The organism is Pseudoalteromonas sp. MMG013 (assembly GCF_018100885.1).
GTDB lineage: Bacteria > Pseudomonadota > Gammaproteobacteria > Enterobacterales > Alteromonadaceae > Pseudoalteromonas > Pseudoalteromonas aurantia.
Genome location: NZ_JAGJEE010000039.1, coordinates 1 through 50,931, shown reverse-complemented (window position 1 = coordinate 50,931; position 50,931 = coordinate 1). Strand labels below are relative to the sequence as shown.

General features: G+C 41.5%; 43 protein-coding genes and 1 tRNA gene. 29 read left to right on the top strand and 15 right to left on the bottom strand.

Annotated elements, in window-relative coordinates:
- Window positions 1-13: 13 nt before the first annotated feature.
- On the bottom strand, window positions 14-781 hold the full coding sequence (locus J8L98_RS21990) for an HAD-IIB family hydrolase (RefSeq protein ID WP_210998222.1): 768 nt from the start codon (window positions 779-781) through the stop codon (window positions 14-16).
- A 255-nt stretch (window positions 782-1,036) separates the two neighbouring features.
- Between J8L98_RS21990 and J8L98_RS21985 the strand changes: the two genes are divergently transcribed.
- On the top strand, window positions 1,037-2,656 hold the full coding sequence (locus J8L98_RS21985) for an SUMF1/EgtB/PvdO family nonheme iron enzyme (protein WP_210998221.1): 1,620 nt from the start codon (window positions 1,037-1,039) through the stop codon (window positions 2,654-2,656).
- Window positions 2,657-2,812: 156 nt separating this feature from the next.
- Window positions 2,813-4,777, top strand: a complete 1,965-nt coding sequence (locus J8L98_RS21980) for a winged helix-turn-helix domain-containing protein (protein WP_210998220.1) — start codon at window positions 2,813-2,815, stop codon at window positions 4,775-4,777.
- An 18-nt stretch (window positions 4,778-4,795) separates the two neighbouring features.
- Here J8L98_RS21980 and J8L98_RS21975 read toward each other — a convergent pair whose 3' ends face one another.
- A complete protein-coding gene (locus J8L98_RS21975) occupies window positions 4,796-5,911 on the bottom strand; it encodes a response regulator transcription factor (protein WP_210998219.1) in 1,116 nt (371 codons plus the stop codon).
- 553 nt (window positions 5,912-6,464) lie between these two features.
- Between J8L98_RS21975 and raiA the strand changes: the two genes are divergently transcribed.
- Window positions 6,465-6,821, top strand: a complete 357-nt coding sequence (raiA, locus tag J8L98_RS21970) for a ribosome-associated translation inhibitor RaiA (RefSeq protein ID WP_192506497.1) — start codon at window positions 6,465-6,467, stop codon at window positions 6,819-6,821.
- 94 nt (window positions 6,822-6,915) lie between these two features.
- Complete coding sequence (glsB, locus tag J8L98_RS21965; RefSeq protein ID WP_192506498.1) at window positions 6,916-7,833, top strand: glutaminase B; 918 nt, start codon at window positions 6,916-6,918, stop codon at window positions 7,831-7,833.
- Window positions 7,834-7,862: 29 nt separating this feature from the next.
- Here glsB and J8L98_RS21960 read toward each other — a convergent pair whose 3' ends face one another.
- On the bottom strand, window positions 7,863-9,167 hold the full coding sequence (locus tag J8L98_RS21960) for an inosine/guanosine kinase (protein WP_210998218.1): 1,305 nt from the start codon (window positions 9,165-9,167) through the stop codon (window positions 7,863-7,865).
- Window positions 9,168-9,324: 157 nt separating this feature from the next.
- Here J8L98_RS21960 and tadA point away from each other — a divergent pair, with 157 nt between their 5' ends.
- The gene (gene tadA / locus J8L98_RS21955) at window positions 9,325-9,828 is read left to right on the top strand and encodes a tRNA adenosine(34) deaminase TadA (RefSeq protein WP_210998217.1); all 504 of its coding nucleotides are present in this window, start codon (window positions 9,325-9,327) and stop codon (window positions 9,826-9,828) included.
- Here the strand turns inward: tadA and J8L98_RS21950 are convergent.
- Both J8L98_RS21950 and mltF read right to left on the bottom strand, forming a co-directional pair.
- A complete protein-coding gene (locus tag J8L98_RS21950) occupies window positions 9,819-9,977 on the bottom strand; it encodes a hypothetical protein (RefSeq protein ID WP_192506501.1) in 159 nt (52 codons plus the stop codon). The genes tadA and J8L98_RS21950 overlap by 10 nt on opposite strands.
- Window positions 9,978-10,070: 93 nt before the next feature.
- Entirely contained in the window at window positions 10,071-11,432 is a 1,362-nt protein-coding gene (gene mltF / locus J8L98_RS21945; protein WP_210998216.1) for a membrane-bound lytic murein transglycosylase MltF, read from the bottom strand.
- A gap of 232 nt (window positions 11,433-11,664) precedes the next feature.
- Between mltF and purL the strand changes: the two genes are divergently transcribed.
- Together purL and J8L98_RS21935 are read left to right on the top strand one after the other, a co-directional pair.
- A complete protein-coding gene (purL, locus tag J8L98_RS21940; RefSeq protein ID WP_210998215.1) occupies window positions 11,665-15,549 on the top strand; it encodes a phosphoribosylformylglycinamidine synthase in 3,885 nt (1,294 codons plus the stop codon).
- 130 nt (window positions 15,550-15,679) lie between these two features.
- Window positions 15,680-15,835, top strand: coding sequence for a hypothetical protein (locus J8L98_RS21935; protein WP_210998214.1), 156 nt, complete (start codon window positions 15,680-15,682; stop codon window positions 15,833-15,835).
- Window positions 15,836-16,172: 337 nt separating this feature from the next.
- On the opposite strand, the gene J8L98_RS21930 is transcribed toward J8L98_RS21935, so the two are convergent.
- On the bottom strand, window positions 16,173-16,481 hold the full coding sequence (locus J8L98_RS21930) for a monooxygenase (protein WP_192506516.1): 309 nt from the start codon (window positions 16,479-16,481) through the stop codon (window positions 16,173-16,175).
- Window positions 16,482-16,621: 140 nt separating this feature from the next.
- Here J8L98_RS21930 and J8L98_RS21925 point away from each other — a divergent pair, with 140 nt between their 5' ends.
- Window positions 16,622-17,533, top strand: coding sequence for a LysR family transcriptional regulator (locus J8L98_RS21925; protein WP_210998213.1), 912 nt, complete (start codon window positions 16,622-16,624; stop codon window positions 17,531-17,533).
- Window positions 17,534-17,632: 99 nt separating this feature from the next.
- On the opposite strand, the gene J8L98_RS21920 is transcribed toward J8L98_RS21925, so the two are convergent.
- The 4 genes from J8L98_RS21920 to J8L98_RS21905 all read right to left on the bottom strand — a co-directional run bounded on the left by J8L98_RS21920 (window position 17,633) and on the right by J8L98_RS21905 (window position 21,143).
- Window positions 17,633-18,295 carry a hypothetical protein gene (locus tag J8L98_RS21920; protein ID WP_210998212.1) on the bottom strand — a complete coding sequence of 221 codons (663 nt, stop codon included), beginning with the start codon at window positions 18,293-18,295 and terminating at the stop codon, window positions 17,633-17,635.
- 114 nt (window positions 18,296-18,409) lie between these two features.
- On the bottom strand, window positions 18,410-18,949 hold the full coding sequence (locus tag J8L98_RS21915) for a hypothetical protein (protein ID WP_210998211.1): 540 nt from the start codon (window positions 18,947-18,949) through the stop codon (window positions 18,410-18,412).
- Complete coding sequence (locus J8L98_RS21910; RefSeq protein WP_210998210.1) at window positions 18,946-20,133, bottom strand: peptidylprolyl isomerase; 1,188 nt, start codon at window positions 20,131-20,133, stop codon at window positions 18,946-18,948. The genes J8L98_RS21915 and J8L98_RS21910 overlap by 4 nt, the downstream gene beginning before the upstream one ends.
- Complete coding sequence (locus J8L98_RS21905) at window positions 20,133-21,143, bottom strand: phospholipase (protein ID WP_210998209.1); 1,011 nt, start codon at window positions 21,141-21,143, stop codon at window positions 20,133-20,135. Before J8L98_RS21905 ends, J8L98_RS21910 begins: the two co-directional genes overlap by 1 nt.
- A 186-nt stretch (window positions 21,144-21,329) precedes the next feature.
- Here J8L98_RS21905 and J8L98_RS21900 point away from each other — a divergent pair, with 186 nt between their 5' ends.
- Window positions 21,330-22,145, top strand: a complete 816-nt coding sequence (locus J8L98_RS21900) for a MipA/OmpV family protein (protein ID WP_210998208.1) — start codon at window positions 21,330-21,332, stop codon at window positions 22,143-22,145.
- A complete protein-coding gene (locus tag J8L98_RS21895) occupies window positions 22,135-22,539 on the top strand; it encodes a DUF3019 domain-containing protein (protein WP_192506523.1) in 405 nt (134 codons plus the stop codon). Before J8L98_RS21900 ends, J8L98_RS21895 begins: the two co-directional genes overlap by 11 nt.
- A 7-nt stretch (window positions 22,540-22,546) precedes the next feature.
- Here J8L98_RS21895 and J8L98_RS21890 read toward each other — a convergent pair whose 3' ends face one another.
- The 5 genes from J8L98_RS21890 to J8L98_RS21870 all read right to left on the bottom strand — a co-directional run bounded on the left by J8L98_RS21890 (window position 22,547) and on the right by J8L98_RS21870 (window position 27,648).
- Window positions 22,547-24,097: a cryptochrome/photolyase family protein gene (locus J8L98_RS21890; RefSeq protein WP_210998207.1), complete on the bottom strand. Its 1,551-nt coding sequence runs from the start codon at window positions 24,095-24,097 to the stop codon at window positions 22,547-22,549.
- A 2-nt stretch (window positions 24,098-24,099) separates the two neighbouring features.
- Entirely contained in the window at window positions 24,100-25,449 is a 1,350-nt protein-coding gene (locus J8L98_RS21885) for a DASH family cryptochrome (RefSeq protein ID WP_210998206.1), read from the bottom strand.
- 86 nt (window positions 25,450-25,535) lie between these two features.
- Window positions 25,536-26,042, bottom strand: a complete 507-nt coding sequence (locus J8L98_RS21880) for a hypothetical protein (protein ID WP_192506526.1) — start codon at window positions 26,040-26,042, stop codon at window positions 25,536-25,538.
- 54 nt (window positions 26,043-26,096) lie between these two features.
- On the bottom strand, window positions 26,097-26,579 hold the full coding sequence (locus J8L98_RS21875) for a globin (protein WP_210998205.1): 483 nt from the start codon (window positions 26,577-26,579) through the stop codon (window positions 26,097-26,099).
- 289 nt (window positions 26,580-26,868) lie between these two features.
- Window positions 26,869-27,648, bottom strand: coding sequence for a delta-class carbonic anhydrase (locus J8L98_RS21870; protein WP_210998204.1), 780 nt, complete (start codon window positions 27,646-27,648; stop codon window positions 26,869-26,871).
- A gap of 198 nt (window positions 27,649-27,846) precedes the next feature.
- On the opposite strand from J8L98_RS21870, the gene J8L98_RS21865 reads away from it, so the two are divergent.
- From J8L98_RS21865 to J8L98_RS21775, 19 genes are all read left to right on the top strand, one after another.
- Window positions 27,847-27,923, top strand: a tRNA-Met gene (locus tag J8L98_RS21865).
- A gap of 261 nt (window positions 27,924-28,184) precedes the next feature.
- Entirely contained in the window at window positions 28,185-28,640 is a 456-nt protein-coding gene (rimP, locus tag J8L98_RS21860; RefSeq protein ID WP_210998203.1) for a ribosome maturation factor RimP, read from the top strand.
- 40 nt (window positions 28,641-28,680) lie between these two features.
- The gene (gene nusA / locus J8L98_RS21855) at window positions 28,681-30,183 is read left to right on the top strand and encodes a transcription termination factor NusA (protein ID WP_210998202.1); all 1,503 of its coding nucleotides are present in this window, start codon (window positions 28,681-28,683) and stop codon (window positions 30,181-30,183) included.
- A gap of 24 nt (window positions 30,184-30,207) precedes the next feature.
- A complete protein-coding gene (gene infB / locus J8L98_RS21850; RefSeq protein WP_210998201.1) occupies window positions 30,208-32,856 on the top strand; it encodes a translation initiation factor IF-2 in 2,649 nt (882 codons plus the stop codon).
- Window positions 32,857-32,967: 111 nt separating this feature from the next.
- A complete protein-coding gene (gene rbfA / locus J8L98_RS21845) occupies window positions 32,968-33,366 on the top strand; it encodes a 30S ribosome-binding factor RbfA (protein WP_010365895.1) in 399 nt (132 codons plus the stop codon).
- Window positions 33,366-34,301 carry a tRNA pseudouridine(55) synthase TruB gene (truB, locus tag J8L98_RS21840; RefSeq protein ID WP_210998200.1) on the top strand — a complete coding sequence of 312 codons (936 nt, stop codon included), beginning with the start codon at window positions 33,366-33,368 and terminating at the stop codon, window positions 34,299-34,301. The genes rbfA and truB overlap by 1 nt, the downstream gene beginning before the upstream one ends.
- A 108-nt stretch (window positions 34,302-34,409) precedes the next feature.
- Entirely contained in the window at window positions 34,410-34,679 is a 270-nt protein-coding gene (gene rpsO / locus J8L98_RS21835; protein WP_010365898.1) for a 30S ribosomal protein S15, read from the top strand.
- Window positions 34,680-34,903: 224 nt separating this feature from the next.
- Window positions 34,904-37,030, top strand: a complete 2,127-nt coding sequence (pnp, locus tag J8L98_RS21830) for a polyribonucleotide nucleotidyltransferase (RefSeq protein ID WP_010365900.1) — start codon at window positions 34,904-34,906, stop codon at window positions 37,028-37,030.
- Between the two features lie 107 nt (window positions 37,031-37,137).
- Window positions 37,138-38,016, top strand: coding sequence for a lipoprotein NlpI (gene nlpI, locus J8L98_RS21825; RefSeq protein WP_210998199.1), 879 nt, complete (start codon window positions 37,138-37,140; stop codon window positions 38,014-38,016).
- Between the two features lie 34 nt (window positions 38,017-38,050).
- On the top strand, window positions 38,051-39,133 hold the full coding sequence (locus J8L98_RS21820) for a hypothetical protein (RefSeq protein WP_210998198.1): 1,083 nt from the start codon (window positions 38,051-38,053) through the stop codon (window positions 39,131-39,133).
- A gap of 262 nt (window positions 39,134-39,395) precedes the next feature.
- Entirely contained in the window at window positions 39,396-42,188 is a 2,793-nt protein-coding gene (locus J8L98_RS21815) for a monovalent cation/H+ antiporter subunit A (protein ID WP_210998197.1), read from the top strand.
- Entirely contained in the window at window positions 42,188-42,535 is a 348-nt protein-coding gene (locus tag J8L98_RS21810; RefSeq protein ID WP_010365909.1) for a Na+/H+ antiporter subunit C, read from the top strand. The genes J8L98_RS21815 and J8L98_RS21810 overlap by 1 nt, the downstream gene beginning before the upstream one ends.
- A complete protein-coding gene (locus tag J8L98_RS21805) occupies window positions 42,532-44,049 on the top strand; it encodes a monovalent cation/H+ antiporter subunit D (protein ID WP_210998196.1) in 1,518 nt (505 codons plus the stop codon). The genes J8L98_RS21810 and J8L98_RS21805 overlap by 4 nt, the downstream gene beginning before the upstream one ends.
- Complete coding sequence (locus tag J8L98_RS21800; RefSeq protein ID WP_192506538.1) at window positions 44,050-44,586, top strand: Na+/H+ antiporter subunit E; 537 nt, start codon at window positions 44,050-44,052, stop codon at window positions 44,584-44,586. It begins immediately after the preceding gene.
- Window positions 44,580-44,849: a K+/H+ antiporter subunit F gene (locus J8L98_RS21795; protein WP_010365913.1), complete on the top strand. Its 270-nt coding sequence runs from the start codon at window positions 44,580-44,582 to the stop codon at window positions 44,847-44,849. Before J8L98_RS21800 ends, J8L98_RS21795 begins: the two co-directional genes overlap by 7 nt.
- A gap of 8 nt (window positions 44,850-44,857) precedes the next feature.
- On the top strand, window positions 44,858-45,190 hold the full coding sequence (locus J8L98_RS21790) for a Na+/H+ antiporter subunit G (protein WP_192506539.1): 333 nt from the start codon (window positions 44,858-44,860) through the stop codon (window positions 45,188-45,190).
- 196 nt (window positions 45,191-45,386) lie between these two features.
- Complete coding sequence (locus tag J8L98_RS21785) at window positions 45,387-47,507, top strand: methyl-accepting chemotaxis protein (protein WP_210998195.1); 2,121 nt, start codon at window positions 45,387-45,389, stop codon at window positions 47,505-47,507.
- Between the two features lie 220 nt (window positions 47,508-47,727).
- Window positions 47,728-49,641: a DNA topoisomerase III gene (locus J8L98_RS21780; protein WP_210998194.1), complete on the top strand. Its 1,914-nt coding sequence runs from the start codon at window positions 47,728-47,730 to the stop codon at window positions 49,639-49,641.
- 58 nt (window positions 49,642-49,699) lie between these two features.
- Entirely contained in the window at window positions 49,700-50,557 is an 858-nt protein-coding gene (locus tag J8L98_RS21775; protein WP_210998193.1) for a tetratricopeptide repeat protein, read from the top strand.
- The last annotated feature ends 374 nt before the right edge of the window (window positions 50,558-50,931 follow it).

Here is a 50,931-nt window from a genome sequence, read left to right as displayed (position 1 = left end):
TAAAGCGTTTCTGCTATGAGGCGCGTTTTGTCTCGAGTAAAGCTTGCAAATGTGTATGTATGGTATTTTTGCATACCAGAGTATGGGGGCGGGTGAGCGAAATACCACGGCCTACCACAACCGCTTTTTTTGCCGCATTTAACATCGCGACGTCATTGTGATCATTGCCAAAACACATGGTTGACGACAAGTCGAGCTGCAATAATTGTAGCGCAGAAAGTTTGTTGCTTTGTTCAGTGACAATATCAAAGCAATCCGTACCGCTATGGTGATAAAAAGAGAACTTATCAAAATGTTGCTCACAGTAGGCTTTTATTTCTTTATAACGACTTCCTTCAAGCACTAAGAGTTTGATGACTTGTTGTTCACGTAAGCTCGCATTACAAGTGGGAGGTGTGCCAAGCTTAGCGACCCACTGATGAAATTCATGCGGCTTGTCTGAAATTGCATAATCGTAATGCCCGTCATAAAGGTAAGCAATACCTTCACGGTCAAGCCATTCAAGTAACTGTACTATTTGTGCTTTATTAAAAGCATTTGCATTGGTGACTTGCTGTGCTTTGCTGATCATTGCTCCATTGCATCCAATTAAGGTGTGATCCCAAAAATGTTTGGGTAGGACTGGCAACGTATCTCTTAATGGTCGGGCTGTTGCAAAGTAAGTATTAATACCTGCGGCCTCTAATTCTATGAGCGTGTCACTGAGTGCGCTTGTGAGAGGTTTGCCTTCAAAAATAAGTGTTCCGTCTAAATCGAAAACAAAGTTTTTAATACCCTTCATGTTACTCCTTGGTTATCTCAAATCAGGACTATTTTGCAATGAAAGTAGGGTTATTGTCTAAAGGTTTATTCTGAATTTAATCAGCCTATATTGAATTGTCGTTTTAAGCTGTGTTTTTCTATTTGTAAATTGTAACGTTATGATTTTATTTATTATAAATATGATAGGAAACTTTTATAAAACTGATAAGACGTCGCGTTGGTAACGATCTACAGTGGCCTTGGAACTTTTCGAAAAAAGTAAATTGGAGCTGGAATGAAAAAAATAACATTAGCTACATTGGTATTGCTATACGGTAATCGGGTTTGGGCAGCAGACGTAATTGAGCCGCCAATGGCGAGTATTCCTGCAGGGAGTTTTACGGTACAAACCGAAAATGATGAAAGTTATGATGTCACGGTGCCCGCATTTCAGATGGCTAAATATGAATTGACCGTTGCTGAATATAGCCGATTTATTTCTGACACAGGATATGAAAGTGCGAACAATTGCTCACATCGTATTGATTCAGGGTGGTTTAGCGGTCCGAGTGATGGTAGTTGGGACAATAATATATATCGGTTCTCAGAGTTTCATCCTGTTGTATGTATTAACTATGATAATGCCGTTGCGTATACGCAGTGGTTATCACGTAAAACGGGCAAAGATTATCGTTTGTTGTCTGAAGCTCAGTGGCAATATGTTATTGAAAGTGGCGGATTACAAGAATACATAAAAGCAGAGGGTAAAAAGCGTGAGCAAATATGTGATGTGGCTAATTTGGCTGATTTACATGCTCAAAATATGTCTGAAAAATTATACGGTGCGTCTTACACTGCAGCTTACAATGTTGAGAACTGTAGCGATAAAGAGGTAACGCTCGCTATGGTTGGTATGTATAAAGCCGATAAATATGGTGTGCATGATTTAGTGGGTAACGCGAACGAAATTATGGCAGATTGTTATGTTAGTGATACCGATAAGTTGAAAAGTGAAGGTGTCACCAAGACTGGAAAGGAGTGCAAGGCCTTTTTTTCTAAGGGTGGCGCTTGGCATTGGGGAATTCAAAATGTATTGGAGCGTTCTCAAAAAAGCCGGGACTTTTTAGGGGCAATTGAAGGGTTTCGGGTAGTGCGTGATACCGCTGGACAACAGCTTGAGTCGCAAGAAGGCTCTACTTGGTTTGTGAACACGCTTAAAAAAGAACACGTAAAAGCTAGGCGAGTACATGCACAAGTAGCAAACTATCCAAAGCAAGTGACGGGCGTAAAGCTCACTGAATTTAAAGAGAAAGTCGAGTTAAGTTGGCAGCTAAGCAATGATGAAATACAGCCAACATATCAAGTGATCAGACAAGATCTTTTGAATAATCATAAAGAGGTTATTGTTGGCTCTGGTATAAATGGGCGAGTTACAGACTTAAACCCTCTACCACATAAAGCGCGTTATTCTGTGGTTGCTTATTATGGTGATAGGCCGAGCTTGCACAGCGAAACGATTGACTCATCGGCCTATATTACACATGCCATACCAGGTAAAATTGAAGGGGAGGCCTTTTCACAAGGTACTGATATTGAAGTTATGAACTCAGTGCAAGAAGCGAAAGAGGACCGCGTGTTTGCAAGCTTAGGCTTGGCGAAAGCACAGTACAAAATTGATGTAGCAACGGCGGGGCAATATGCTTTGCAGCCGAGGGTGTATCATACGGGCAGCAGCAAGCGTGTTGAAGTTAAGCTTAATGGTCGAGTAATTACGTCATTTTCGACTTTGTCTGAGCAAGGGTGGCAAGTTGTCCAAGATGTACACATCAACTTACCCGAAGGTGAGCATACATTGTCATTGCAAGGGCTTGAAGCTCGGTTGTCGGTTAATTGGATGGATATACGGCGTTTATAGTTTTTATTATTGTCAAACAGTAAGTATAAGGACGTACTTGTTGTTTGAAATTCAATCTATTTATTTTGCAGCAAAGCGAACGTTGGATTATTTTGGTTTGCAAATACCCATTTAAAGATTAATCTATCAACTAATGACAGTTGCTATAAAATAATAATGATTAATTTTTTAAACTTTCAATTTGATGTAGAGCAAGGTTTACTTTCCCAAGAACAGCAGTTTGTTTCATTGAACCATACCCAAATACAGTTACTTACTTTACTGATTAGTGAGCCAGCAAGGGTGTTTAGTAAAGAGGAAATATTGGCAGCAGTATGGCAACACAAAGTGGTGTCAGAACAAGTCATATTTCAAAACATCAGTCAGTTACGTGCGTTACTGGGTGAAAGTGCCATTAGAACCTTTCCTAAAAAAGGTTATCAATGGAATATCCCTTTAGAAGATATTATAGACAATGTACATTCAATAACGGAACCAGAGTCTGCGTCTATTGAATTAAACAGCGTAAGACCTGCAACGAACAAAATAGAGCCATTATCAGTTAAGTTAAGCAACGCAATATCTTTAAGTTGTGAAGATAAGAGTGCGAGTTATAAGAAGCGCTCTTATAACTCGTTTGTTTATGCTGGGGTTATACTTTGTATTAGTTTATTTTTCATTATATACATTTCAGCAAGTAGCGTATTTAATGGCAAGCATTTTGTTGATTCTCAGTTTGATAGTGTATTTTTACCACTTACTTTACAAAGCAATAAAAAATTGGCTCAAGAAACTGAGCAATTAAATCAATTACTGAGTAGTGAATTTAATATACCGAGCAATAAACTAGAACATGTGAATGAAGGGCAGTTTTTTAACTCGCCTTACATGACTTATCATACACTGCAAAAGGGTAACACGGCGCTTTTGTTTTCGGGCACACTGTATGAGAATTATAATGAAGCCACTAAGCTATTTCAGCCTTATATGTTTGAACTTTTAATACAAGGTTATGAACGGCAATGGGTCAGTTATTTATACGCGCAAGATATGACAGAGTTGAGTGGTAAAGTCATCGAACAAATGCGTATATTGAGTAACTCTCGTTATTTTATTCAGCAGCAAAGTGCGAATGTTTCAGCAGAGTTAGTGTTATTAAATGGCCAGTTCCCACTAAACTTAAGTGTGCTACAAAAACTAGCTGAACGGTTTATCGATGAAGACAAGTTCGATGCTGCTGATGGTTACATAGAGCAGCTTTTAACATTAAGTACGGAACGACAACATGCCTTGTATTATGCTTATGGCAAGTGGCTAAAAGGTGCGTTATTTGCCGCAAAAGGGAAGCAAGCGCTGGCACTGGCACTCTATGAGCAGGCGAATACGCTATTCTCAGACACTTTGCTATATGGTTTACAAAGTGAGGTGAATAAATCACTTGCTGATTTGGCTCATGACAACCGTGACTATGACAAAGTCAAAACGTATTTATATGCAGCAGCCAGCTTAGCGCGTTTAGCAAGAAAACCGGTACAGGAAATTCGTGCATATACGTTGTTGTCAATTAAGGCGCGTAAATTTGGCTTTGACAAAGCCAGTTATGATCACCTTTATCAAGCCAAAACATTATTGGCTGAATATGAACTGGATGGTTCTCATTATATGCTGCCCTTTTATCATTTTGCTTTGTTTGCAGCGACTACTGAGGAGAAACAGCACTTTTTTCATGAAGTATTACGAATGCCGGTTACACCAGACAATGAATGGGTTTTTTTTAGTGCTGTCGAGGCCTTAAGTAAGCTATATCTAAGAGAAAATAACTTTAGTGCTGCAAAAACAGTGATTGATCAAGTTAAGAAACCAGCGTTAAAGGCTTACTTAGATGCACAGTATCATCAAGCAAATGGCGATGTTCCTCAGGCAATATTGTCAGCGCAAGATGCGTTTAATTTTAGCCGTACACAACATACACTATGGCTCAGTTTAAATAGTGCCCTATTATTATTAGAGCTTGCAAATACGACGCACAACTTAGAAGTGTCAGAGTATCGTATTTTTATTGAGTCGAATGCTAATCTTAGCTGGTTACAATGGCGTCAAGCGCGTTTAGCTCAGGTCGGTATAGCAGTACCAGCGTCGTGAGTTAAACCATTGGTGCTTTTAAAACAGTACATTGTTAGAATCTTGAGGGTTTTCTTTAAAGAGAAAGCGTAGTTCGTGTGGTGGTTTTTTTAAGGTACCTAATAAGGTGGTTACCTTCTCGGCATTACCATTAAAGTTGTGAATGAGTTGGTAAAGATCATCACCAGAGTCTGTAATGAGTTTATCTAAGTCACTTTCATCTTGTAAATCAAACTGAGACACCAACCCAGACTCAAAAAGCTGAGACTTTAAGTGGCTTTTCGAATTATTAACCGAGCTCTGAATACTGTCTAAAATGGCTTTGTTATGGGTTTCAATTGATAGGATCTGCGCGACCAAGCTGGCTTGACGCATAATATGCGTAATGGCCATTTCAAGTGCATCCATGAGGTGTGCAATAACATCTAATTGTTCACCAACATTCTTAGCTAAAAACGCCACTGATTGCCAATTAAAAATAACCGCCCCTTGAGCAAGCTTATGAATATGGTCCAGATCTTTGTGGTGGCTCAGTAGTTCTTTTTCTAGTTTGGCAACGTGATTGGATGAGCTAACGGTGTTTTTAGTCTGTTTAAAGTGAATCACACCATTGAGGTTTAATGAGTGCACAGTATTAAGTAATACTTGTGTTAGACTTTTCATATCAGCACAATAATGGCTAGCCTGCATAAATAAGCTTATGGCCTTCATGTAGGCGTTTTGTTTTTGTAAATCAAGTAACAGAGACTCTGTTTCGTCAATGGTATCGAGTGCTTCATAGTGTTGCTGTTCAGCCGTAAGAATGGCTTCAACTTTAATTTTTATTTCATCTGGATGTACTGTTTTAGAGATGAAATCGTTGGCGCCTATTTCGTAAGCTTTGATATGGCCATCAACGGAAGTGAGACTAGAAATAAACACGATGGGTGTTGTTTGCATGACCTGCATATTTCTAAGTTGCGTACATACTTCAAACCCAGAAATCCCAGTCATAACCACATCAAGCAGAATTAAGTCAGGTTTAAAAGCTTGTGCACGTTCTACACCTTGCTCACCTGAGCACGCAACATCTACCGTGAAATGAGCAAAGGTTTTTTGTAATAACGTGCGGTAGAAATCTTCATCGTCAATAATTAGAATTCGTGGTGTTGTCACAGGCTTGTCCTAATGTATGAAGGTCACCGATTTATTCAATATAGTGCAAACAAGGATAAATGAAACTTTATCACCCGTGCAGGTAATTTTAATTGTATTTATATAAGTAACCTCAGCTCTGGATAAGCGAATTTGCCCAATAAAGCTATTTTTCTCACTCTCGGCGTTGCTTTCATTTGTAATAGCCCGCTATTAGTGCATAAAAGCGCCTTGATTTTGCACAAAATATCATCATTGGATTGTACGTAAGTTTGTTTTCAAAACATTTTCTATTCTAAAACCCTTATCCAAACCTGAGGTTAAGTAATAAGTGTTGGAGGTGCTAAGTATCGATTGATTAGGGAGTGCAGCAATGGAGGCGTCATATACCAGTGATGATTGAATGTTGCGTATTTCAAACTAACCGAATGATTTTCATTAATAAGGTGTAACATTGAACTATGACCTAAGTCATGAGTTTGCAATTTATTAAAAATATCTTACATTTTGATCTTGAGTATTCTGAGAATGGCCTCAATACTATTAGTGAGGTAAGCAAAAAAAAGGATACCCTATGAAAATTAATCTTTCAGGCCACCACGTAGATGTTACTGATTCAGTGAAAAGCCACGTCCAAGAAAAGTTTGCCAAAATAGCGAGTCACTTTCCTTCACTGTTGTCGATTGACATAATTATCAGTAACGAGCATAAAAAGTTTTACACTGAAATTACAACTACCTATTCGGGTGTGAGTATTTCAGTCAAAGGTGAGAATGAAGTAATGTACCCGGCGATCGCAAGTGCAGCAAAAAAATTAGATGCCGCACTTAAACATCGTAAAGGTCAGTTAAAAGCCAATTTACATGCAAAGCCTGTTAGCACAACACCGGAAATAGCACACGAAATCATCCAGGAAATGGAATTACGTTAAGCTGAGATAAATCTCGACATTTAAGATGAATAGGGCCTAGATAGGCCCTTTTTTTATGTTAGACTCGGCTTCTTTTCACTTTTTAATAAAAACTATGGCTGATTATCAAGCAGTATTAGATCGAGTCATTGATCATATAAAGCCCTTACTGTATCAAGGCACTGTCGCCGACTATATACCTGCACTTGCAGAGCAAAGCTTAGGGCAGTTCTCAATTGCAATTCAAACCAATGATGGTCAAAGCTTCAGTGCAGGTGATATTGACGCACGTTTTACAGTGCAGTCTGTATCAAAAGTAATGACCTTAACCATGGCACTGCAACGCTACGGTGATGAGTTATGGCAGCGAGTGGGAAAAGAGCCTTCAGGTACCGCTTTTAATTCACTGACTCAATTAGAGTTCGAAAATGGCTTACCAAGAAATCCATTTATTAATGCTGGGGCAATCGTGACGTGCGACGCCCTATATTCTCGCTTAGGTGCGCCAATTCATACAATGTTAGAGCATTATCGCGCACAATCAGGCAATGACAAAGTTAAAATAAATAAACGAGTTGCACAGTCTGAGTTTGAGCATAGGTATAGAAATGCGGCGATGGCTTATTTGATGAAGTCATTCGGTAACTTTAACAATGACGTAGAAGAAGTGTTGTGGTCTTATTTTAATTATTGTGCGATAGAACTAGATTGTGTGGAGCTGGCTAAGACCTTTTCATACTTATCAAATCAAGGTTATTGTCAACACAGTAAACAACAGTTATTGACCGCGAAGCAAACGAAGCAATTAAACTCGTTATTATTTACCAGTGGTTTGTATGATGCTGCGGGAGATTTTGCGTATCGTGTTGGTATGCCGGGTAAGTCAGGCGTAGCGGGCGGCATTATTGCGGTGTTGCCAAATCAATTTACGGTGGCTGTATGGTCACCTGGACTTGATAAGGTTGGCAATTCTGTGGCTGGTATTGCCGCACTCGAATTCTTAAGTGAAGAACTCGGCACGGCCATTTTTTAACTTGAGCTCAGTGTTTTTCTTACTGGGTATCATTTATCCCAGTAAGAAGTTTCCAGTGAATCTTCGCGTTCAGGTAATCCGCGAGAAAGGCGTGGAGAGTGCTGTACCAATACTTCATAGCTTGCTCGGTTAGCGTATTTACTAATTTGTGCAAGAGACGAGTAAGTGATGGCTGCTTGTTCATGCTTTGCCGAGTTTGGCACATTCAGTTTGTGATACTCGTTCGCAGATAAATCATGTAAAACGGCCGCTAGCGCACAATCACCAGCCCCATTGGTATTTTTAATGGTATCTGGGCCACCCATATAAGGTGCAGTATGACTATAAGCACGAATTGGGTTTGGGCAATCCGCTTTACGCATCGCACGTGAGAATTCGTATTGGTTAAATTCAGGAATAGCACCAGGTAATAAAGGGTATTCAGTTTCACGTTTTACGCTGTCTTCAACATAACCTGCCATAAATAAGCCTTTGGGCCCTGCTGTACAGATAACTAAATCAACCCAATCAAGCGCTTTATCGGCAGCAAGTAGCGGATCAGAGAAACCTGTAATCGCTTCACCTTCCTCTTCATTCATTGCTAAAATATCGACATGCTTAGCGACAAATTCAGCCCACCAACTAGGGTCTTGTTCGATTAAGAACTTAGTGCCTAAAGTCAATACCACAGGTACACCAGCTTGGTTCGCATATTCAACCGCTTGCATGGTTGCTTGCGTCATTGTTTCACCACCAGTGGTACGCATTAAATATGCGCTAATCACCAAGGCTGACGCATCTTGGATCAAGCTTTGTGAAATAGACTCAGGACGCAGATAGTTCATTAATCCAGCGCTGATAGCAAATGTGCGTTCGCCACTGTCATCAATCAATGTAAAGCAACGACCAATAGGGCCATCAACAGGCTGTAAGTGATCAAGGTCAACACGGCTAGATGTATTACATAAAAACTTATAAGCGTAACTACCTATATTGATATTCTCACTCATCACACCAAGTAATACTGAGCGATCATCTGCAAGCACTGAGTAATTGTGCATGGTATTACCAATGGTGCCACCAGCAAACTCGTAATCAACCATATCTTCGCGCTTTAAACGCTCGTATAACGCATTGGTAATATCACTGGCTATCACTTGCGACATACCACGCTGCAGGCCAAATTCATCAAGAAAGGCTTGATCTACTTTAGCTTCAATATCTACGACAATTTGGTCAATGCCACATATATAGCTGCGTTTTAATCTGTCGTCATTGCCCAATTGGTTTATTAGAGGGTCTTTTTCTTCCACTGGAAAATAGTGTTTATGCCTACGGCGTCCCGGAAATTTCATGTTATACCCGTGTGTTTGAGCTCAAGAAATAAAAAAAGCGGCGAATTATAGCGTAAGTGTGCCGTGTTGAGCCACGTCATTTTGGTAATTTTAGCAATAATATGTGGTATATTTGCTCTTGACGAATCCTTATTAATAGTAGCACGACATAAAATTCATGACGGAATTAGAGCAAGATCAATATTGGATGGCACAGGCGTTGGCTTATGCTGACCAAGCTGAGCAGCAAAATGAGATACCAGTGGGCGCACTTATTGTAAAAAACAATCAATTAATTGCGACAGGGTGGAATCAGTCTATTTGCCAGCATGACCCATCAGCACATGCAGAAATGCAAGCCGTGAGAGAAGCAGGCAAAGTACTCGAAAATTATCGTTTGGTTGACTGTACTTTGTATGTCACGTTAGAGCCTTGCCCTATGTGTGCGGGGTTACTCGTACACAGTCGTTTAAAACGCTTAGTATTTGGCGCGCCGGATGCTAAAACAGGTGCAGCGGGGTCAGTGATGAATATCGTTAATGAACCTAAATTGAATCACCAAGTAGAGGTAACACAGGGCGTACTTGCAGAGTTGTGTGCAGAAAAACTGTCAAATTTTTTTAAACGTCGTAGAAAAGAGATTAAAGCGGCTAAAAAAGCAAAGCAAGCGACTCAAGGCTGAGCCGCAATTTCTTCCATTTGTTGTTGCGCAAATAGTTTACGACGCAATAACACTTTTTTGTGGTTATTTTTCATAATAACCCGGCGGCGATTCGCCTGAGAATGTTGGGTGTTTCGTTTAAATTGGTGAGTTCGACGTCTTCTAAGCATCGGCACCTCCTTATTTGTGAGAGAAAAAACACATATGGCAGAATTGCAGGGATGTATTGCAATAGCATGACACTCGCATCGAAAAGATGCATTTTATTTGCCAGCTTTTGTATCAAGCGCTCCGTTTTCATCTAACCATATCAGCGCGTCGTAATATCGACGGATGTTGTTAACATACTGAACGGCAACATCGCCACGCGCATATCCATACCTAGTCTTTCGATAGTAGCGTTTTTTGATTAGAAGGGGTAGTCGTTTTTTTACCTCTGCCCAGCTGTCTGGATCACCCATTTGCTGTTTGGTAATTTTCCTCGCATCGTTGACATGCCCCCAACCAACATTGTATGACGCCAATGCAAACCAAGTCCTATCAGGTTGACCGATGCTTTTCGGAATTCGTTTCAATAATTTTTGTAAATACTTAGCGCCTCCCCGAATATTTTGCTCAGGTTTAAGGCGGTTTGTGACACCCACTTGCTTGGCTGTTGGCTGGGTGAGCATCATTATGCCTCGCACACCGGTAGGCGACTTAGCACGCGGATTCCACATAGACTCTTGATAGCTTAAAGCGGCAAGTAAGCGCCAATCAAGTGGGCTGGCGTATTGTTCAAACCAAGCACGGTATTTTGGTAATGTTTTACGGGTGGCTTTAACAAATGACAGAGTATTCACATAATTAAATTCATTAACATGACCAAAATACTTTTCTTCTAAGGTGTAGAGGGTTTTGTCGTGTGCTACGGTATTAAAAAATGGCAATAGCAGTGCATAGAGCGAGTCATCGCTATCGTTTCTTAGTACCCACGCAACTTGATCTGAATGCGTAACGGAAAAGCCAATGCTGATATTGGGATGGTAACGTCGAAACAGAGCAAGGGTATGAGAGTCGGCAATGGTGAACTGAATTTCTTCATCTATCACGCCTTGTAGTAGCTCTTCTTCATCGAGAAGGGAGGTTGTTTGCCATTCTAAGCTAGGGTATTCGTATTGTGCCTGCTCAAGAGATAAGGCATGGTTAGAATCATTGAGTACCACAATCGGTTCGTCAATATCGGCAAAACTGCGAGGTCGAGTACGGCCCTGTTTATAAACGAGTTTCTGGCTTACTTCTCGGTAGGTTGGACCAAAGCGGTAAGCGCGTTGTGGATGGTAACTCAGCCCAGAAGCGGCTAAATCCAAATCGCCTTTGTCTAAGCGAGCAAATAACTCAGACAGACTGAAAAAAGGCACTATTTGTAACTCAACACCTAAGTATTGCGCAAATTGATGACTGAGCTCATATTCAAAGCCTTGTTCACCTTGTTGCGATTGAAAGTAGTTACTTGGACCCACCAAAGTGCCAACTTTAATTATTTGCTGTTCTTTAATTCTTTCTAATTGATTGGGAGGTGTTTTATCACAGCCAGCAATTGCCAGTACTATGACAATCGTTAGATACGTCATTAATTGCTGCATTTTATGGCCTTTTAGCGAGGTTCTGTGCACTACGTTATCGAAATTACCGACTGAAAGCAAAACTCCCAGTACCTTGTTTTGTATACAACAAACACAGATTTTGCGAGGCAGTGCAAATGAGGGCACGGATTTTTTACGAGTTTTGACAATTTTGGGTTAAACCTAACCGCTATTTCTACTATAATGGCGACCCAAAATATCGTTCAATCCCTAACCCCGGATGAAAATACCTATGTTGATCTTACGTGGTGCACCTGCACTGTCTGATTTTAGAGTTCAAAAAATCCTTAAAAGCTGCGTTGACGCGAACCTACCTATCACAGGTATTTATGCTGAATTCATGCATTTTGCTGATTTAACAAGTGAACTATCTGAAGCCGAATTGGTTAAGTTAAACAAGCTGTTGGAGTATGGTCCGACAATCGCTGAGCATGAGCCAGCGGGTCAGTTAATTTTGGTTACACCTCGTCCAGGCACGATTTCACCTTGGGCGTCAAAAGCAACCGATATTGCAAACAACTGTGGCTTAAGCCAAGTACACCGTGTTGAGCGTGGTATTGCGTATTATGTTGAAGGCGAGTTATCCGCTGAGCAATTATCAGCAACGGCGGCACTATTACACGACCGCATGACTGAAGCCGTGCATTCTGAGCTTGAAAGTGCTGGTAAGTTATTTAGTGTTGATGAACCTAGCCCAATGTCATCGGTTGATATTTTAGGCGGTGGCCGTGAAGCGTTAGCAACAGCAAACGTAGAGCAAGGTTTTGCATTAGCAGATGATGAAATTGACTATTTGGTAGAAAACTTCCAAAAGTTAGGGCGTAACCCGAACGACATCGAATTATTTATGTTTGCGCAAGCAAACTCTGAGCACTGTCGTCATAAGATTTTCAATGCAGATTGGACAATCGACGGTGCTGAACAACCTAAATCATTGTTTAAAATGATTAAGAACACCTTTGAAAATAACCCAGAAAACGTATTGTCGGCATATAAAGACAATGCCGCAGTAATGAAGGGTTCTAAAGCTGGTCGTTTCTTCCCAAATAAAGAGGGTGAGTACACTTATAATCAAGAGAATATTGAAATTTTGATGAAAGTTGAAACTCACAACCACCCAACCGCTATAGCGCCTTTCTCTGGTGCTTCAACGGGCTCTGGTGGTGAAATTCGTGACGAAGGTGCCACTGGCCGTGGTTCTAAGCCAAAAGCGGGCTTAGTGGGCTTTACCGTATCTAACTTGCGTATTCCGGGTTTTGAACAACCTTGGGAAAGCGACTTTGGTAAGCCTGGGCGTATTGTTAACGCATTAGACATTATGACTGAAGGGCCTCTGGGTGGCGCGGCATTTAACAACGAGTTTGGTCGCCCAAATCTACTGGGTTATTTCCGTACTTACGAAGAAAAAGTCACCAGCCACAATGGCGAAGAAGTGCGTGGTTACCACAAGCCAATTATGTTGGCGGGTGGGTTAGGTAATATTCGTACCGACCATGTTCAAAAAGGTGAAATTCCAGTCGGTGCAAAACTGATTGCACTGGGTGGTCCTGCCATGAACATCGGCCTAGGCGGCGGTGCTGCATCGTCAATGGCATCGGGTCAATCTAACGAAGACTTAGACTTTGCTTCGGTACAGCGCGAAAACCCTGAAATGGAGCGTCGTTGTCAGGAAGTGATTGACAAATGTTGGCAGCTTGGAGATGAAAACCCGATCGCCTTTATCCATGATGTGGGCGCGGGTGGTCTGTCAAATGCTTTCCCTGAATTGGTGGATGATGGCGGCCGTGGTGGTAAATTCCAATTACGTAACATTCCAAACGATGAGCCAGGTATGGCACCACACGAAATCTGGTGTAATGAATCTCAAGAGCGTTATGTTTTAGCGGTAGGTGTTGAAGATTTTGACCGTTTTGAAGCCATTTGTAAGCGTGAACGTGCACAATATGCGGTGATTGGTGAAGCAACTGAAGAGCGTCATTTAACCGTTGCAGATAGTCACTTTGACAACAACCCAGTGGATTTACCGCTGGATGTATTGTTAGGTAAAGCGCCTAAAATGCACCGTGATGTGACTTCTCAACAGGTTGAAGGCAGTGCCCTTGAAACTGCTAACATCGATGTAGAAGAAGCTGCAAAACGTTTATTGCGTTTACCAGCGATTGCAGAGAAAACCTTCTTGATCACCATTGGTGACCGCACGGTAACGGGCTTAGTAGCACGTGATCAGATGGTTGGCCCATGGCAAGTACCAGTTGCAAACTGTGCGGTCACTGCGGCAACGTATGATACGTATCACGGTGAAGCTATGTCATTGGGTGAACGTACACCTGCGGCATTACTTAACTATGGTGCATCAGCACGCTTAGCAGTAGCTGAGTCACTGACTAACATCGCAGGAACAAACATTGGCAGCTTAGAGAACATCAAGTTATCAGCTAACTGGATGGCGGCGGCCGGTCACCCTGGTGAAGATGCGGGTCTGTATGAAGCGGTTAAAGCCGTGGGTGAAGAGCTGTGCCCTGCATTAGGCTTAACCATTCCGGTTGGTAAAGACTCTATGTCGATGAAAACCAAATGGGATGAGAATGGCAAAGAAAAGTCAGTTACTTCACCGCTGTCATTGATCATTACGGCATTTGGTCGTGTTGAAGACATTCGTAAAACAGTAACGCCGCAATTACGCACAGATAAAGGTGAAACATCACTTATCTTATTGGATTTAGGTGCTGGTCAAAACCGCATGGGTGCATCAAGTTTGGCACAAGTTTATAAGCAGCTAGGTGATAAAACGCCAGATGTGGATAGCCCTGAATTGTTAAAAGGTTTCTACAACGCGATGCAGGCGTTAGTGGCTGATGAAAAGCTACTTGCTTATCATGACCGTTCAGACGGTGGTTTATTTACTACAGTGACGGAAATGGCATTTGCGGGTCACACAGGTGTGACTGTGAACCTAGATGGCTTGGTAGGTAGCGACATTGAAGCACTTTATAATGAAGAGCTTGGTGGTGTGATTCAAGTGCGTAACAGCGACTTAAGCGCAGTACATGCTGTACTTGCTGCACACGGTTTAACAGCTATCAGCCATGAAATCGGCTCATTAAATAGCGAAGACACGGTGGTATTTAACCGCGCAGGTAAAGCGGTACTGAGTAATACACGTACTGAACTTCGTACTATTTGGGCTGAAACGACCTATCAAATGCAGGCACTTCGTGATAACCCGGAGTGTGCTAAGCAAGAATTTGATGCTAAATTTGACGCCAAAGACCCAGGTCTAAACGTGAAGTTAAGCTTCGATTTAAACGAAGACATTGCAGCGCCTTATATTGCAACCGGTGCAAAACCACAAATGGCAATCTTGCGTGAGCAAGGGGTTAACTCACATATTGAAATGGCTGCTGCGTTTAACCGTGCTGGATTTGCAGCTGTTGACGTGCACATGAGTGACATTTTAGAAGGCCGTTTAACACTTGAGCAGTTCAAAGGCTTAGTGGCATGTGGTGGTTTCTCATACGGCGATGTATTGGGTGCCGGTGAAGGTTGGGCGAAGTCTATTCTGTTCAATGATATGGCGCGCGAGCAGTTCCAAACCTTCTTCCACCGTGAAGATACATTCAGCTTAGGTGTGTGCAATGGTTGTCAGATGTTGTCAACGGTGAAAGAACTGATCCCTGGCACTGAGCACTGGCCACGTTTTGTTACTAACAAGTCAGAGCGCTTTGAAGCCCGCTTTAGCTTAGTTGAAGTGCAAGAAAGCCCGTCAGTGTTCTTTAAAGGGATGGCGGGCTCTCGTATGCCTATCGCGGTTTCTCATGGCGAAGGTCATGCTGAATTTGCCAATCAAGGTGCAGTAGATACTGCTATTAACTCTGGTACTGTGGCGTTGAAGTTTGTTGATAACTACGGTAACCCCACCACGCAATATCCAAATAACCCGAATGGATCTGTTGAAGGTATTACCGGTATTACCTCGACTGACGGTCGTGCCACTGTGATGATGCCTCACCCAGAGCGTGTATTCCGCGCTGTGGCAAACTCATGGCACCCAGATGAGTGGAAAGAAGACAGCCCATGGATGCGTATGTTCCGCAATGCACGTAAGCATGTTGGCTAAGTTAACTTAGTACAATTTATAGTGTTACAAAGGTCGCTGATGCGGCCTTTTTTTATGTCATATGAAAATATCGTTGGCGAGAGAAAGGTATCAAAGCTGATTACTCTGCAATATCAAGTGTAATGAAAAAATGAAAAGAGATTGCTTTGAAAAGCGTATTGGTTATCCACGAACAGGAGCTAGTTTAGCGGGTGGCCGTTGCAATATTATTTCTCAAACTATTGATGATGAGCTGCAAGGAGAGGAGTATATCTTGGTGGATTTTGTAAACCCTAAACAGTTTTAATGTGATCTCGCTGGAGTACTAAAAAGGGGGCGATCACTTGTTTCATAACACCTCCTCATAAATAGATAAAATACCAAGGGCCATTCAAGGCCTTTTTTGTTTTTTTAGGATTAAGCAGAGTGATAAAATGTGTCACTCTGAATTTATTTCAGAGCCTATTCTGAAATTGGTATTAAGGTTCAGATGGACTCTGACCTGCGTCAGCGCGACGGTATTATTAGAGTTAGTTGTGTGTTAAATGGGGGAGACAGAGGCAACATTGCTTTTTTAATAAAGAGAGTGCACAGTTAACAGGCTGCTATTGAGACTTATTAACTGTGATCTTATTCTGCGAATATTAAACAGTGAGCGGAGCGTGGTTAATATTTGAGAGTGGTTCATTTATGTCGAATATGACTCCTCGAATGTTTGTTATGCCCATTTGTGTCAATCGAGATGAATGCATGTCTAAGTACTGTTGTGCGTTAGAATGTGTATCAAATAAATAGACTCCGCCGCCCAAAGATTGCTCGGCATTAAATGTCCAAATTTTCCAAATCACTCCTGGTTCAGCGTTAATCGAATTAGCAAGTTCTCGCATTTTTTCCTGCATGTCAGCATTATTTGATACGGGTAAAGTGAAGTCGACTTGTAGTAGTTTAGGCATTTGAATGCTCCATTAATTGCGTGAATGAGATAACTTGCTGCCACATAAGTGCCTTTACAAGTTAGATGCGTTAATCTTAGCTCAGTAAAATGAACCGTAAAGTTCATAATGTTGCCATTAACTGTGGGTAAAATTGACACATGAGATTAAAAACAACGTTGGAGCAATGGAGCACATTAAGTACGATTGATGAGTTCGGTAGTATTCAAAGTGCGGCGCAAGAAATGCATAAAAGCCACACAACATTAATTTACTCTATAAGAAAATTAGAAGCGCAGCTCGGTGTTGAACTGCTCGAGGTGGTCAATAAACGGGCCGTACTCACGGCGATGGGAAAAACACTGTTGCGCAGCGCTAAACCGATTTTAGATCAAGCTAAAGGGCTTGAAGACATCAGTATGGCATTGTCATTGGGCACTGAATCTGAAGTGGTTGTTTCAATCGATCATTTATGCGATAAAGCGATTGTATATCAGTCGCTTAAAAAGTTTATGCAGCATAATGTCATGACGTCAGTGAAGCTTATTGAAACTTCTTTATCGAGCACGCATGAGGCCGTTGTTGAGCAACGAGCCGATATTGCGATAATTACCTTACCAATAATAAATTTACCAGCCGAGTCGATTGGTGTCACTAGTATGATACCAGTGGTGGCTGCAACACACCCATTGGCTGGTCAAACAGATTTAACAATGGAAGATCTGGTCGCACATACGCAAATTGTGCTTCGAGATTTAGGTGTGAGTGAACAAGCAAGCTCGGTAAAGCAGAAAAATGTAGGATGGTTGAAATCGAAAAGGCGGGTCACGGTTGACAATTTTGAGCAAGCCATTACAGCGGTAAAGCATGGTTTAGGTTTTACTCGAATTCCGCAACATATGTTGAATGACACTGTTGACTCTCATTTGACCCAGTTGCGTATACAAGGTGCTGGGTGTTATCAAGTACCACTGCATATTACGTTGCCGAAGGGGTTAAATAGTGGTCCAGCCGCACAAGCGTTATATGATTTAATTGTCACCTCACACGGTCAGGCTAGAGAGAAATTATAATTTAGTGACCGAGTGTTTTCTGGCATCTATGGGATTGTACATCGATTTAGTGTGGCGTTAGGTTTGGAGGTACTCCAAACCTACTCACAGTTAGGTAACTTACTCTAGTCCATCAGTGTCATAGTAAAGTTGTTTGAGTGTGCCACAGTTGACGAATTTGTAGATTAATTCGTTTGCAGCAGGCACTATTTTTGACGTCCTGAATTTTTGCAAGCATGCACCTGTTAAATCAACATAGATCAAGTGATTAAAACTGGGTTTGTTTTGAATTTTATGTACGTAAATACGCTCAGTGCCTTTGACGGTGATCATATCGTACTCTTGCCATTTTGATGGCTCAGTGAGTTCAGTAAGCTTGCGTGAATAAAGGGGTTTGCTAAATACAATGGCTCTGTCTGAGTATACTAAGCTACCGCCTTTTTTATAGTGGCCTTCGTACACATCGGCTGTAATTGTGATTTCTTCCCCGCGCATCAGCCGCTCTATATTAAATGGCTTAGGTTTGATAGTAATTAAATCAGCATCTCGAACTAAATTTAAAAATGCCACATCTGGGTTGTCAATACGGTACACAATTTGTACATCATGCGGGGTCGTATAGGTTGGAAAGTTAGCAGCATAAATACGTGAGCCGCGATTCATTAGCACCATCGCATGTTCTGCCTTATAGGCAGGATTCAGTGGAGGCAGTTGTTTTTTCTCTTCGGCTGAGTATGCATTGCTTAATATGATCATACAGAGTGTCAGTAATAATGTTCTCATTGGTATCTCGATGAAAAGTGATAACTCTAGTATAGCGCGATGTTGTCGATAGCCTAGTACGAGTTATAGATAAAAGCATCACTTTTTAGATACGCATGTCTAACATTAATGTTGTCATTGGGATGATAGGTTTAGTTCAACTTTTAATTTATTTGCCATGGCATTAAGGCCTGCAATTTTCTCGCGAGCGAACGTAAGCTGCCGCTCTGTAACCCCTTCATGTTTGCCTCGTTCAATCAGCGCTTCTAGGCGTTTTACTTTACTTTTTGTCGCTGTAATGTATGCCAATTTAAGTGCTTTTTCTTGATCATTGTGAAATTGCTGATAAGCATGGTGATCGTTTAAATCACCAGTATAGCCTGCGCCAGAGGGAATCGCTTGAATGGGAGGAACGTATGGCTTAACACGTTGCTTGGTATTGCTTGGTACCAGTGTATTTTGGCTATCAAGCGATAATTGTTTTGTGGGTATAGACTCCGCAGCAGCTCTCATACTGGGTACTTGCTGTTTAACTGCAGAGCGATGAATCAGGGGCTGCTCATTTGGGGTTACAGGTGGTGAACTCTCCACTGGAGAGTTCGGTACAATACGCACTATGAAATAGCCAAAAATAAGCACTAACATAGTGATTAACACTAATTGGACATGTTTCATATTGATGACTTCGTTGCTTTTAGCCAAGCTTGCTTTTTTTGTTGATAGCGTTGTTGGGCCATGTTTTCAATGAGTGCAAGGGTCGCTTGGTAGCGTACTGTCTCAGACTCTTTAGGATAGTAATCGAAGTTGATTTGGTGCGTTTGCGCAATTAACCATTTGCCTTTAGGGCTTCGTATTGGGTTTGTTAGCTGTGCTTTTTTTAAATTAAATACCACTTGATGTACCCATTGCGTAGCGTTGTGTCTTGCCAATTTTCCTTGCGTATCAGCAAACAGGTTTTGCTTATTATGCTGCAATAGGGCGTTTTTGAAGCCGAGTTTTTTCACGTCAGTATTGAAGTTTTTTGCTTTATTTTGTGATTCAAACAAAACGGCGCTGGCAATCACATTGCTCTTATGTTTAAAGTCGGCTTTATGTTTTAAATAGAAATTCGCAATATGTTTATTGGTAATTTGAGATTTAAGCCTGTCTACATACTCGCTGCGTTCGCCGTGCATTTGAGATTGTACGCCAAAGTAACTCAGCATTGGAGAGCGAATGAGTTCAGCCGTGGCAATCTTATTGAGGTTGGCCAATGAAATGTTGGCTTGTTTAAGGCGCTTTGCAAGATATTTCACCTTGTGATGATAGTCGCGGTGCTGAGTAATGAGTTTTTGAAATAACGCATAATCACCTTGATGTAGCTTGTAGCGGTTTTGCATTGACTGTTCTAGCATTAAGTCTGCAAGCGTAAGTTGCGCGCCAACTAAAAAAGATAAATCGACGGTTGTAAGTTGCTGTAATTGAGCGTGAGTATAGTGGTTATTGTTTGGGTAGTTCGGTAAATCTTGGCTTAATTTCCAAGTGCTATACCTTGACCAATCGGGCGCTGGTGGTGTTGGAAGTACAGCGCTTGGCACCGCATTTTGCAACAAAGTCATCACATAGCGACGCACATGAAACTCGGTGCTAAATCCAACATCAGCTTGGCGTTGTAATAAATGGGGTTGGTGTTGTTTTACTTGTGACAATAGAAATAGATTTTCACTCAGCCGATTTCGTGTATCTTCGCTATCAAAGTCGGGTTGGTGCTGCTGGTATATAGCATGCATTAAGGTGATTTCAGCTTGACTGAAAGTCTGTGTTTTTGCGAACGTTGGTAAGCTTAGAAAGCTTACCAACACAATAATGAACCACGGCATTAGCGGGCAACCATGGCGTGATTAAGTAAGTGCACCACCATGGCAATAGCGTGCGGAATAACTTGCTTTGCCGTTGTTAAGCGGTCGTAATGATCTTGGGAGTTTAAAACAATACCGCCTTGTGCATATGAATAAGCGCCCCCTTGTGTTAGTAATGGGCGAATATCTTGGCTTGTTATTGGAACCGCAGTGAAGTCTGCCATTGCATTGTGAACAAGCTGCATGTTGTTTAAATCTTCTTGATCATAGTAGTCTTTAACCCATGACTCCCAACTTGAATGGTTTAATGCTGACGTTGTCCAAGTGTGATGAGGCTGTAGTAAGTCTGTGGTGTGAAAAACGAAACCAAGCAGTTGTGGTTGGCCACTTTGCAGGTAACTTTGGTACCAGTATTGACCAAGGTTATCAATTGGCTGAAAAGGCATTTCTTCAAAATCGTCGTACATAGCATAGCTAGAGTGGCTATCTATACGGTAATTAGCTTCTGTCACCCCATACGTATTGTATTGTGTATCATCCGCTCTAAACCAACCCGTTTCGCCACCTGCACCATCATCAAGGTAATCACCTTTTAACCAAGTCGCAGCGAGGCTGTCAATGTTGCCCCACACCGTGAGTTTTTCATAGTTATAGCCACCAAAATCGTTGCCATGGGCATCTGCACCTTGAGTGTGATTTTGAAAGTGCCAATAGCTGGTGTATTTCACAATACTTTTTGCCGCGCCCCATACCGGTGCTTGTACGCAGTCACCAGTGATCGCGCCGCAAAAAAAAGTGTCTTCAAAATCGTCAACATCATAGGCGGCTTGCCCAAGTAAATCAGCTAAAGCATTTACAGTTAAGTTATTTTTTTCAGCGTATTGTTGAAGTCGACTATATTGTGTCGTCGTTGGGTTTTGTGCCATATAATTGATAGCATCAATAACAATGCGTTTATGTGTTTCTTGGCTGAATGCTTGTACATTCATAGTCATCATTGTGAGAGCACAAAGTAGTAGCGCTTTTTTCATACGTTCCTCGTTGAAGTAATTACTCTATTGCGAACGACGTATTTAACGATGCTATTGTGACAATTTAATTAATAAAAAGTTAATTATAAAATGTAGTCTAATGTGAAAAGTTGTTATTGTTGATGTTGTTTTGCTCAGGTATGATCGGGGATGAATTTTAGGCACAATCCAGTGTAACCAAGGACTATGAAAAAAATAATAATATTTATCATATTACTTTGTGCATCTTTTTACTCTCAAGCAGAACTTGATGAGTACGATGACGATGAGTTTTTATGGCAATTAAGCCTCGGTGGCTTTTGGGTTGATTTAGCCCTTCCTGAATTAAAAGGCGCAGAGTCGAATTTTGATAGTTTGACGATGTTAGTTGATGCGAAAATCCAATATAAACGCTTTTACTTAAATTCGCACTCTGGTGATTTTTTTGGTGGCTCAGATATAGGATATCAATTAATCATTGAGGATGACTGGGGCGTAGACGTTATTTATGGGAATTATCAAATACCCTTTTCAAACGAAGGGTATTTTGATAGCGAAACATATATTCCCGAGCTTGAAGGGCTCAAAGAGCGTAAGCGAGATCAATCCATTGGTTTTTCATACTATCGCACTATAGGAGAGTATCAAGCGGTTGCTGAGCTTGTGTACGACACGCTCGGTGATAGTAATGGCTGGGTGTTACACTTTGAAGCAACACGCAATTTCGAGTTGAGAAACTGGGACGTTTGGCTTAATTTTGGTGCAAATTACTATTCTGCAAATTTCATTGATTATTTTTATGGTGTTGATGCTGATGAAGCCAGATCTTCCCGGCCAATGTATGAAATGGGACATGCCGTATCAGTGTTCACTCAGGTACAAGCAAATTACCCCATAGCGGAAGATTGGGTGTTTAGTGCTGGGGCATCAGTCTTAGTTGGGGCAAGCAATACGCGTAAAAGCCCTTTGATTAACTCTCGGCACGCACGTGCAGTATTTGCCGGAGTGAAATATGTATTTTAAATTGGTCTCGGTAAATGCCTTAACGTTAATTGCAGGGATGAGTGTTCATCAACCTGTATTGGCAAATGGCGAAGGAGCAACAGAGATCTTACATGCAGCACCCAGTAAGTGTGTTGCATTAAATGAAGGCCGAACTTGCTACGCGGATGTGAAATTTTCTATTAATACGCCCGTTGTCGGTGATTATTGCATACGAGAAAGTACTTCGAAGAAGATTTTACAATGTTGGGCACAGTCCCAGTCGTTCGAGTTTGTATTAGGTTTTGGTTCTGCCGAAAGTATGAGCTATGAGTTGATCTCAAAGTCACAGCGAGATGTACTTGCAGTGACCACGATTGAAGTGAATTGGGTCCATAAGATCCGAACTAAAAAACGCCGTTGGCGATTATTCTAAGCTGCAATTATAGCGAGCTGATATTGTCTAGGTAATATTGCGCTCGCGTTAGTGTATGCTGCTTTGTAATTTCATCTTGTTTGTCCCAATTTCGATAGACCATGCCAATACGCGGGTTAGTGGCAAACCGTGCTCGATGTGTGATCATAAAGTGCCAATACAAGCTATTTAATGGACACGCAGTCTCAGTGGTTTTTTCTTTCACATTGTAGTGACAGTCGCCACAGTAATCGCTCATTTTATTGACATAATTACCACTGGCAGCATAAGGTTTTGTGGCGATAATGCCATTGTCGGCAAATTGCGTCATCCCACGAGTATTAGGCATTTCAACCCACTCAATGGCGTCTATATAAATACCTAGGTACCAGTTATCGACCTGATCGGGGTGAATACCGGTGAGTAAACAAAAGTTACCTGTGATCATCAAGCGTTGAATATGGTGTGCATAGGCGTACTCTAAACTTTGCGTGATGGCATGTTGTAAGCAGCGCATCTTTGTTTGACCAGTCCAAAACTGGGGGGGTAAATCGCGCTTCGCGTTTAAAGTGTTATAGGTACTATATTCTGGCATGTTAACCCAATATACCGCGCGTATATATTCTCTCCATCCTAATATTTGTCTCACAAACCCCTCTATTTGTGCAATGCTAATGGTATTAGGGTGATTCTTATAGGCTGCCACTGCGCTACGAATGACCTCAGAGGGAGACAGAATTTTGGTATTTAAGGCGAATGACAGTCGACTATGATACAAGCTCCATTTATGGTCACTGTTGGCTGTCATTGCATCTTGAAACTTGCCGAAATTAGGGAGTAAATAGCGACAAAAGTAATGCAGTAACTGGTGTGCTTCAGCTCTGCTGGTAGGCCAAATAAACGGGTGTTGAAGTTGACCTAAAGTGGCTATTTTATGTTTTTTGATACGTTGCGCAATTTCCCTGATATCATAGTCAAACAACAGTGGTTGAGGGATATCATTGAGATCGGCCTTTTTGAGCTTTCCTCGGTTTTCATTATCAAAGTTCCATTTTCCGCCTTCAGGGGCATCATCACACATTAAAATATTAAAGCGCTTTCGCATTTTGCGGTAGAAGTGCTCCATGGTGATGTGTTTATTTTTGGTGAAATATGTCGAGATTTCTTCAAATGGGAGAAAAAAGTGTTCACTCTCAATACAATGTACTGTTGAGTGCATTAGCACCATGTTAGCCAGCTGTATCGCAAGGCGATACTCATCAGGTCTTTGGTATTCAAAGCGATCACAGTGATATTCGTGGCATAAGCGCTGAATTAGTTCTGGTAAGCTATTATCATTATTTGTGTCATCAAGTGTTAAATAAACCACGTTGAAATTGGCTTGCTTTAACGCCATTGCAAAGCGCCTCATTGCAGCGAAAAAACCACATATTTTTTGTATGTGATGCGTAGTGTAATGGGCTTCTTGATGCAATTCTGCGATCACGTAAGTCACGTTAACATCGTTAGATTTAAACCAGTGGTGTCCCGCATCAAGCTGATCACCAAGTATTAGGCGTAATGTTCGCGCTTTTTGCATTATTAGCACTCCACTTTACAGTGGCATGGCCACCCAGTTATATCGTTGCAGTCACCCTGCCCGTTTGGATTTGACGTTGCCGATGAAGGCGACCAAGTTTGTGTATATTCACCATTGGGGTCATAGAGCTCTATTTGTTTTTCTATGTTGAAATGGCGACCTCCTTTTGCATCAGCACCGACCCCTGCGATGTACTGCCAATTCCCCCAGTTACTGGCGACATCATAGTCTATCAGACACTGCTCAAAATAAGCTGCGCCATAACGCCAATCTAACTGCATTTCATTAATGAGGTAACTTGCGACAATTTGTCTTCCTCTATTTGAGAGCCAGCCGGTTACCGTTAACTCGTTCATAAGGGCATTTATAAAAGGGGAGGAGGTATTGGCATTACACCATGCGGCAAACCGCTGAGCATAAAAGCTGGTAAGCGGTGTAGTCTGAGACACTCCTGAAAATCGAAATAGCGCTGCTTGATGCCGAGCGCTGTACCAATGAAAATATTCACGCCACAATAACTCAAAGTAAATCCAATATGTTGACTCGTTATGACCATTGAGTGCTTCGTATTGTCTGAGCGCATGCAGAATCTGATGCGGGCCGATAGCACCGTGCGATAAATAGGGTGAGAAGCGTGTAGAAAAGTCATCACCTTGCAGTGCATTACGGGTGAGTTTATAGCTTGATGCAGATGAGGAGTCAAAGTAGCGCGCTAGGTGACGCTGTGCATTACTTTCACCGCCGCAGTAATAAGGGTTATTCCCGTTGGATATAATTTCGGGAAGTGAAAAATAAAGCGCAACTGGAGCTGGTGGTAAATGATGCACTAAAGTGGGTTTTTGGGCTTGCAATGTTGTTATAAACGCCTCATTTTCAATTTTTTTTCTAAACCCTGAAAATGTTTTTGGTAGCTCTGAAAGGCTAAACGGAAGCTGTATTTCATCAAAAAGATGGTTGGTATTGTCTGACAGAAACTCTACCTTGGTAAACGTTGCCTGTAATTTTTTCCACACTTTTATCTCATTGTATCCTGAGTGGATAGCTTGTCCTACGTGTGTAATACCGTATCGTTGGATGTAATCATGAGTAATGGTATATCTGTCACCAAATTCGACTTGTAATGTTTGGCCATGTTGTGCGAGTGAACCTTGTAGGTCATGTAAGGTACTTTTTAAAAAGCCCAGTTGTGCTTGGGTGGGCGGTACTTGCGCAAAGTGTTTTGAAAAATGGTTTTGGGTAGGTAAACAAAATAAACAAACAAGTGCATCAACTGTGGTTGACAGTGCCAGCAAAGCTTTATTGTCTTGCACACGGCAGTCTTGATTAAATAGGTAAAGGCCAATTCGTTTCATAATAAAATGTTCGCTATTTCTTTATTAGTTATACGAACAGAAATGAAAAAAGCCCACATGGGCTTTTAAATGAACTTAAAATTAGGCTACTGGCATTGCTCAATTAGACTGCGCAAATGTGCACCAATATCTTGGCTTTGACTACGCCCGTCTTGCAGTACTTGCGCTGCTTTTTCTTGTAGCTCATTTAAGTTATATTCAGACAATAAGGTGCGTAGATAATTAACCGTGTCAGCACCTTGTTGAAGCAGTTGTGGAATACTTTCTAATGATATTTCCGACTCAGATAAACTACCAATTGTTTCAGCGAGCTTAGATAAGTCGGCACTATCTTGCAGGGCACCTTCAACTTCAATAAGTGCCCCCATTGGATCCGCGTCCAGTTGCTTCGCAACGCACGCGGCAACAGTGCCCTTTTCAGCCGTTGAAGAAAACGTTGCTAAGCCTTGTTCTCTAATTGCTTCAATAGCTGATTTTAGCTCATTATTTTGTGATAAATACTGCTCTTCAATTTGTGTTTTTGATGACTCAAATACATCGCAAGCCGTTACCGACAATAATAAAAACCCCGATAAAACGAACGCTCTTTTCATAACCATTCTCTTTGCGTAAACTCAAATGCAGTCTACTTTGCTGGCAAGGAAAAGTCATCTTAAGGTCGATATTTGATGCTGTTTTTGCTGTCTAAAATGTTGCAAATTAACAACGTTAGTTGTATTAAACGCGACGCTTTTGATTATATTGGCAAACATATGAAGGGCTTTTCGCCAAGCATTACGTAATGCCAATGTAAATTGCCGTCCCAAATGAAGTTGCAGTGTTTCCAGCATTGTATGGCATATCACCGCAATGTCGTACTCGCTTAACCTGAGAGTATGAAAATCTGATTTGTATTGTTGAACCAAATCAACCAGCGCGTTTTGCTGTGGTAACAATGCAATTGCCTCGTGTAAAAATGTATGAATACGGTGTTCAATGTTGAGGAGGTATTTAGGTGAGTTGGGAACAACAAGCTGTAAATCGTATCTTTTAAGCTGGCTATGCAAGCTAACACAAAAACAATGAAAGTTAGGTTTTAACGTAGCAAATGACTGCGTTAATAGTTGGTATTGATAAGGAGAAATACTCATAATCGCCTCTTTGTCGATTAAAAGCGCGTCCGTTTGCTTGGATGGAAGAATCATTTTCAGATGACTGCAAACCTGCGTTTGAATTATCAGAAAAGAACCAAACGTGATAGCTGTGGTACAACCGAACCCAATGACTACCTCGAGTTTAAATTGACTATTTATTGAACTCTTGACCATCAGTATAGAAGTGAAGCGAGCAGATGTGAATGATTAATTTATGGGGGTTTTAGGTTTTTAATAAAAAGGCAGTAAAATACATACTTTTCTGCCTCTATTCTTTTTTGTAAAATTAATTAATTGGCGCTAGTAGTTTTGGGTCGGTTACTAGCTTACGAACACCATGCGCGTGATCTTCTTCAAACTCATTGCTTTCACACCATGTTGCGAGTGTATTGATGTCAACTTTGGCACAAGCAGGGCGTACGCTCCAGGTGACTTGTAGCGGTGAGCATTGTTGTGCTGTGTAGCTAGGGCCGGTGGTTGAGCCTAAAAATTCTACAGGTTTACCCGTCGTATCAGGAATGTGTTTTGCTTGGTGATATCCGTTTACAACATTACCGTCGTAATCAAGATCGTTGAAATCAAGCGCATTTTCATCATTAACGACCATGAATACTTGTGTTTCTACACGTAATTGTGGATTAGCACATTTGTCACTTAAACATGAGCCTAGACCCTTACCAGGTGTAACATCACAAGAACTGTGAACCCAGTGGACTTCAATGGTGTCACCAGGTTTGACATTTTTGCATACTTTTCCTTTGGGCGCTTTCAATTCGGCCGCAGTTAATGAGCTGGTGGCATTACATTGATACCCGCCATATTTACTATCACCAGCAAAGACTGAAAAGTCTTTGGCTTTATGCTCTGCATTTTTGTGAAAATGAATGTTACACAGGTTCATTTCTTCGCTATCAGGTGCTTTTGAGAATACCCGTTTGTTTTCGCCAAGTAGATTATCAATATCACGAGGTGTTTGTGGTCCATACCCTTCACAACTTGAAGCAATGGCTTGTCCCGCAAATGCTAATGATAGCGCTGTCAATATCGACACTGTTGCTTTTTTCATAATAGTTTCCCTGTAATGTTAAAATTGCGATATTATATCGCAGCTTACAGCGATATGTAATGTTTTGATAAAGAAAATTACCTATTTTAGGGTCTTTGGTGATTTAAATAATAGAATTAATCGTTGTTGTAAGGTTGCTTATTAATGGAACACTCCTTATAATACTGCGCATATTTTGCAGTGTTTGCTGCACATTGGCGCGGGATGGAGCAGCCTGGTAGCTCGTCGGGCTCATAACCCGAAGGTCGTCGGTTCAAATCCGGCTCCCGCAACCAAATTCTAAAAGATACTTTGTATTTTTTAGATGTAGCGCGCATTCTATGTAATGCGCGTTTTGCGTTTAAGCGTTTGCTTAATTCGGCTGTTAAGCCCGCAACCAAGTAAGGCCTTTGGCCACACAGTTTTGTTTTAGGTGTGACGCCCCGCTTGGTTCGGGGCGTTGTTGTATCTAGTGCTTTGCTTTTAGCAGGGTTGGATACTAAACAGCTAGTATAATTGGGGCTTAAGCCCTTTTTTTGTTTGTATGGAGGAAATTTGTGACAAAACTCGAGCAAGATTTGACCGTAATGTTAGAGCCAGCTGTAGAAGCACTCGGTTTTGAATTGTTAGGTCTAGAGTTTGTGCAAGCCGGTCGTCATTCTACGTTACGTGTCTACATTGAAAATGAAGGCGGTGTTTCAGTAGATAACTGTGCTGATGCAAGCAGACAAGTAAGTGCGATTCTTGACGTCGAAGACCCGATTACAAACGAATATGATTTGGAAGTGTCTTCTCCTGGCGTTGATAGGCCACTCTTTAAGTTGGCTCATTATGAGAAGGCACAAGGTGAAGAGGTACGAGTACGTACTAAATTACCACAAGATGGACGACGCAACTTTAAAGGCGATTTAGTCGCAGTTAGCGCCGATATGGTCACGTTAAAGATCGATGGTAACGAACATTTCATTATGCTCAGTAACATCGAGCGTGCAAACATCATCGCAAAATTTTAAATATTGAGTGCGAAGGACAAGGGCAAGCGAGGCATTACCTATGGCAAAAGAGATATTATTGGTGGCAGAAGCCGTTTCCAATGAGAAGGCAGTCCCAAAAGAAAAGATTTTTGAAGCGTTAGAGTTTGCTCTGGCGACTGCAACGAAGAAAAAACATGACGGTGATATTGAAGTTCGTGTTTCAATTGATCGCAAAACAGGCGAATACGATACGTTCCGTCGCTGGATGGCAGTAGATCCACAAGAAGATGGTTCATTAGAAAATCCGTACTCAGAAATAACCCTTGAAGCTGCGCAGGTTGAAGAGCCTGAAACACAACTTGGTGATTTTGTTGAAGAGCAAATTGAATCAATCAAATTTGACCGTATTACAACACAGATGGCAAAGCAGGTTATCGTACAAAAAGTACGTGAAGCTGAGCGTGCACTTGTTGTTGAGGCTTACAAAGATCAACAGGGTGAACTGGTTACAGGTGTCGTTAAAAAAGCAACACGTGATGCCATTGTTATGGATTTAGGAAATAATGCTGAAGCAGTGATTTACCGTGATGATATGCTACCACGTGAGAGCTTCCGTCCAGGTGATCGTGTTCGTGGTTTGCTGTACGAAGTAAAACCAGAAGCGCGTGGCGCTCAATTATTCGTAACACGTTCAAAACCAGAAATGCTAATGGAGCTGTTTCGCATTGAGGTGCCAGAAATTGGCGAAGAAATGATTGAAATTCGTGGTGCAGCTCGTGATCCGGGTTCTCGTGCAAAAATTGCAGTTAAATCAAATGACAAACGTATTGATCCGGTGGGAGCGTGTGTTGGTATGCGTGGCGCACGTGTGCAAGCTGTTTCTACTGAGCTTGGTGGAGAGCGTGTTGATATCGTATTATACGATGATAACCCTGCACAGTTTGTTATCAATGCAATGGCGCCAGCGGAAGTAGCTTCTATCGTAATGGATGAAGACTCTCGCTCAATGGACATCGCTGTCGAGGCTGATAACTTAGCTCAAGCCATTGGTCGTAATGGTCAAAACATTCGTCTAGCGAGTCAATTGACTGGCTGGGAACTCAATGTAATGACAGTCGAAGATATGGACGCAAAGAACTCGGAAGAGTCTGATAAACTCGTTAACTTGTTTACGCAAAACCTAGATATTGATGATGATTTTGCTGGTTTATTGATTAACGAAGGTTTCTCAACGCTTGAAGAAGTCGCATATGTTCCAGTTGCTGAGTTTTTAGAAATTGACGGCCTTGATGAAGACACCGTTGAAGAACTGCGTAATCGTGCGAAAGATGCGTTAACGACTAAAGCACTTAAAACAGAAGAAAGCCTTGAAGGTGCAGAGCCTGCTGAAGACTTGTTAGCATTAGAAGGGTTAGAGCGTCATTTGGCATTTGTTATGGCAAGTAAAGGTGTTGTTACCCTTGAAGACTTAGCAGAGCAGGGAATTGACGAGCTGGTAGAAATTACAGAGTTATCAGAGCAAGATGCTGGGCAGTTAATTATGGCTGCACGTAACATTTGTTGGTTTGGTGAAGACGAATAATTTATTAACGGAGTAACACACACTATGGCAGAAGTAAGCATTGAAAAACTAGCCGAGACTATTGATACAACTGTTGATAAATTGCTGCAGCAATTAAACGATGCAGGGATCACCAAAGGCGAGACTGATAGTGTTACTGAATCTGAAAAGGCTCAGTTACTTGACCACCTAAGTAAACAGCATGGTGGTAAAGGTGCTGAAGGCCCTGAACGCATGACTTTGCAACGTAAAAGCAAAAGCACATTAAATGTGAAAGGCTCTACGGGTAAAGATAAAGCAGTTCAGGTTGAAGTACGTAAAAAGCGTACTTACGTGAAAAAGAGCACTATTGACCAAGAAAAAGAGCAAGAACGTCTAGCAGCAGAAGAAGCTAGCCGTAAAGAGGCTGAATTAAAAGCACAGCAAGCCGCTGAGCAAAAGGCCAAAGAAGATGCTGAGCGTAAAGCAAAAGAAGACGCTGAGCGTAAAGTTAAAGAAGAGGCAAAGCGTAAAGCTGAAGCTGAGCGAAAAGCCAATCAACCGCAGGACAAGAAAGTGGATAGTGCGAAAGTTGAAAAAGACCGCCTAGAAGCGGAGCGTCTGCAAAAAGAAGCAGAAGAGGCAGCATTGATAAAAGCTGAAGAAGAAGCGAAGCGTCAAGCAGAAGTGGCGCGTAAACTAGCTGAAGAAAATGAAGCTCGTTGGAAAAAAGAAGAAGAGGAACGCCGTCGTCGCGAAGAAACGGCTGACCATCACCTGACAACATCAACTTATGCACGTGAAGCAGAAGATGAGTCAGATGCACGCGAAGAGAAAAGTGCGCGTCGCAAGAAAAAGAAAAAAGCACCTGCAAGAGCCGAAGCGCCTTCAAGAGGCCGTAAAGGCAAGCTAAAAGCGCCAGCTTCTTTACAACATGGTTTCCAAAAACCTGTTGCAGATGTGAAACAAGAAGTACGTATCAGTGAAACAATTGCTGTTGCTGAACTAGCTTCTCGTATGGCTGTAAAAGGCACTGAAGTCGTTAAAACGATGATGAAAATGGGTGACATGGTTACGATTAACCAAGTTATCGACCAAGAAACAGCACAACTAGTTGCTGAAGAAATGGGTCATAAAGTAGTTCTAGTAAAAGAAAACGAGCTAGAAGTACAAGTACTGAATGACCGTAGTGAAGTTGAATCAACTGAATCACGTGCACCAGTGGTAACGGTAATGGGTCACGTTGACCACGGTAAAACGTCAACGCTTGATTACATTCGAAGTGCAAAAGTAGCGTCTGGCGAAGCCGGTGGTATTACACAGCACATTGGTGCATATCACGTTGAAACGGAAGGCGGCATGATCACCTTCTTAGATACTCCAGGACACGCAGCGTTTACGTCAATGCGTGCACGTGGTGCAAAAGCAACTGATATCGTTATCCTAGTTGTTGCCGCAGATGATGGTGTAATGCCTCAAACAAAAGAAGCTGTACAACACGCTAAAGCAGCGGGTGTACCTTTGATTGTTGCTGTGAACAAAATGGATAAAGAAGGCGCTGATCCAGATCGCGTTAAGAACGAACTAGCACAGCTAGACGTTATCCCAGAAGAGTGGGGCGGCGATACGCAATTTGCACACATCTCTGCAAAAGCGGGTACTGGTGTTGATGAGTTGCTTGAAGCGGTGCTAATGCAATCGGAATTATTAGAGCTCACTGCACCAACGCAAGGTATGGGCGCAGGTGTTGTTATTGAATCACGTCTTGATAAAGGTCGTGGTCCTGTTGCAACCGTACTTGTTCAGTCAGGTCAGCTTAATCAAGGCGATATCGTTTTATGTGGTCTTGAGTATGGTCGTGTTCGTGCAATGCGTGATGAAAACGGTAAAGAAATCAAAACTGCTGGTCCGTCAATCCCTGTAGAGATCTTAGGTCTTTCTGGCGTACCTGCAGCAGGTGATGAAGCGACTGTTGTTAAAGACGAGCGTAAAGCGCGTGAAGTAGCATTGTACCGTCAAGGTAAATTCCGTGATGTTAAACTAGCGCGTCAGCAAAAAGCGAAGCTAGAGAACATGTTCAGCAACATGACAGAAGGCAATGTGTCTGAAGTAAATGTTGTATTGAAAGCGGACGTTCAAGGTTCAATTCAGGCGATCGCTGATTCACTTGTTAAACTCTCTACAGATGAAGTTAAAGTGAAGATTGTTGGTAGTGGCGTAGGTGGTATCACCGAAACTGATGCAACACTTGCGGCAGCTTCAAATGCAATCATTGTTGGCTTTAATGTTCGTGCTGATGCATCTGCGCGTAAAGTCATTGATTCAGAAAACCTAGATTTACGTTACTACAGCGTTATCTACAGCTTGATTGAAGAAGTTAAGCAAGCGATGTCTGGTATGTTGGCACCTGAATTTAAGCAAGAGATCATTGGTCTTGCTGAAGTTCGTGATGTATTTAAGTCACCAAAAATTGGCGCAATTGCTGGTTGTATGGTTACTGAAGGTATCGTTAAGCGCAGCGCGCCTATTCGTGTACTTCGTGAAAACGTGGTTATCTATGAAGGCGAGCTTGAGTCACTACGTCGCTTTAAGGATGATGTACAAGAAGTACGTAACGGTATGGAATGTGGTATCGGTGTTAAGAACTACAACGATGTTAAAGTTGGCGACCAAATCGAAGTATTCGAGACGGTTGAAGTTCAACGTACATTGTAAACCATTGCTATAATAATGGTTGAAATGGGGGCACTAGCCCCCATTTGTTCGTTTAAAACTAATTAAACTTATTATTGTTTTTCAATAAGTTAAAATTTATAAGTGGTGAAGATGAGAGAATTTTCTCGCACAGATAGAGTTGGCCAGCAAATCCAAAAAGAGATTGCTGTGATATTGCAACGCGAAATTAAAGACCCACGCTTAGGCATGGTGACGGTTTCTGCGGTTGAAGTATCAAGAGACTTATCTTACGCAAAAATCTTTATTACGGTATTGAATACCAGTGATGAAGATAAGACTAAGCAGAGTGTTGCCATCTTAAATGATGCAACGGGCTATATTCGTTCTATTCTAGGTAAGCGTATTCGTGCGCGTATCATGCCAGAACTACGTTTTGTGGTAGACAACTCGTTACTTGAAGGTATGCGTATTTCAAATCTCGTTGATTCAGTAATTCGTGATGATAACGAAAAGCGCGGACCTGAGTCATCGGAGGATGAGCAAGAGTAATGGCAAGACGTTCAAAAGGTCGTCCGGTTGATGGCATCGTGCTTTTGCATAAACCTGAAGGGATCTCGTCCAATAAAGCGTTGCAGCAAGCGAAAGGCATTTACTTTGCGCAAAAAGCAGGTCATACCGGTGCATTAGATCCACTGGCAACAGGCATGCTACCAATTTGTTTTGGTGAAGCGACCAAGTTTACACAGTTTTTATTAGATACTGATAAAACCTATGTTGTGCGTGCCAAGTTAGGCGAACGCACAACCACCTCTGATTCTGACGGTGAAGTGGTTGAAACACGCCCTGTAGATATCACACTTGATGGTTTACAAAAAGAAATCACAGGTTTCTTGGGTGAAACTGATCAGTATCCTTCAATGTACTCAGCATTAAAATATCAAGGTCAGCCTTTATATAAATATGCCAGAGAGGGCATTGAAGTTCCGCGAAAATGTCGAAAAATAAATGTATATAGTCTAACGCTTGATGAATATGACGCTGAGAATGAAGAAATTCAGATGACAGCGCATGTATCTAAAGGCACCTATATTCGTACTATCGTGGATGATTTAGGTGAAAAGCTAGGGTGTGGTGCGCATGTCATTATGTTGCATCGTTCGAAAGTGGGCCATTATCCAAGTGAGCAAATGGTTACCATCGAACAGCTAGAAGCAAAGCTACAACAAGCAAAGGCTGAAGGGGTTGAACCTTCCACATACCTAGATGAATTACTGTTGCCGATGGACACTGCTTTGGTCGATTTACCCGTAGTGGAGATCTCAGCGGAGCAAGGTGTTGCATTCAGCCATGGTCAGGTTGTGGTGTGCGGCACGGTACCTGAGGGCATTATTAAAGTGGTTGCAGATGGGCAGTTTATCGGTATTGGTGAACGTAATCCTGATGGCCATTTAAAAGCCAAACGCGCACTGGCAACTAACCAATAGTTTTTTCTAGTCTCACGCGGCGAATATTGCTATACTGCGCGCCGCTTACTCGCTTTTGCTGAATTAGTGATCGGCTTAAGCACAATTTAAATTAATTTTGGAGTTATTATGTCACTAAGTACTCAAGAAAAAGTAGAAATCGTTGCTAAATTTGCACGTGTTGAAGGCGACACTGGTTCACCTGAAGTACAAGTAGCACTTCTTACTTTCGACATCAACAAGCTACAAGGTCACTTCGCTGATCATAAGCATGATTTCCACTCACGTCGTGGTCTTCTTCGCAAAGTTAGCCAACGTCGTAAATTACTTGATTACCTTAAAGGTAAAAACGTTGAGCGTTACTCAGCGCTAATCAAAGAGCTTGGCCTACGTCGCTAATCTTTTGATTGATTGTTGGCTTTTTTAGCTAACATTAAAAAAGGGGCTTTCAAGCCCCTTTTTTTGTGGGTGTTCTCCACGTATACTAACACCCGCTTAGCATTGGGCTAAGTCAGCGCCAGCGCTTTTGCCAATTGTAGTGCTTAAATAGATTGTTTAGTCTATTTAAGACTGTAATTGGTACTAGTTGGCGTCTATATTTTGTTTTATTTAAGGAAATATTTGTGCAAGCAATTATTAAAGAATTTCAACTAGGCCAACACACGGTCACAATCGAAACTGGCGCGATTGCCCGTCAAGCAGATGGTGCAGTATTAGCAAGCATCGGCGATACTTCAGTACTTGTTACTGTTGTAGGTAAGCGTGACGCACAACCGGGTCAAGACTTCTTCCCACTAACAGTAAACTACCAAGAGCGTATGTATGCTGCGGGTCGTATCCCTGGTGGTTTCTTGAAGCGTGAAGGTCGTCCAAACGATGGCGAGACATTGATTGCGCGTCTTATTGACCGTCCAATTCGTCCTCTTTTCCCGAATGGCTTTGTAAACGAAGTACAAGTTATTGCTACGGTTGTTTCTGTTAACCCTGAAATCCAACCTGATATGGTTGCGATGATCGGTACTTCAGCCGCTCTTGCTATTTCTGGTATTCCATTCAGTGGCCCAATTGGTGCTGCACGCGTTGGTTATATCGATGACCAATATGTACTAAACCCAACTTTAAAAGAGCTTGAAGAAAGTAAGCTTGACCTTGTTGTTGCAGGTACTGAAAACGCGGTACTTATGGTTGAGTCTGAAGCAGACGTATTACCAGAAGACGTAATGCTTGGTGCAGTTGTGTATGGTCATGAGCAATCTCAAGCGATCATCACTGCTATCAATGAATTTAAAGCTGAAGCAGGTAAGCCTACTTGGGATTGGACTGCACCAGAGAAAAACGTTGCAGCGTCAGACAAAGTTGCAGCACTCGCAGCTGATAAAGTAGGTGCAGCTTACTTGATCACAGACAAAGTAGAGCGTAAAACAGCGCTAACTGCAGCAAAAGAAGGTGTGGTTGAAGCACTTACTGCTGAACTAGCTGAAGGCGAAACGTTAGATACGCAAGAAGTTGGTAAATTATTTGGTGCATTAGAGAAGAACATCGTACGTAGCCGTATCATTGCTGGCGAGAAGCGTATTGATGGTCGTGAACCAGATATGGTTCGTGCACTTGACGTAATGACAGGTGTGTTACCACGTACTCACGGCTCTGCTATTTTCACTCGTGGTGAAACTCAGGCGCTAGTTACAGCTACTTTAGGTACGGAACGTGATTCACAGTTAATCGACGATTTAACTGGTACACATAAAAACCACTTCATGCTTAACTATAACTTCCCTCCATTCTGTGTAGGCGAAACCGGTTTTGTTGGTTCTCCTAAGCGTCGTGAAATCGGCCACGGTAACCTTGCAAAGCGTGGTATTCAAGCTGTAATGCCAACATTGACAGATTTCCCATACTCTATCCGTGTGGTATCTGAAATCACAGAATCAAACGGTTCTTCTTCAATGGCTTCTGTATGTGGTACGTCACTTGCGCTAATGAATGCTGGTGTACCAATCAAAGCATCTGTTGCGGGTATCGCGATGGGTCTAGTTAAAGAAGAAGAAAACTTTGTTGTTCTTTCTGACATTCTAGGTGACGAAGATCACTTAGGTGACATGGACTTTAAAGTAGCGGGTACTGAAGCGGGTATTACTGCATTGCAGATGGATATCAAGATCGAAGGTATCAACAAAGAGATCATGCAAATTGCACTTAAACAAGCTAAAGCAGCACGTTTACACATTCTATCAGTGATGGATGAAGCAATTGCAGCACCTTCAGAAGAGCTTTCTGAATTTGCACCTCGTATTTATACAATGAATATCCCACCGAAGAAGATTGCGGAAGTAATTGGTAAAGGTGGTGCTACAATTCGTCAGTTAACTGAAGAAACGGGCACAACGATTGAAATTGAAGACGATGGTACGATCAAAATTGCAGCAACAGACGGCCTAAGTGCGAAAGATGCTATCTCTCGTATTGAAGCGCTTACTGCTGAACTAGAAGTTGGCACTATCTACAATGGTAAAGTTGTACGTATCGTTGACTTCGGTGCGTTTGTAAACGTATTACCAGGTAAAGATGGCCTAGTTCATATTTCACAGATCAGCCCTGAGCGTGTTAACAGCGTAGGCGACCACCTAACTGTTGGTCAGGAAGTGAAAGTTAAAGTACTAGAAGTAGACCGTCAAGGTCGCGTACGTCTGAGCATTAAAGAAGCGTTAGAGCAATCAGCTACGCCAGCGCCAGAAGCGCCTGCTGAGTAATTTTGTGTAAATAAGTTATTTACTGTGTAAAAGGGGGCTGATTGGCCCCCTTTTTTATGTTCTAATGTTGGTTCACCTATTGTTTTTAGGCTAGCAAAAGGAAGGATATGAATTTAAAATCCATCATAGTTTTACCCCTTATATTAGCAGGGCTAACTGGTTGTAACTCGACGACAGAACAGATTAAAGCATCTATCGTAACAGTTCCTTTTAGTGCGCCTCTACAGACTAACTTTCGCAATGAAATTAGTGTCGCGCGTTATTCGGAATTATTGCTGGCAACAGATTTACCGACAGAGCAAAGAGCACAGCTTTATTACAATCGAGGTAGACTTTACGATGGTCTAGGTTTAAGTACTTTAGCAAGAATTGATTTCAATCGAGCAATAAAGATGAAACCTGACTTAGCCGAAGCTTATAACTTTTTAGGCATTCACCACACTCTACTGCAAGAGTATGGAAAAGCATATGAAATGTTTGAAGCAGTTTTAGAGCTTGATGAACGTCATGAATATGCCTATTTAAATCGCGGAATTGCATTGTACTACGATAACCGTATAGATTTAGCAAACGATGATTTTAGTGCCTTTCTAGAGCGTTCTCCACAAGATGCATACCGCGTCATGTGGCTGTATTTGGCACAGTTAAAACACGACCCAATTATTGCTAAAGCGAATTTAAAAGCGAATCAGCAAGCAATAAACGATGCAGAATGGTCATCACAACTTGTTAAATTGTATTTAGGCGAGCTATCAGAAGAGCAGTTTTTGCAACAAATTAGTGTCGGTGTAAAAAATCAGCAAGAGTATTCGGAACGTCTATGTGAAGCGTATTTTTATTTAGCAAAACTGTATCAATTCCAAGGTAATGAGCATATCGCAGCTGACTTTTTTAAATTAGCATTATCAACGAATGTATCTGAGTTTATTGAGTACAAATACGCACGTTTAGAATTAGATATTTGGGCCAGTGAAAACGCAAGCTAGACAGATATTTATTGCGATAAGCTGTTTGCTTTTAATGGCCCAAAGTGGCCATTACCCTCAGTTAGCAACGCCTTATGAACGCTCCAACTTCTTGACCCAATTTCCAAATGCTTTTTATCAATTAGACAATACGTTAGCGCTTAGGGAACTGCCAAATAAAACCATCAATGCATTGTTGGTATTAGAGGTACCTGATATTGGTTTTGAATGGGCCATTAGACATGCCAAAAGGGATGATTTTAAATCAAGTAAATTGTATTGGCAGCGTTATTTGCAAGAAGTCTCTCAGTCGCAATTTGTGCGCTTAATTGAGGTGTTTAAAAAGGCCAATAAAGTCAATGTACTGACTGATATAGCGGCGCGTCGGGTGTTACCAGTATTTTATCAAGATTGGCTTGCGCTGCACCATGGAGTGTCACCTCTGTCGCTAAGCTCGTCACGACTTTCGGCGCATAGCGTGATTACGCCATCAACTCAGAGCTATTTTTCAAATCACTGTGTCAATAGAGTTTTATTACTGACAGACCATTTCTTAGGGCTAGATGAATTAAACTCTCTCAGAGAGCAATACAACGTGGCGCCTGAGCCAAGTGCTATGAGCTACTGCTTTAGTGAGCCTATGTATATTGGCAATGTCATGGAATGTTCACGTAACAACAGAGCGTTTGCACAGTGTAAATTTGAATTACTGAGGAATGAATTTCCAGACTTAGAAAGTCAGGCGGATAAGTTTATTGTTATGACTCAAAAAGGGCGAGCAAATGTTCGCGGAAATATTATGACATTAAATACAGACAGTAAATATGCGGTATTTTTACATGAACTGATGCATTTTAGTGGCTTTGAGGATGAGTACCCAGTACCTGAGGCTAAGGCACTTTGGTTATGTGCGACTCAGGGGCAGCATGCACCAAATCTATATGTCGGTGCATCTGAAAGTGCGCCACAAGGGTGGCGAAAAAGTAATACATGTAACAGAGGTCGATTACAGTCTTATAAGCCAAATAATAAATGGAGTATTATGGAATATCAAAGTAGACCGCTTTCTGAACAATATAGAATGTTATGGCAACAGGCTATTAGGATGGAGCATGGGGGAAAGCGCTCGATTAGGTAGGCTGATTTGAATATCTTCTTTAAATAAAAGTATGCGGATTTTGTGATATATGAAATATATCTGAATTGTTTGTTAATCTTGGCTAAAATAGAACCAGCTAGAACCTGAAACTATAGACAACTCAAATACTAATGCAGTATAACTATGGTTAGTTTTGTGTGGTGAAAATGAACATGACTTTCTTTTACATTGCACACGAAGCAGCACACTAAATATGGTGTACGGTCGTACTTAGACGACGTAATAATAAAAGGTTTACTCTATGACTTTGCTTTGGATACCCTTGCTATCCTTATTCGGCAGTATTATTTCTTCATTAACGGGTAAATTAACACGTAATCAATCGACTGGGTTGACCTTGTTAATGCCAGTTATTGCACTCGCGATGACAGTAAACTTGGCCCCGGCTGTGTTTGCCGGTGAAGTGATCCGCTATAGTGCGCAGTGGGTGCCTTTGTTGGGGCTTAACTTGTCGTTTAGGCTCGATGGACTCGCTCTGTTATTTGTTTTTATGATCTTAGGTATTGGTATATTAGTCATTTTTTATGCGCGCTATTATCTGAGCTCTAAAGATTCTATGCCCAAGCTCTATGCATACTTAATGCTATTTATGACGGCTATGTTAGGCATTGTTATGTCTAACAATGTTTTACAATTGTGGTTGTTTTGGGAGTTAACCAGTATCAGCTCATTCTTGCTGATAAGTTATTGGTGGCATAAATCAGAAGCACGCAAGGGCGCTCGTATGGCGTTAACTATCACTGGTGGTGGTGGTTTAGCATTGTTGGCTGGTTTGCTATTACTTGGTGATATAGTTGGTAGCTATAATTTAGATACCATCCTTGCGAGTCGGGCTATTATTCAAGAGCATGCTTTGTATGAAGTGACGCTTATTCTCGTACTGCTTGGTGCTTTTACAAAATCAGCACAGTTCCCATTTCACTTCTGGTTACCTCATGCAATGGCAGCACCAACACCTGTAAGTGCTTACTTACACTCTGCAACGATGGTCAAAGCAGGGATCTTCCTATTAGCTAGATTCTACCCAGCATTGGCGGGCACTGAACTTTGGTTTATTTTAGTTGGCTTGACAGGCCTTGCAACGCTCTTATTTGCTGCCTATGTTGCGCTTTTTAAACATGACCTAAAAGGGTTACTTGCCTATTCTACAATTAGTCACTTAGGTTTGATCACCTTACTATTTGGGTTGGATACAGAGCTTGCGACCGTTGCTGCTATTTTCCATATTATTAATCATGCAACCTTTAAAGCGTCGCTGTTTATGGCAACGGGTATTATCGATCATGAAACCGGCACACGCGATATGCGAAAGCTCAATGGCATGTGGCGATTTATGCCGTACACAGCAACCCTTGCGATGGTTGCAGCCGCAGCAATGGCGGGTGTACCGCTATTGAATGGTTTCTTATCTAAAGAGATGTTCTTTGCTGAGACATTACATCAGCAATTACTTGGTTCTATGTCATGGTTAGTGCCTGTGTTGGCGACGGTGGCGGCGGCATTCTCTGTTGCGTATTCAGCTCGGTTTATTCATGACGTATTCTTTAATGGAGAGCCTGTGGGGTTACCTAAAGAGCCTAGTGAGCCACCTCGTTATATGCGCATCCCTATCGAAGTGCTTGTTGCGCTTTGTTTGGTTGTTGGGATGTTCCCGCACTTTGTGGTGGATGGCATTTTGAAAGCAGCCTCGACAGCGGTACTCGGTGGTTATGTGCCTGAGTTTAAAATTGCGATTTGGCATGGCTTTAATTTACCTCTGTTAATGAGTGGTATTGCAGTGTGTGGTGGTTTATTGATCTATACGCAGCGTAAATATTTATTTCAATTTCAAGCATCGCTTCCCCCGTTAAATGCTAAGAAAGCGTTTGATGGTAGTGTTTATGTCATGATCAAATGGTGTCAGCGTAAAATTAGTGCCATTGAGAATGGTTCTTTACAGCGTTATCTTATGCTGATGTTAGTGGTTGTGCTCATAAGTGCGGGTTGGCCTTTATTTGAAATGAGTCAACTTGTTGGAGGCAAGCAACCAACACCGGTGGATGTCCACAATGGGATTGGTGCAGCCTTATTGATGATAGGTGCAATTGGCACCGTAATCTGGCATCGCTCACGCATGGTATCGTTACTGATGATATCAGTGGTTGGTTTGATGGTATCGGTTGCATTTACACGTTTCTCTGCGCCTGATCTAGCGCTGACGCAGTTAACGGTAGAAGTGGTAACTATTATTTTGCTGATGCTTGCTCTGTTCTTTTTACCACAGCGTTCGCCAAAAGAATCAAGTTCAATACGGGTATTACGAGACTTAGGTATTGCATCAGCAATAGGGGTTGTGGTTGGCAGTATTTGTTATGCGTTAATCACACGTCCTCTTGAATCTATATCTGATTTTTTCTTAGCCAATGCCAAGACTGGAGGGGGGGGGACTAATGTGGTTAACGTCATCCTCGTTGACTTCCGTGGTTTTGATACGTTAGGCGAGATTTGTGTGCTGGGTATAGCGGCTCTGGGAATTTATAAGTTATTGGTAAATCTTCCGCTATTTATGCCAGGCAGTGATAGTGAAGGTCGACCTTGGGCAAAAGAGCGCTATCCGCTGTTGTTGGCGAGTATTTCGCAGTCACTATTACCACTTGCGTTACTTGTGTCGTTTTATATTTTCCTACGAGGTCATAACTTACCTGGTGGTGGATTTATTGCAGGTCTAGTAACGGCGATTGCGTTTATATTGCAATATATTGCGCATGGTTCGCACTGGATAGCTGAGAGATTAACGATTAATTATCGTAAAATTATTGCCTCGGGTATCGCAATAGCGTTATTAACAGGGGTTGGGAGTTGGGTATTTGGTCGTCCATTTATGACAACTTGGTTTGAGTATTTTGACATTCCATTCATCGGAAAAATAGAATTAGCGAGTGCATTGGTGTTTGACTTAGGTGTTTATATTACAGTTGTTGGTGCCACGTTAATGATCCTTGCAAGTTTAGGTAAGCTAACAGCAAGTGCACATAAAGATGAGGTGAAGGTTTAATGGAACTATTATATGCATCCTGCGTTGGGCTACTTGTAGCCTGTGGCGTGTTTTTAATTTTGCGTTCCCGTACATTCCCTGTTGTACTTGGACTGACAATGTTGTCATATGCCGTAAATCTATTCCTATTTTCATCGGGGCGGTTAAGTTTGAATCAGGCTGCCGTATTAGGCTATAGCACTGACTACGCAGACCCATTACCTCAAGCATTGGTGTTAACTGCAATTGTAATTGGGTTTGCGATGACCGCTTTTGTTGTTATTTTGGCAATAAGGGGTCGGGCTGATTTAGGAAATGACCACGTGAATGGTCAGGTACCTGACAAAGATAAAAAGGGCAAAGCATGATCCAGCATTTGACATCTTTACCTGTTTTACTGCCTATGTTGGCAGGTGTTATTTTATTAATGCCACCGTGTGGTAAAAATGTGGCAATAAGACGAATTGCATCGGTTGTGATGGGCGTTATCACCTCTTTAGTATCGATTCTATTATTGCTCCAAGTTCAGCAGTACGGCACGTCAGTTTATGCTATTGGTGATTGGTCTGCTCCATTTGGCATTGTGTTAGTCGCGGACCCATTGTCGACATTACTGGTGTGTTTAACGAGTATACTTTGCACCGTATGTGCTTTGTATGCCAGTGCTGGTGATGATGAGGATGGAAGCTTTTTTCATCCACTTTTACACTTTTTACTGCTTGGAGTGAATGGCGCTTTCTTAACGGGTGATGCTTTTAATTTATTTGTATTTTTTGAAGTCTTACTTATCGCATCATATTCACTATTAATGCATGGCGGAGATAAGCGGAATACCCGTGCTGCCTTACAATACGTTATTATGAACTTAGTTGGTTCAGCGGTGTTTCTGATAGCATTAGGTGTGCTGTATGGTGTGCTGGGGACGCTCAATATGGCAGATATGGCGCAAAAAGTAACATTTTTAGAAGGGGATGATGTTTATTTAGCCAAAATTGGTGGCTTGCTATTATTGGTGGTTTTTGCATTGAAAGGTGCCCTTTTACCGCTGCATTTATGGCTACCAAATACCTACGCCACAGCGATGCCTGTCGTTGCTGCTTTGTTCGCGATTATGACGAAAGTCGGCGTGTATTCTATGATGAGAGTATACACATTGATTTTTGGTGATGAAGCGGGAGAGTTAAGTCATATGGCACAAAATTGGTTATGGTGGTTGGCGTTAGCCACTATTATCATGGGAGCCATAGGCGTACTAGCAAGTCAAGATCTGCGTAAATTGGTTGCTAATCTGGTCATTGTATCTGTCGGAACGCTTGTTGCCTTAGTTGCAGTCCAAACTGTCGAAGCCAGTGCTGCCGCAATATACTATTTAGTTCATTCAACATTGGTAACAGCAGCTTTATTTATATTAGCAGATTTAATCGGTCGGCAGCGCGGTAAAGTGGCAGATAGGATCACGGTAGGCAGGCCCGTCACACAACCAATCCTTCTTGGGTTTGGTTTTGTTGTTGCAGCGGTTGCTGCGATTGGTATGCCACCGATGTCTGGTTTTATTGCAAAGATTTGGTTACTGAAAGCGACGTTTGATAGTGAATATGGCATGGTGTTTTGGCCGTTGTACTTATTGGCTAGCTTAGCTTTATTAGTCGGAATCTCAAAAGCCGGTAGTACTGTTTTTTGGCATCATAAAGGCAATACAAATGATAGCCATGAGCAGGTGAGAGTCCACCCTGCACAATTAATTGCGTTGATTATTTTGCTTTCAAGTGCGCCACTCATGGCATTGTTTGCAGGCCCTGCAAGTGAGTATGCATTAAATGCAGCTACAGCATTACATGATTTTCGAGGCACAATATCAACTATATTAGAAGGAGGTCAGTAAATGCGTTTAGAAGCTCGTTTTAGTTGGCTACCGACCCCGTTTCGTAGTTTATTGTTATTTGTTGTATGGCTGCTTCTTAACAATACATTGTCACTTGGGCATATTGTATTAGGTACCATACTCGCCATTTTGATTCCATTGGCAACATACCCATTTAGAACACCTCAACCGCTAATTGTGAAGCCAGGCTTAGCTGTGCGTCATTTGTTATTGGTGCTTTATGATATCATTACCGCCAATGTACAAGTTGCTATCTTAATTCTTGGGCCGACAAAAAAACTCAATCCAGGTTTTGTTAAGGTGCCGTTAGATTTAACGCATAGTATGCCGATTACCATTTTGGCGAGTACAGTATCTCTTACGCCAGGGACCGTCAGTGCCGAAGTGTACCCTTGGTTAGAGTCTTTACCTGAAGGCGAAGACCCAAGCGAACGGTACTTATTGATCCATGTATTGAATTTACAAGATGAACAGGCTTTGATACAGACAGTTAAGCAGCGATATGAAGCGCCGTTGAAGGAGATATTCGAATGCTAGAAACGGTAATTTTGATAGTTTTTGCCATGATAGGTATCTCACTGTTACTAAACCTATGGCGTTTGGTTGTAGGACCCTCAGTACCAGATAGAATTTTGGCATTGGATACGATGTATATTAATAGTATTGCATTAATTATTTTATATGGAATGAGTATGGGCACAGCTTTGTATTTCGAGGCGGCATTACTTATTGCGATGCTGGGTTTTGTTAGCACCGTGGCTGTATGTAAGTATTTACTACGTGGCGATATAATAGAATAGGGGCAGTTATGGCTGAGTATATTATTTCAATATTGCTTTTGATTGGTGGGTGTTTTGTTTTGGTCGGTTCAATTGGGCTAGTTAAAATGCCTGATTTTTTTATGCGTTTGCATGGGCCAACAAAAGCCACTACTTTGGGAATGGCCAGTCTGCTAACCGCGGCAATGGTTTTTTTTAGTACCACAGGGGAAAGTTTGAGTTTAAAAGAAATACTGATTTCTATATTTCTTTTACTTACAGCTCCAATCAGCGGGTATATGTTAATTAAATCTGCAATTCATCATAAACTTGAAAGTATTAAACGCACATCAGGAAAAGACAATATCGAAGATGACGTTTAGGTCACTTGTTATCGAAAAATAAAATAAAGCGAGGCTGATTTGATTGGTCTCGTTTTTTATTTAATGGGTATGAATTTTTACATTTTGTATACTAAGTTGAGAAAATACGCGCAATTTTTTATTTAACCTCTTGTCATTGCTGAAATAATTAATTAACTTCAATGGGGGTGTTAAACAAGTCATGTTAAGGTTAGCTATGAAACAAGTGTCTATCCGTGGGAAATTACTGGTTTTTGTTGGGATTTTAGTTTCGGTGTTGGTTACTACGTTAACTGTGTTTACGTGGCTTCATCTAAAAGAAGAAAATACGGTTCAAAACGATAGAGTACAGCAGGTTCTATTTACTGAAATCCAGCATAACTTAACCGCTCAAAGTGAATATTACGCTCAAAGGGTTGCTGGCTTTATTAATGAAGCGTACCGGATCCCTTATACGTTTGCAGGTGTTTTAAATAGCACCAGTGTTAGCGCTCCATTAGATAGAGAAGCTGTACAGCTAGCACTTAAAGGGGCACTTGCTCAGAATAAATCTGTTTCATCTATGTATGCTCAGTTTGAAAGCAATGGCTATGATGATTTAGATAATCAATATACCTCAGGTGCGTCACATTCCGTAAAGGGAGCTGGCACGCTGGAATTGTATTTTACGCAAGACGCATCCGGAGTTACTCAGCAAACAGTGGCATCTGCAGGCGATAAATATCTTGATAGGCGTAATGAATTTGGTTTACGTGAAGCTGAGTGGTATTTATGTGCGAGGGATAAAAATGCACCGTGCATCATGGAGCCTTACTTATATGAGGTTACACCTGGAAATAACACTTTGATGACGTCCTTAACAGTCCCTGTGAATAGTGGAGGACGATTTAAAGGATTAGTAGGTGTCGATGTGAATCTACCTATTTTTCAGCAATTAGTTGATGAACTGTCGAGTACATTATACGACGGAAAAGCCAAAGTTACGCTGTTAAGTGAGTTAGGTCTTGTGGTCGGGGCAAGTCATTATGATAAATTGGCAAGACCTTTAAGTGAATCAATTAGAGAAACGCGGGCCAATAAATTAAAGCTTTTACATCGTGGTAAAGGCTTTGTTCAATTTGAAGACGACATTGCTGTCGCCGTGCCTATTGATATTCCGTTGGCAGATACAACCTGGTCATTAGTTATTGAATTGCCTAAATCAGCTGTTTTAAACAATGCAAATAAGTTGGCTGAGGAATTAGCTGAATCGACAGATGCACTTGGTCAGTGGATGATGATCGTTGGGTTGATGATTGCAAGTATAGGTATTGCAGTAACGGTGATATTGGTTAATACCATTATTAAGCCATTGACACATATTCAAAATAGAGTGGAAAATTTAGCGTCAAGTGAAGGTGATCTAACCCATGCACTGGAGGTCAGTGAACATGCAGAGCTAATAGCCGTTGCGAAAGGGTTTAACGCATTTACAAATAAGCTGAGAAATATGATTGATGATTTGAAACTACTTGCAGAGCAATCCTATCAGCAATCGTTCAATACCACCGAAGTTGCCATAAATATAAAAAACAAAGTAGCGAATCAACATATTGAGATAGATAGTGTGGTTACCGCTATTAATGAATTAAGTGCTACAGCATCTGAAGTTGCACGCTCTTCAGAACAGGCGGCAAGCAGTACAAATGATGCAACAAATCAAGTACGAGAAAGTGAAGCCGGTATTATAAAAACGACTAAGACGGTGCAAGGGATGGCATCACAAGTCTTAGAAGCAAAGCAAGCAATTATTAAGGTAGCTGAACGCAGTCGGGATATATCAAAGATACTTGATGTGATTAGAGCCATTGCGGAGCAAACTAATTTATTAGCCTTAAATGCGGCAATTGAAGCTGCAAGAGCTGGTGAGCAAGGTCGTGGCTTTGCAGTTGTTGCGGATGAAGTACGCGCGTTAGCGTCTAAAACTCAAGCATCGACGGATGATATAAGTAAATTGATCGATAACTTAACGTCTGAAGTAGCAAGCTCTGAAAAGATTATTGAAAGCTCCGTAGCTCAAGGCGAGCAAGCAGTAAATTATAGCCAGCAATCATCACATGCAATGAGCTCGATGGTGTCGGCGCTGACGAGTATCTCTAATGAGGTGACTCAGATAGCGACCGCCGCAGAAGAGCAAAGTATGGTAACTGAGGAAATAAATACCAATACCACCAGTATCGCTGATGCTGCAGCTGAGTTGTCACTATTGGCCGATCAAGTTGAGCAAGCTGCGAGTATGATGACTGAAATCGTTGAACAAAAGCATGCTCAGCTTAATTTGTTAAAAACGAAGCAGTAGCGATTATCTTCTTAAGAACAATAAGTTAAGAGTTTAGGTTCACGATAATATTATATGTGTGTATCGTTTCAACCTGTGTATTTTAATGGTATGCAGTGAGCTCGGTATACATAAGCACAACCGATATTGTTTTATTCTTTGATTTCGATGCTAGCTTCTATACAAAACTTAGAATAGAATAACTGTTAATTTATACAGTTATTCTATTCTAAGCACACATATGAAACTTTATATTGCTGAAAAACCATCGTTAGGCAGAGCGATTGCAGATGCATTGCCCAAGCCACATAAAAAACAAGATGGTTTTATTGAAACCAGTGATGGCAGCATTGTTTCATGGTGTATTGGCCATCTACTTGAACAAGCGCAGCCAGATGACTATGACCCTAAGTATAAAAAGTGGCAACATCAAGACTTGCCTATTGTACCAACAGAGTGGCAATTTAAAGCGAAGCCAAATACAAAAAAGCAGCTTAGTGTACTTAAAAAGCTAATAAAAAAGGCTGGGACGATTGTGCATGCTGGCGACCCGGATAGAGAAGGTCAATTGCTTGTTGATGAAGTACTCCAATATGTAGGGTTATCCGAACGACAAAAACAAAGTACGCAAAGGTTGCTTATTAGTGACTTGAATATTCAAGCGGTTAAAAAAGCCCTTAATACACAGCAATCTAATCAGAACTTTGTGCCGCTGAGTGTATCTGCACTTGCGAGAGCCAGAGCCGATTGGTTATATGGCATGAACTTAACGCGTGCTTATACTCTTGCAGGCCAAAAGTCAGGGTTTCAAGGCGTGTTGTCTGTAGGGCGAGTGCAAACACCTGTACTAGGTCTGGTGGTGAGAAGAGACGCAGAAATTGCAGAGTTTGTGTCAAAGCCATTTTATGAGGTTTTTGCGCATTTACAGACTGAAGACAAAAGTCGCTTCTGTGCTAAATGGCAGCCCAGTGAAGCGTGTGCGCCCTATATGGATGAAGAAAAACGCGTCTTAGTTCAAAGGCTAGCTGAAAATGTGGCCGCGCGGATAAAAGACCAAGAAGGTGAAGTCACTGCGATTGAGAAAAAGCCTAAAAAGCAGCTTGCGCCTCTACCGTATAACTTATCAGCATTACAAATAGATGCCAGCAAAGCATTTGGCATGTCGGCTAAACAGGTGCTTGATGTGTGTCAGGGCCTATATGAAAAACACAAACTCATTACTTACCCACGTTCAGATAACCGATACTTACCTGTGGGGCACTATAAAGAAAGGGAAGCGGTCGTAGCGGCGGTTGTAAATAATAACGGGTGTGAGCAATCTAAAGTAGATGCCGCCAACCTGTCATTAAAATCAAAATGCTGGAATGACAAAAAGGTAGCTGCACACCATGCCATTATTCCGACCAGTAAAAAGCTGAAGTCAGCACAACTTGGTTATCAAGAGCAGCAAGTATATGGGTTAATTTGCAGGCAATATTTAGCGCAATTTTATCCCGCATTTAGTTATGATGAAACGAAAGCTGAGATTATGATCTGTGGTGGTTTATTCGTTGCGAAGGCGAAACAAGTCAATGAGATTGGCTTTAAAGTACTGTTTGGTAAAGCCAGTGACGATGAGGATAACTTATCTACTTACTTACCACCTTTGGTAAAAGGGCAGCGCTTACATTGCCATGATGCCCAAGTGCAAGAGAAGCATACTCAGCCGCCACAATATTATACCGATGCAACACTTTTAGCGGCGATGACGGGGATCAGTCGTTACGTTAAAGATAAAGACATTAAAAAGATATTGAAAGAAACAGATGGCTTAGGCACTGAGGCCACACGCGCAGGTATTATTGAATTGCTATTTAAGCGTGGGTTTTTAGCACGCAATGCTAAGCAGATCAGATCAACAGAGTTAGGGCAAGCAATGATCACGATGTTACCTGAATCACTAACGCTCCCCGATAGAACCGCGTTATGGGAATTCTATTTAGCACAAATAGCCAATAAGGAATGTAGTTACCAAATGTTTATGGACCCTCTGTTGTCTCAACTGAGTGAGTTTGTCAGTGATGCATTGGTCGCAACTAACCCTGATTTGAAAGGACTATCTAAACCGCGAACGTTTAAGCGTAAAACTCGAAAGCGGGCAAAGGCGAAAAGTTAAGCTTGTAAATAAGATTTTTGACACTATATAAGAAGAAAATACATCACAGAAAGCAAATATGAGTAACCAAATTCAATTAACGCCTGAAAATATTCAACAAACATTGGGTGAGCAAAACCAAGAAAAATTAATACTGCTTACTTTCTTCAGTGGACAAAACCCCGATTGTGTTGCCCAAGCGTCTATTTTGACTAACCTAGCTGTGACTTATACTGACCACATTATTGTCGCGACGGTAGACTGCGATTTACAACAAGCATTAGCAGGCCAATTAGCTCAGCAAATAAACTTGCAAGCTTTACCCACATTAGTGATGCTAAAAAATGGTGCGCCTGTGGAAATGCTGCCGGGTGCGCAAACTGAAGAAGATATTAAAAAGGCGCTTGCCAATCATTTACCAAAGCCTGAAATGCTATTGTTAGATCAAGCAAAGCAAGCACTGCAAAGTGATGACCAAAACAGTGCTTTTAATTTTGCTAAACAAGCGTATGAGATAGACCCAACTAATTCACGGGTTAAACTTGTATTGGCAGATATCTGCATTCAGATCCAAAAGCTAGATGATGGTCAAGCGTTGCTTGATAGCATTTTAGATGAAGAGCGTGATGCATATTACCAAAACTTAGTGGCTAAATTAGCACAAGGACTCCAAGCGCAAGAGTCTCCAGAAATTCAAACTCTGAGCAAAGCATTGGAAGCTGAACCTGATAATAATGATATTAAAGTAGAACTAGCCTCATTATTTAATGATACGGGCAAAAAAGAGCAAGCACTTGAGTTATTGTTTTCTGTACTCAGAAAAGATTTAAATTTTGGTGACGCTAAAAAACAGTATTTAGATATTGTTGCTTCTTTACCTGATGGTGACGCAATTGCTGCAACATTTCGCCGAAAGCTATACAGTTTGCTGTATTAACTGTAATTGGCGTTATTTTATTTATAAAAACCATTGACGAAAGTTGATGGTTTTTTTGTTTTAAAATTTGCGTATTTAAAAATATCGCTAATACTTAAGCTCCCTCGTAGAAAAAACAGCCTGAAATATGACTTTATTGTTACTTTTCTATTGTTTTTGATAGGTTTGGTTCGAATGTTGAGCGAATGCCGTGTTTTTGCAATATATTTCAAATAAACGCTTGCGCTTTTTCTTCATCTCCCTATAATGCGACCCCACTGACACGGAGCGCTACGCTAAATTAGCAAAGCAAAACGCAGTCAGCGTCGAGTAAAACTTAAATTTAAAAACTTTTAACTTTAAGTGTTGACAAAAAAATAGGAAAGCGTAAAATG

Excerpts from the sequence above, each read along its gene's own strand:
- J8L98_RS21990 (WP_210998222.1), bottom strand. The coding sequence starts at position 781 with ATGAAGGGTATTAAAAACTTTGTTTTCGATTTAGACGGAACACTTATT.
- J8L98_RS21985 (WP_210998221.1), top strand. The coding sequence starts at position 1,037 with ATGAAAAAAATAACATTAGCTACATTGGTATTGCTATACGGTAATCGG.
- J8L98_RS21980 (WP_210998220.1), top strand. The coding sequence starts at position 2,813 with ATGATTAATTTTTTAAACTTTCAATTTGATGTAGAGCAAGGTTTACTT.
- raiA (WP_192506497.1), top strand. The coding sequence starts at position 6,465 with ATGAAAATTAATCTTTCAGGCCACCACGTAGATGTTACTGATTCAGTG.
- glsB (WP_192506498.1), top strand. The coding sequence starts at position 6,916 with ATGGCTGATTATCAAGCAGTATTAGATCGAGTCATTGATCATATAAAG.
- J8L98_RS21960 (WP_210998218.1), bottom strand. The coding sequence starts at position 9,167 with ATGAAATTTCCGGGACGCCGTAGGCATAAACACTATTTTCCAGTGGAA.
- tadA (WP_210998217.1), top strand. The coding sequence starts at position 9,325 with ATGACGGAATTAGAGCAAGATCAATATTGGATGGCACAGGCGTTGGCT.
- J8L98_RS21950 (WP_192506501.1), bottom strand. The coding sequence starts at position 9,977 with ATGCTTAGAAGACGTCGAACTCACCAATTTAAACGAAACACCCAACAT.
- mltF (WP_210998216.1), bottom strand. The coding sequence starts at position 11,432 with ATGCAGCAATTAATGACGTATCTAACGATTGTCATAGTACTGGCAATT.
- purL (WP_210998215.1), top strand. The coding sequence starts at position 11,665 with ATGTTGATCTTACGTGGTGCACCTGCACTGTCTGATTTTAGAGTTCAA.
- J8L98_RS21935 (WP_210998214.1), top strand. The coding sequence starts at position 15,680 with ATGAAAAGAGATTGCTTTGAAAAGCGTATTGGTTATCCACGAACAGGA.
- J8L98_RS21930 (WP_192506516.1), bottom strand. The coding sequence starts at position 16,481 with ATGCCTAAACTACTACAAGTCGACTTCACTTTACCCGTATCAAATAAT.
- J8L98_RS21925 (WP_210998213.1), top strand. The coding sequence starts at position 16,622 with ATGAGATTAAAAACAACGTTGGAGCAATGGAGCACATTAAGTACGATT.
- J8L98_RS21920 (WP_210998212.1), bottom strand. The coding sequence starts at position 18,295 with ATGAGAACATTATTACTGACACTCTGTATGATCATATTAAGCAATGCA.
- J8L98_RS21915 (WP_210998211.1), bottom strand. The coding sequence starts at position 18,949 with ATGAAACATGTCCAATTAGTGTTAATCACTATGTTAGTGCTTATTTTT.
- J8L98_RS21910 (WP_210998210.1), bottom strand. The coding sequence starts at position 20,133 with ATGCCGTGGTTCATTATTGTGTTGGTAAGCTTTCTAAGCTTACCAACG.
- J8L98_RS21905 (WP_210998209.1), bottom strand. The coding sequence starts at position 21,143 with ATGAAAAAAGCGCTACTACTTTGTGCTCTCACAATGATGACTATGAAT.
- J8L98_RS21900 (WP_210998208.1), top strand. The coding sequence starts at position 21,330 with ATGAAAAAAATAATAATATTTATCATATTACTTTGTGCATCTTTTTAC.
- J8L98_RS21895 (WP_192506523.1), top strand. The coding sequence starts at position 22,135 with ATGTATTTTAAATTGGTCTCGGTAAATGCCTTAACGTTAATTGCAGGG.
- J8L98_RS21890 (WP_210998207.1), bottom strand. The coding sequence starts at position 24,097 with ATGCAAAAAGCGCGAACATTACGCCTAATACTTGGTGATCAGCTTGAT.
- J8L98_RS21885 (WP_210998206.1), bottom strand. The coding sequence starts at position 25,449 with ATGAAACGAATTGGCCTTTACCTATTTAATCAAGACTGCCGTGTGCAA.
- J8L98_RS21880 (WP_192506526.1), bottom strand. The coding sequence starts at position 26,042 with ATGAAAAGAGCGTTCGTTTTATCGGGGTTTTTATTATTGTCGGTAACG.
- J8L98_RS21875 (WP_210998205.1), bottom strand. The coding sequence starts at position 26,579 with ATGAGTATTTCTCCTTATCAATACCAACTATTAACGCAGTCATTTGCT.
- J8L98_RS21870 (WP_210998204.1), bottom strand. The coding sequence starts at position 27,648 with ATGAAAAAAGCAACAGTGTCGATATTGACAGCGCTATCATTAGCATTT.
- nusA (WP_210998202.1), top strand. The coding sequence starts at position 28,681 with ATGGCAAAAGAGATATTATTGGTGGCAGAAGCCGTTTCCAATGAGAAG.
- infB (WP_210998201.1), top strand. The coding sequence starts at position 30,208 with ATGGCAGAAGTAAGCATTGAAAAACTAGCCGAGACTATTGATACAACT.
- rbfA (WP_010365895.1), top strand. The coding sequence starts at position 32,968 with ATGAGAGAATTTTCTCGCACAGATAGAGTTGGCCAGCAAATCCAAAAA.
- truB (WP_210998200.1), top strand. The coding sequence starts at position 33,366 with ATGGCAAGACGTTCAAAAGGTCGTCCGGTTGATGGCATCGTGCTTTTG.
- rpsO (WP_010365898.1), top strand. The coding sequence starts at position 34,410 with ATGTCACTAAGTACTCAAGAAAAAGTAGAAATCGTTGCTAAATTTGCA.
- nlpI (WP_210998199.1), top strand. The coding sequence starts at position 37,138 with ATGAATTTAAAATCCATCATAGTTTTACCCCTTATATTAGCAGGGCTA.
- J8L98_RS21820 (WP_210998198.1), top strand. The coding sequence starts at position 38,051 with ATGGCCCAAAGTGGCCATTACCCTCAGTTAGCAACGCCTTATGAACGC.
- J8L98_RS21815 (WP_210998197.1), top strand. The coding sequence starts at position 39,396 with ATGACTTTGCTTTGGATACCCTTGCTATCCTTATTCGGCAGTATTATT.
- J8L98_RS21810 (WP_010365909.1), top strand. The coding sequence starts at position 42,188 with ATGGAACTATTATATGCATCCTGCGTTGGGCTACTTGTAGCCTGTGGC.
- J8L98_RS21805 (WP_210998196.1), top strand. The coding sequence starts at position 42,532 with ATGATCCAGCATTTGACATCTTTACCTGTTTTACTGCCTATGTTGGCA.
- J8L98_RS21800 (WP_192506538.1), top strand. The coding sequence starts at position 44,050 with ATGCGTTTAGAAGCTCGTTTTAGTTGGCTACCGACCCCGTTTCGTAGT.
- J8L98_RS21795 (WP_010365913.1), top strand. The coding sequence starts at position 44,580 with ATGCTAGAAACGGTAATTTTGATAGTTTTTGCCATGATAGGTATCTCA.
- J8L98_RS21790 (WP_192506539.1), top strand. The coding sequence starts at position 44,858 with ATGGCTGAGTATATTATTTCAATATTGCTTTTGATTGGTGGGTGTTTT.
- J8L98_RS21785 (WP_210998195.1), top strand. The coding sequence starts at position 45,387 with ATGAAACAAGTGTCTATCCGTGGGAAATTACTGGTTTTTGTTGGGATT.
- J8L98_RS21780 (WP_210998194.1), top strand. The coding sequence starts at position 47,728 with ATGAAACTTTATATTGCTGAAAAACCATCGTTAGGCAGAGCGATTGCA.
- J8L98_RS21775 (WP_210998193.1), top strand. The coding sequence starts at position 49,700 with ATGAGTAACCAAATTCAATTAACGCCTGAAAATATTCAACAAACATTG.